This window comes from Nocardia sp. NPDC049935 (assembly GCF_055586645.1).
Map to the genome: position 1 here is coordinate 560,618 of NZ_JBVJHV010000004.1, position 56,263 is coordinate 616,880.

General features: G+C 69.3%; 53 protein-coding genes (2 of these 53 cut by a window edge). 35 read left to right on the forward strand and 18 right to left on the reverse strand.

The features are described 5' to 3' along the window. From ACZ6SF_RS19425 to polA, 5 genes are all read left to right on the forward strand, one after another. On the forward strand, window positions 1–671 hold the 3' portion of the coding sequence (locus tag ACZ6SF_RS19425) for a branched-chain amino acid ABC transporter permease (RefSeq protein WP_466063528.1). The gene continues 367 nt to the left of window position 1, outside the view; 671 of the gene's 1,038 nt are visible here — the last part of the coding sequence; its start codon lies beyond the left edge, outside the window; the stop codon is at window positions 669–671. Beyond that, the gene (locus ACZ6SF_RS19430; protein WP_466063529.1) at window positions 668–2,068 is read left to right on the forward strand and encodes a branched-chain amino acid ABC transporter permease; all 1,401 of its coding nucleotides are present in this window, start codon (window positions 668–670) and stop codon (window positions 2,066–2,068) included. The genes ACZ6SF_RS19425 and ACZ6SF_RS19430 overlap by 4 nt, the downstream gene beginning before the upstream one ends. A 41-nt stretch (window positions 2,069–2,109) precedes the next feature. Beyond that, the gene (locus ACZ6SF_RS19435) at window positions 2,110–3,105 is read left to right on the forward strand and encodes an ABC transporter ATP-binding protein (protein ID WP_466063634.1); all 996 of its coding nucleotides are present in this window, start codon (window positions 2,110–2,112) and stop codon (window positions 3,103–3,105) included. Continuing rightward, a complete protein-coding gene (locus tag ACZ6SF_RS19440) occupies window positions 3,102–3,860 on the forward strand; it encodes an ABC transporter ATP-binding protein (RefSeq protein WP_466063530.1) in 759 nt (252 codons plus the stop codon). The genes ACZ6SF_RS19435 and ACZ6SF_RS19440 overlap by 4 nt, the downstream gene beginning before the upstream one ends. 99 nt (window positions 3,861–3,959) lie before the next feature. After that, the gene (gene polA / locus ACZ6SF_RS19445; RefSeq protein ID WP_466063531.1) at window positions 3,960–6,704 is read left to right on the forward strand and encodes a DNA polymerase I; all 2,745 of its coding nucleotides are present in this window, start codon (window positions 3,960–3,962) and stop codon (window positions 6,702–6,704) included. Window positions 6,705–6,908: 204 nt separating this feature from the next. Here polA and ACZ6SF_RS19450 read toward each other — a convergent pair whose 3' ends face one another. Beyond that, entirely contained in the window at window positions 6,909–7,697 is a 789-nt protein-coding gene (locus ACZ6SF_RS19450; RefSeq protein WP_466063532.1) for a glycerophosphodiester phosphodiesterase, read from the reverse strand. A gap of 603 nt (window positions 7,698–8,300) precedes the next feature. Here ACZ6SF_RS19450 and ACZ6SF_RS19455 point away from each other — a divergent pair. Further along, window positions 8,301–8,732 (forward strand): alpha-isopropylmalate synthase regulatory domain-containing protein, encoded by a 432-nt coding sequence (locus ACZ6SF_RS19455; RefSeq protein WP_466063533.1) that lies wholly within the window; start codon window positions 8,301–8,303, stop codon window positions 8,730–8,732. 67 nt (window positions 8,733–8,799) lie between these two features. Here ACZ6SF_RS19455 and trxA read toward each other — a convergent pair whose 3' ends face one another. Together trxA and ACZ6SF_RS19465 are read right to left on the reverse strand one after the other, a co-directional pair. Continuing rightward, on the reverse strand, window positions 8,800–9,183 hold the full coding sequence (trxA, locus tag ACZ6SF_RS19460; protein ID WP_466063534.1) for a thioredoxin: 384 nt from the start codon (window positions 9,181–9,183) through the stop codon (window positions 8,800–8,802). Window positions 9,184–9,309: 126 nt separating this feature from the next. Then, a complete protein-coding gene (locus ACZ6SF_RS19465) occupies window positions 9,310–9,846 on the reverse strand; it encodes a 2'-5' RNA ligase family protein (protein WP_466063535.1) in 537 nt (178 codons plus the stop codon). Window positions 9,847–10,018: 172 nt separating this feature from the next. On the opposite strand from ACZ6SF_RS19465, the gene ACZ6SF_RS19470 reads away from it, so the two are divergent. Genes ACZ6SF_RS19470 through ACZ6SF_RS19480 form a run of 3 tightly spaced genes read left to right on the forward strand, consistent with a single transcriptional unit; the run spans window position 10,019 to window position 12,625 of the window. Next, window positions 10,019–10,921: an ABC transporter substrate-binding protein gene (locus tag ACZ6SF_RS19470; protein WP_466063635.1), complete on the forward strand. Its 903-nt coding sequence runs from the start codon at window positions 10,019–10,021 to the stop codon at window positions 10,919–10,921. A 4-nt stretch (window positions 10,922–10,925) separates the two neighbouring features. Further along, window positions 10,926–11,855: an amino acid ABC transporter permease gene (locus ACZ6SF_RS19475; protein WP_466063536.1), complete on the forward strand. Its 930-nt coding sequence runs from the start codon at window positions 10,926–10,928 to the stop codon at window positions 11,853–11,855. Window positions 11,856–11,872: 17 nt separating this feature from the next. Further along, window positions 11,873–12,625, forward strand: coding sequence for an amino acid ABC transporter ATP-binding protein (locus ACZ6SF_RS19480; protein WP_466063636.1), 753 nt, complete (start codon window positions 11,873–11,875; stop codon window positions 12,623–12,625). Window positions 12,626–12,634: 9 nt separating this feature from the next. On the opposite strand, the gene ACZ6SF_RS19485 is transcribed toward ACZ6SF_RS19480, so the two are convergent. After that, window positions 12,635–13,720, reverse strand: coding sequence for an isocitrate/isopropylmalate dehydrogenase family protein (locus ACZ6SF_RS19485; protein ID WP_466063537.1), 1,086 nt, complete (start codon window positions 13,718–13,720; stop codon window positions 12,635–12,637). Window positions 13,721–13,864: 144 nt separating this feature from the next. Here ACZ6SF_RS19485 and ACZ6SF_RS19490 point away from each other — a divergent pair, with 144 nt between their 5' ends. Together ACZ6SF_RS19490 and ACZ6SF_RS19495 are read left to right on the forward strand one after the other, a co-directional pair. Beyond that, the gene (locus tag ACZ6SF_RS19490) at window positions 13,865–14,749 is read left to right on the forward strand and encodes an SPFH domain-containing protein (protein WP_466063538.1); all 885 of its coding nucleotides are present in this window, start codon (window positions 13,865–13,867) and stop codon (window positions 14,747–14,749) included. Next, window positions 14,749–14,922: a type II toxin-antitoxin system antitoxin gene (locus tag ACZ6SF_RS19495; protein WP_466063539.1), complete on the forward strand. Its 174-nt coding sequence runs from the start codon at window positions 14,749–14,751 to the stop codon at window positions 14,920–14,922. Before ACZ6SF_RS19490 ends, ACZ6SF_RS19495 begins: the two co-directional genes overlap by 1 nt. A gap of 77 nt (window positions 14,923–14,999) precedes the next feature. Here ACZ6SF_RS19495 and ACZ6SF_RS19500 read toward each other — a convergent pair whose 3' ends face one another. Next, window positions 15,000–15,872: a class I SAM-dependent methyltransferase gene (locus tag ACZ6SF_RS19500; RefSeq protein ID WP_466063540.1), complete on the reverse strand. Its 873-nt coding sequence runs from the start codon at window positions 15,870–15,872 to the stop codon at window positions 15,000–15,002. A gap of 167 nt (window positions 15,873–16,039) precedes the next feature. Between ACZ6SF_RS19500 and rpsA the strand changes: the two genes are divergently transcribed. After that, window positions 16,040–17,509, forward strand: a complete 1,470-nt coding sequence (gene rpsA / locus ACZ6SF_RS19505) for a 30S ribosomal protein S1 (RefSeq protein ID WP_449998069.1) — start codon at window positions 16,040–16,042, stop codon at window positions 17,507–17,509. A gap of 131 nt (window positions 17,510–17,640) precedes the next feature. Here the strand turns inward: rpsA and ACZ6SF_RS19510 are convergent, their stop codons facing one another. Further along, window positions 17,641–17,859, reverse strand: a complete 219-nt coding sequence (locus ACZ6SF_RS19510; protein ID WP_466063541.1) for a hypothetical protein — start codon at window positions 17,857–17,859, stop codon at window positions 17,641–17,643. Between the two features lie 198 nt (window positions 17,860–18,057). Between ACZ6SF_RS19510 and coaE the strand changes: the two genes are divergently transcribed. Further along, entirely contained in the window at window positions 18,058–19,254 is a 1,197-nt protein-coding gene (coaE, locus tag ACZ6SF_RS19515) for a dephospho-CoA kinase (RefSeq protein ID WP_466063542.1), read from the forward strand. A gap of 61 nt (window positions 19,255–19,315) precedes the next feature. On the opposite strand, the gene ACZ6SF_RS19520 is transcribed toward coaE, so the two are convergent. After that, window positions 19,316–19,840: a ribonuclease FAU-1 family protein gene (locus tag ACZ6SF_RS19520; RefSeq protein WP_466063543.1), complete on the reverse strand. Its 525-nt coding sequence runs from the start codon at window positions 19,838–19,840 to the stop codon at window positions 19,316–19,318. Between the two features lie 136 nt (window positions 19,841–19,976). Here ACZ6SF_RS19520 and uvrB point away from each other — a divergent pair, with 136 nt between their 5' ends. Next, a complete protein-coding gene (gene uvrB, locus ACZ6SF_RS19525) occupies window positions 19,977–22,169 on the forward strand; it encodes an excinuclease ABC subunit UvrB (protein ID WP_466063544.1) in 2,193 nt (730 codons plus the stop codon). Between the two features lie 29 nt (window positions 22,170–22,198). Here the strand turns inward: uvrB and ACZ6SF_RS19530 are convergent, their stop codons facing one another. Beyond that, a complete protein-coding gene (locus tag ACZ6SF_RS19530; RefSeq protein WP_466063545.1) occupies window positions 22,199–22,669 on the reverse strand; it encodes a VOC family protein in 471 nt (156 codons plus the stop codon). Between the two features lie 83 nt (window positions 22,670–22,752). Between ACZ6SF_RS19530 and ACZ6SF_RS19535 the strand changes: the two genes are divergently transcribed. The 3 genes from ACZ6SF_RS19535 to ACZ6SF_RS19545 all read left to right on the forward strand — a co-directional run bounded on the left by ACZ6SF_RS19535 (window position 22,753) and on the right by ACZ6SF_RS19545 (window position 24,878). After that, on the forward strand, window positions 22,753–23,622 hold the full coding sequence (locus ACZ6SF_RS19535) for a DUF6597 domain-containing transcriptional factor (protein WP_466063546.1): 870 nt from the start codon (window positions 22,753–22,755) through the stop codon (window positions 23,620–23,622). Window positions 23,623–23,678: 56 nt separating this feature from the next. After that, the gene (locus ACZ6SF_RS19540; protein ID WP_466063547.1) at window positions 23,679–24,092 is read left to right on the forward strand and encodes a DoxX family protein; all 414 of its coding nucleotides are present in this window, start codon (window positions 23,679–23,681) and stop codon (window positions 24,090–24,092) included. A gap of 333 nt (window positions 24,093–24,425) precedes the next feature. Further along, complete coding sequence (locus ACZ6SF_RS19545; protein ID WP_449998080.1) at window positions 24,426–24,878, forward strand: universal stress protein; 453 nt, start codon at window positions 24,426–24,428, stop codon at window positions 24,876–24,878. A 76-nt stretch (window positions 24,879–24,954) separates the two neighbouring features. Here ACZ6SF_RS19545 and ACZ6SF_RS19550 read toward each other — a convergent pair whose 3' ends face one another. Then, window positions 24,955–27,222, reverse strand: a complete 2,268-nt coding sequence (locus ACZ6SF_RS19550) for a HelD family protein (protein ID WP_466063637.1) — start codon at window positions 27,220–27,222, stop codon at window positions 24,955–24,957. A gap of 192 nt (window positions 27,223–27,414) precedes the next feature. Next, a complete protein-coding gene (locus tag ACZ6SF_RS19555) occupies window positions 27,415–28,749 on the reverse strand; it encodes a diguanylate cyclase domain-containing protein (protein WP_466063548.1) in 1,335 nt (444 codons plus the stop codon). Between the two features lie 197 nt (window positions 28,750–28,946). On the opposite strand from ACZ6SF_RS19555, the gene ACZ6SF_RS19560 reads away from it, so the two are divergent. Both ACZ6SF_RS19560 and uvrA read left to right on the forward strand, forming a co-directional pair. Beyond that, entirely contained in the window at window positions 28,947–30,140 is a 1,194-nt protein-coding gene (locus ACZ6SF_RS19560; RefSeq protein ID WP_466063549.1) for a beta-ketoacyl synthase N-terminal-like domain-containing protein, read from the forward strand. A gap of 325 nt (window positions 30,141–30,465) precedes the next feature. Beyond that, window positions 30,466–33,516, forward strand: coding sequence for an excinuclease ABC subunit UvrA (uvrA, locus tag ACZ6SF_RS19565; protein ID WP_466063550.1), 3,051 nt, complete (start codon window positions 30,466–30,468; stop codon window positions 33,514–33,516). A 12-nt stretch (window positions 33,517–33,528) separates the two neighbouring features. Here the strand turns inward: uvrA and ACZ6SF_RS19570 are convergent, their stop codons facing one another. Genes ACZ6SF_RS19570 through ACZ6SF_RS19580 form a run of 3 tightly spaced genes read right to left on the reverse strand, consistent with a single transcriptional unit; the run spans window position 33,529 to window position 38,681 of the window. Continuing rightward, window positions 33,529–35,133: an FAD-dependent monooxygenase gene (locus ACZ6SF_RS19570; RefSeq protein ID WP_466063551.1), complete on the reverse strand. Its 1,605-nt coding sequence runs from the start codon at window positions 35,131–35,133 to the stop codon at window positions 33,529–33,531. Between the two features lie 42 nt (window positions 35,134–35,175). Next, window positions 35,176–35,793, reverse strand: a complete 618-nt coding sequence (locus ACZ6SF_RS19575; protein ID WP_466063552.1) for a TetR/AcrR family transcriptional regulator — start codon at window positions 35,791–35,793, stop codon at window positions 35,176–35,178. Window positions 35,794–35,834: 41 nt separating this feature from the next. Beyond that, entirely contained in the window at window positions 35,835–38,681 is a 2,847-nt protein-coding gene (locus ACZ6SF_RS19580; RefSeq protein ID WP_466063553.1) for an ATP-binding protein, read from the reverse strand. A gap of 120 nt (window positions 38,682–38,801) precedes the next feature. Here ACZ6SF_RS19580 and ACZ6SF_RS19585 point away from each other — a divergent pair, with 120 nt between their 5' ends. After that, window positions 38,802–39,158, forward strand: coding sequence for a VOC family protein (locus ACZ6SF_RS19585; RefSeq protein ID WP_466063554.1), 357 nt, complete (start codon window positions 38,802–38,804; stop codon window positions 39,156–39,158). A 68-nt stretch (window positions 39,159–39,226) separates the two neighbouring features. Further along, complete coding sequence (locus ACZ6SF_RS19590) at window positions 39,227–39,700, forward strand: iron chaperone (RefSeq protein WP_466063555.1); 474 nt, start codon at window positions 39,227–39,229, stop codon at window positions 39,698–39,700. Between the two features lie 37 nt (window positions 39,701–39,737). Here ACZ6SF_RS19590 and ACZ6SF_RS19595 read toward each other — a convergent pair whose 3' ends face one another. Continuing rightward, window positions 39,738–40,079 carry a DUF1844 domain-containing protein gene (locus tag ACZ6SF_RS19595; RefSeq protein ID WP_357425536.1) on the reverse strand — a complete coding sequence of 114 codons (342 nt, stop codon included), beginning with the start codon at window positions 40,077–40,079 and terminating at the stop codon, window positions 39,738–39,740. 69 nt (window positions 40,080–40,148) lie between these two features. Next, window positions 40,149–40,676 (reverse strand): DinB family protein, encoded by a 528-nt coding sequence (locus tag ACZ6SF_RS19600; protein WP_466063556.1) that lies wholly within the window; start codon window positions 40,674–40,676, stop codon window positions 40,149–40,151. Between the two features lie 352 nt (window positions 40,677–41,028). Here ACZ6SF_RS19600 and infC point away from each other — a divergent pair, with 352 nt between their 5' ends. The 6 genes from infC to ACZ6SF_RS19630 all read left to right on the forward strand — a co-directional run bounded on the left by infC (window position 41,029) and on the right by ACZ6SF_RS19630 (window position 44,271). Then, complete coding sequence (infC, locus tag ACZ6SF_RS19605) at window positions 41,029–41,655, forward strand: translation initiation factor IF-3 (protein WP_466063638.1); 627 nt, start codon at window positions 41,029–41,031, stop codon at window positions 41,653–41,655. A 143-nt stretch (window positions 41,656–41,798) separates the two neighbouring features. Next, on the forward strand, window positions 41,799–41,993 hold the full coding sequence (rpmI, locus tag ACZ6SF_RS19610; protein WP_466063557.1) for a 50S ribosomal protein L35: 195 nt from the start codon (window positions 41,799–41,801) through the stop codon (window positions 41,991–41,993). Between the two features lie 113 nt (window positions 41,994–42,106). Then, the gene (gene rplT, locus ACZ6SF_RS19615) at window positions 42,107–42,487 is read left to right on the forward strand and encodes a 50S ribosomal protein L20 (RefSeq protein ID WP_033245214.1); all 381 of its coding nucleotides are present in this window, start codon (window positions 42,107–42,109) and stop codon (window positions 42,485–42,487) included. 127 nt (window positions 42,488–42,614) lie between these two features. Beyond that, on the forward strand, window positions 42,615–42,959 hold the full coding sequence (locus ACZ6SF_RS19620; protein WP_466063558.1) for an ArsR/SmtB family transcription factor: 345 nt from the start codon (window positions 42,615–42,617) through the stop codon (window positions 42,957–42,959). Beyond that, window positions 42,949–43,425, forward strand: coding sequence for an SRPBCC domain-containing protein (locus ACZ6SF_RS19625; RefSeq protein WP_466063559.1), 477 nt, complete (start codon window positions 42,949–42,951; stop codon window positions 43,423–43,425). The genes ACZ6SF_RS19620 and ACZ6SF_RS19625 overlap by 11 nt, the downstream gene beginning before the upstream one ends. A 21-nt stretch (window positions 43,426–43,446) precedes the next feature. After that, window positions 43,447–44,271, forward strand: coding sequence for a TrmH family RNA methyltransferase (locus ACZ6SF_RS19630; RefSeq protein WP_466063560.1), 825 nt, complete (start codon window positions 43,447–43,449; stop codon window positions 44,269–44,271). A gap of 21 nt (window positions 44,272–44,292) precedes the next feature. Here ACZ6SF_RS19630 and ACZ6SF_RS19635 read toward each other — a convergent pair whose 3' ends face one another. Further along, complete coding sequence (locus ACZ6SF_RS19635; RefSeq protein ID WP_466063561.1) at window positions 44,293–44,835, reverse strand: TetR/AcrR family transcriptional regulator; 543 nt, start codon at window positions 44,833–44,835, stop codon at window positions 44,293–44,295. A gap of 124 nt (window positions 44,836–44,959) precedes the next feature. On the opposite strand from ACZ6SF_RS19635, the gene ACZ6SF_RS19640 reads away from it, so the two are divergent. Next, window positions 44,960–46,414: an MFS transporter gene (locus tag ACZ6SF_RS19640; protein WP_466063562.1), complete on the forward strand. Its 1,455-nt coding sequence runs from the start codon at window positions 44,960–44,962 to the stop codon at window positions 46,412–46,414. 35 nt (window positions 46,415–46,449) lie between these two features. Here ACZ6SF_RS19640 and ACZ6SF_RS19645 read toward each other — a convergent pair whose 3' ends face one another. Further along, window positions 46,450–47,736 carry a glycosyltransferase 87 family protein gene (locus ACZ6SF_RS19645; protein WP_466063563.1) on the reverse strand — a complete coding sequence of 429 codons (1,287 nt, stop codon included), beginning with the start codon at window positions 47,734–47,736 and terminating at the stop codon, window positions 46,450–46,452. Between the two features lie 169 nt (window positions 47,737–47,905). Between ACZ6SF_RS19645 and pheS the strand changes: the two genes are divergently transcribed. The 4 genes from pheS (at window position 47,906) to ACZ6SF_RS19665 (ending at window position 53,166) form a co-directional block, all read left to right on the forward strand. Next, complete coding sequence (pheS, locus tag ACZ6SF_RS19650) at window positions 47,906–48,979, forward strand: phenylalanine--tRNA ligase subunit alpha (protein WP_466063564.1); 1,074 nt, start codon at window positions 47,906–47,908, stop codon at window positions 48,977–48,979. A 28-nt stretch (window positions 48,980–49,007) separates the two neighbouring features. Then, complete coding sequence (pheT, locus tag ACZ6SF_RS19655) at window positions 49,008–51,509, forward strand: phenylalanine--tRNA ligase subunit beta (RefSeq protein WP_466063565.1); 2,502 nt, start codon at window positions 49,008–49,010, stop codon at window positions 51,507–51,509. A 66-nt stretch (window positions 51,510–51,575) separates the two neighbouring features. Further along, on the forward strand, window positions 51,576–52,088 hold the full coding sequence (locus tag ACZ6SF_RS19660; protein WP_466063566.1) for a hypothetical protein: 513 nt from the start codon (window positions 51,576–51,578) through the stop codon (window positions 52,086–52,088). Window positions 52,089–52,128: 40 nt separating this feature from the next. Further along, entirely contained in the window at window positions 52,129–53,166 is a 1,038-nt protein-coding gene (locus ACZ6SF_RS19665) for a hypothetical protein (RefSeq protein WP_466063567.1), read from the forward strand. A gap of 36 nt (window positions 53,167–53,202) precedes the next feature. Here the strand turns inward: ACZ6SF_RS19665 and mscL are convergent, their stop codons facing one another. After that, window positions 53,203–53,649 (reverse strand): large conductance mechanosensitive channel protein MscL, encoded by a 447-nt coding sequence (mscL, locus tag ACZ6SF_RS19670; protein ID WP_466063639.1) that lies wholly within the window; start codon window positions 53,647–53,649, stop codon window positions 53,203–53,205. Window positions 53,650–53,897: 248 nt separating this feature from the next. Here mscL and ACZ6SF_RS19675 point away from each other — a divergent pair, with 248 nt between their 5' ends. The 3 genes from ACZ6SF_RS19675 to ACZ6SF_RS19685 all read left to right on the forward strand — a co-directional run. Beyond that, window positions 53,898–54,254 carry a PNPOx family protein gene (locus ACZ6SF_RS19675; protein ID WP_466063568.1) on the forward strand — a complete coding sequence of 119 codons (357 nt, stop codon included), beginning with the start codon at window positions 53,898–53,900 and terminating at the stop codon, window positions 54,252–54,254. A gap of 288 nt (window positions 54,255–54,542) precedes the next feature. Beyond that, window positions 54,543–55,733, forward strand: coding sequence for a Cmx/CmrA family chloramphenicol efflux MFS transporter (locus tag ACZ6SF_RS19680; RefSeq protein ID WP_466063569.1), 1,191 nt, complete (start codon window positions 54,543–54,545; stop codon window positions 55,731–55,733). A 227-nt stretch (window positions 55,734–55,960) separates the two neighbouring features. Beyond that, window positions 55,961–56,263: the 5' portion of a GNAT family N-acetyltransferase gene (locus tag ACZ6SF_RS19685; protein ID WP_466063570.1), read on the forward strand. The gene runs 270 nt beyond the window's last position; 303 of the gene's 573 nt are visible here — the first part of the coding sequence; the start codon lies at window positions 55,961–55,963; its stop codon lies beyond the right edge, outside the window.

A 56,263-nucleotide genomic window follows, 5' to 3' on the forward strand; every position in this document is an offset into this window, starting at 1 on the left:
CCTACCGGCCCCTGCGCCGCCGCGGCGCCAGACCGCTGACCTTCCTGATCACCGCGATCGGTATGTCGTTCGTGCTGCAGGAGTTCGTGCATTTCATCCTGCCGAAACTGTGGCCGGATCTCGGCGGCACCAACGCGCAGCAGCCGATCATGCTGGTGGAGCCCACGGTGCAGTTCACCATCGGCGGCGCCGAGGTCACCAATGTGACCCTGGTGATCGTGGTGTCGGCGGTGGCGCTGGCGGTGCTGGCCGATGTGCTGGTCAACCGCACCCGCTTCGGGCTCGGAATCCGGGCGGTGGCACAGGATCCCGATACCGCGACCCTGATGGGTGTCTCGCGGGAGCGGATCATCATGCTGACCTTCCTCATCGGCGGTCTGCTGGCCGGTGCCGCCGCGATGCTGTTCGTGCTGAAGATTCCCAACGGCATCATCTATTCCGGCGGTTTCATCCTCGGTATCAAAGCCTTCTGCGCCGCCGTCCTCGGCGGTATCGGGAATCTGCGGGGCGCGCTGCTCGGCGGGCTGGTGCTCGGAGTGGTGGAGAGCTACGGGCAGATGTTCTTCGGCACCGAATGGCGCGATGTGGTGGCGTTCGTGGTGCTGGTGCTCGTGCTGTTCTTCCGGCCGACCGGCATTCTCGGTGAAAGTCTCGGGAGGGCGCGCACATGAGTACAGCGAAAACCGAGACCCGGCGCGGCCTGGGTGACGAGATCCGCGCCTGGTGGGCCGGGTTGAGCCGGCCCGCGCAATGGGCGGTGGGGGTGCCGGCGCTGCTGCTGCTGGCCCTGCTGCCGCTGTTCCCGCCCCCGCTGCTGGACACCCCGGGCACCAGTTTCGGCGGGGTGATGGCCCAGTTCGCCATGTACGCGCTGATCGCCATCGGTCTCAACGTCGTGGTGGGGCAGGCCGGGCTGCTGGACCTCGGGTACGTCGGCTTCTACGCGGTCGGCGCGTATACCGTCGGCCTGCTGACCAGCCCGAACAGCCCGTGGAACCAGACCGACGGCGGCTGGCTGAATTCCGATTGGGCCTGGCTGGCCTGCGTTCCGCTGGCGATTCTGGTGACCGCGGTCGCCGGATTGATCCTGGGTTCGCCGACCCTGCGGCTACGCGGCGACTATCTGGCCATCGTCACCCTCGGTTTCGGTGAGATCGTGCGGCTGCTGGCCGACAATCTCGGCGAGCTGACCAACGGGAGCCTGGGTCTGTCGGGAATCGCCTATCCGCGAGTCGGCGAATCCGAGAGCCATCCCAACGGGGTGTTCTCCGCCGGCAATGTCGGCAACCCGGAGAGCTCCGATCTGCTGGAACGCGCCAATTCCGGTACCTGGTGGTACTGGGTCGGCATGATCGCGGTGGTCGCGGTCCTGCTCCTGGTCGGCAATCTGGAACGCAGCCGGGTCGGCCGGGCGTGGGTGGCCATCCGCGAGGACGAGGACGCCGCCGAGATCATGGGTGTGCCCACGTTCAAATTCAAATTGTGGGCGTTCATGATCGGCGCGGGAATCGGTGGCCTGTCGGGCGCCCTGTTCGCCGGGCAGGTGCAGTTCATCAACCCCACCGGTTTCAACATCATCAACTCGATGCTGTTCGTCTGCGCGGTGGTGATCGGCGGGTCGGGTAACAAACTCGGGGTGATCGTCGGCGCCTTCCTGGTGGTGTATCTGCCGAACCGGCTGATGTCGGTGGAGATCGCCGACGACGGGACCACCGGATATGTACAGCTGGCGATCGTGGCGGTGCTGTTCGTGGCGCTGCTGGCCGGCTGGCGGCTGTGGGCCCGCAACCTCACCGGCCTGCCGCGCTGGGCCTATCTCGCGGTGTCGGTGCTCGCGGCGGTGTACGCGGTGCTGCTGCTGAGCAGTGTGCTCATGACCTTCGCCGGCGGCGCGAAGAGTCTCGGTGACCTGAAGTATCTGTATTTCGGTATCGCACTGGTGGTGATGATGATCCTGCGACCCCAGGGCCTGTTCCCGGTCCGGCAGAAACTACTCGCCTACGGCAGGCAGATCGTGCGGGCCGTGCGCCGTCCGGTGGGCGGCGCGAGTGCGGAGGCGGCGTCGTGACCGGACCGCATGCGGGCGACGCCCTGTTCGACAACGAGGATATGGCCGCGGGATACACCGCGGCCGAGGCCACACCGAGATCGGCGGGGGTCGTGGATGTCACCGCCGTCGATCCGGCGCTGGCCGATGCCGATGCCGTCGCCGAAGTGGTGGCCGCGCACCGGGAGATCCGCACCGAGGTGGGTGCGCCGCTGCTGAGCACGGAGGATCTCACGGTGCGCTTCGGTGGGCTCACCGCGCTGGATTCGGTGAGTTTCGAGATCCGCCGCGGCGAGATCCTGGGTCTCATCGGCCCCAACGGCGCGGGCAAGACCACCTGCTTCAACGCGATCACCGGGGTGTACCGGCCGGCCGCGGGGACCGTGTATTTCGACGGCAAACCGCTGACCAAGACCAAACGCAACGCCATCACCCGGCTCGGTATCGCCCGGACCTTCCAGAACGTCCGGTTGTTCGGGGAGATGACCGCCCTGGAGAACGTGGTCGTGGGCACCGACGCCCGCCATCGCACCTCGGTGGCGGGGGCCATCCTGCGGACAGCGCGGCATCGGCGCGAGGAACGCGACGCCGTCGAACGCGGTATGGCGCTGCTGGAATTCGTGGGTATCGCGCCGCGCGCGGTCGAGAAGGCGCGCAATCTCTCCTACGGCGATCAGCGCCGGCTCGAGATCGCGCGGGCCCTGGCGACCGAGCCGAAACTGCTGTGCCTGGACGAACCGGCCGCCGGATTCAATCCGAGTGAGAAGTCCGCGCTCATGGATCTGATCCGCAAGATCCGCGACGACGGGTTCACCGTATTGCTGATCGAGCACGATATGCGGCTGGTGATGGGTGTCACCGACCGCATCGTGGTCCTGGAGTTCGGCCGCAAGATCGCCGACGGCCTGCCCGCCGAGATCCGCACCGATCCGGCGGTGATCGCGGCGTACCTGGGGGTGCCCGACGACGAACTGACCGACGCGGACGTCTCGGCGTCCACCGTCGCGGCGCGCGCGGAACAGGACGATCGATCCGGCGGAGCGGAGGAGCGGCGATGAGCGCGACGGGCGCCCGGGACGAGAAATTCGGCGGCGAACCGCTGCTCGAGGTCGACGATATCGTCGTGCGATACGGCAGAATCCAGGCCCTGCACGGGATCTCGCTGCAGGTCGGCGAGGGCGAACTGGTGACCCTGCTCGGCGCCAACGGCGCCGGGAAGACCACCACGATGCGCGCGCTGTCGGGTCTGCTGCCGCTCAGCGGTGGGCGGATCCTGTTCGAGGGTCGCGATATCAGCCGGTTGAAAGCGCACGAACGGGTACTGGCCGGGCTGGTCCAGGCGCCCGAGGGCCGGGGCGTGTTCCCCGGGATGACCGTGCGCGAGAACCTCGATATGGGCTGTTACGCAAGGCCGTTCAAGAAGAAGGCCGATCACGACGCGGCCCTGGAACGGGCGTTCGAGCTGTTCCCGCGCCTGCGGGAACGGCAGAAACAGGTCGGCGGCACCCTGTCCGGCGGCGAACAGCAGATGCTGGCCATCGGCCGCGCCCTGATGGCGCGGCCCCGGCTGCTGCTGCTCGACGAGCCGTCCATGGGTCTGGCGCCGATGGTCATCCAGCAGATCTTCCGGATCATCGCCGAGATCAACGCCACGGGTACGACCGTGCTGCTGGTGGAACAGAACGCCCGGCAGGCCCTGGCGCGCAGCGATCGGGGCTACATCATGGAGACGGGCGAGGTCACCAAGACCGGGCCCGGCCGGGAACTGCTCGACGATCCGGCCGTCCAGGCCGCCTACCTCGGCGTCGGCTGACGAGCGGCGGCGGGCCCGCCCGGACGAAAAGGCGTCGGCGCGGCCCGTCGCCCCGACGGCCTGCCCGGTTGTCGGGGGGAGTCCCTAGACTCTCGGAGTGTGACCCCACCGACCACCGCGCAGCCGACCGCCCCCGCCTCCGCCGATGCCTCCGGATCCTCGGGGGAGCGGCCCACGCTGCTGCTACTGGACGGGCACTCCCTGGCGTACCGGGCGTTCTACGCACTGCCGGCGGAGAACTTCCAGACGGTCACCGGCCAGACCACCAACGCGGTATACGGGTTCACCGCCATGCTCATCAACCTGCTGCGCGACGAGAAGCCCACGCATATCGCGGCGGCCTTCGACGTTTCCCGCCAGACCTTCCGCGTGGACGCCTATCCCGAATACAAGGCGAACCGCGCCAAAACGCCCGACGAGTTCCGCGGCCAGGTCGAACTCACCAAAGAGGTGCTGGGCGCGCTCGGCGTACCGGTGATGGCGATCGAGGGCTACGAGGCCGACGACATCATCGCCACCCTCACCACCCAGGCCGTACCCCAGGGCTTCCGGGTCTTCATCGTCACCGGCGACCGCGACGCGATCCAGCTGGTCAACGACGACGTCACCGTTCTGTACCCGAAGAAGGGCGTCTCCGACCTCACCCGCTTCACACCCGAGGAGGTCGAGGTCAAATACGGGCTCGGTCCCACCCAGTACCCGGACTACGCGGCGCTGCGCGGCGATCCCAGCGACAACCTGCCCGGTATCCCGGGTGTGGGGGAGAAGACCGCCGCGAAATGGATCCGCGAATACGGCGATCTGAACACCCTCGTCGACAAGGTCGACGAGGTGCGCGGCAAGGTCGGCGACGCGCTGCGCGCGAACCTCAGCAGCGTGGTCCTCAACCGTCAGCTCACCGAAATGGTCCGCGACGTACCCCTGCCGTACACACCGGATCAGCTGGCCCAGGGCGCGTGGAACCGCGAGCGGATCCACCAGCTGTTCGACGACCTGGAATTCCGGGTGCTGCGCGACCGGCTCTTCGAGACGCTGGCGCCCCCGACCACCGAGGCCGAGGCCGGATTCGAGATCAGCGGCAGCACACTGGAACCCGGAAGCGTCGCCGATTGGCTCGCCGAACACGCGAAAGCGGAGTCCCGGCACGGGCTCTCCCTCTCCGGAAACGGCGCACCCGCCGCCGGTGACGTCCGGGCCCTCGCCATCGCCGGCGCCGACGGGGAATCCGGCTATATCGACGTCACCGCACTCACCGCCGAGGACGAGGCCGCGCTCGGCGCCTGGCTGGCCGACCCCACCCGGTACAAGGCGCTGCACGAGGCCAAGAGCGCGATCCACGCCCTGCGCGGTCGCGGCTGGACCCTCGCCGGACTCACCAGCGATACCGCGCTCGCGGCGTATCTGGTGCGGCCGGGGCAGCGCAGTTTCAACCTCGACGACCTCTCCCTGCGCTACCTGCACCGTGAACTGCGCAGCGAAACCGACGCCACCCCGCAGCTGTCGCTGCTGGACGCCGAGGATTCCGTCGACGCCGAACTCGCCCAGAACGAGATGCTGCGAGCCCGTGCCGTCGCCGATCTGGCCGACGCCCTCGACACCGAACTCGCGAAGATCGAATCCACGCCGCTGCTCGACGAGATGGAACTGCCGCTGCTGGGCGTGCTCGCCGAACTCGAGGACGCCGGTATCGGCGTCGACACCGACCGCCTCGGCGAACTGCAGCGGCAATTCGCCGACAAGGTCGCCGAAGCCGCCGAAGCCGCGTACGGGGTCATCGGCAAACAGATCAACCTGGGCTCACCCAAACAGCTACAGGTGGTGCTGTTCGACGAACTCGATATGCCCAAGACCAAACGCACCAAGACCGGCTACACCACCGACGCCGACGCGCTCGAATCGCTCTACGAGAAGACCGAGCATCCATTCCTGCAGCATCTGCTCGCCCACCGGGACGCCACCCGGCTCAAGGTCACCGTCGACGGCCTGCTCAAAGCCGTCGCCGACGACGGCCGCATCCACACCACCTTCAACCAGACCATCGCCGCCACCGGCCGGCTCTCCTCCACCGAACCGAATCTGCAGAACATCCCGATCCGCACCGATACCGGCCGGATGATCCGCGATACCTTCGTCGTCGGCGCCGGCTACGAATCGCTGATGACCGCCGACTACAGCCAGATCGAAATGCGCATCATGGCCCACCTCTCCGGCGACGAAGGCCTGATCGAGGCCTTCAACTCCGGCGAAGACCTGCACAGCTTCGTCGCCTCCAAAGCCTTCGACATCCCGATCGGCGAGGTGTCCCCGGAACTGCGCCGCCGCATCAAGGCCATGTCCTACGGCCTGGCCTACGGGCTCAGCTCCTACGGCCTGTCCGCCCAGCTGAAGATCAGCACCCAGGAGGCGAAGGAGCAGATGGACATCTACTTCGCCCGCTTCGGCGGTATCCGCGACTACCTGCAGGCAGTCGTCGAACAGGCCCGCAAGGTCGGCTACACGCAAACCCTCTTCGGCCGCCGCCGCTACCTGCCCGACCTCGACCACAGCAACCGCCAGCGCCGCGAAGCCGCCGAACGCATGGCCCTCAACGCCCCCATCCAGGGCACCGCGGCCGACATCATCAAGGTCGCCATGATCAACGTGCACCGGGCCCTCTCCGACTCCGGCCTGCGCTCCCGCATGCTGCTGCAGATCCACGACGAACTCGTCTTCGATGTCGCCCCCGGCGAAGAGGCCCAGCTGCGCGAACTGGTCCTGGACAAGATGTCCTCCGCCATCGAACTCTCGGTCCCGCTGAGCGTCTCGGTCGGCGTGGGCCGCAGCTGGGACGCGGCCGCGCACTGAAATATTGGAGCAGCTCCGCTGCTCGAGGTTCGGCCCTCCTGAGCGTCTGTCGTCAGCCCTCGAGACTCGTGGCTTCGCCACATGCGCTTCGAGGGCTGACGACAGACGCGGGCCGAACCATTTCGGGGTATTCGGCGCGGGGGTGGGGTGGTCGTCCGTGCCGGCGGTTACCGCGCGTGGTCGCTGGAAGGCACGGGGGATTCGTTATCGGCGCAGGATTTCCAGCAGCAGTTCCGGCCGGTCGGTGAGGATGCCGGTCACGCCGATGTCGACGAGTTGCCGGAGGTCGTGTTCGGGGGTGTCGGCGCTGATATCACCGTAGAGAGTGTCCGCGCAGGTCCATACCGGCACTCCGCGCGCGATGACGCTTTCGACGAGCCGGGCGCCGATGCCGGGGTCGGGTAGCAGCCAGGACGGCCAGAGGCGCACGAGGTGTGCACCGGCGTCGACGAAGGCCGCGATATCGGAGGGGTCCGGCGGGAGGTCGGTTCGTCCGGGTACGAGCGCCAACGTGCGCAGGCGTGGATCGAGCCGGGTGAATTCGTGCAGATCGGCGACCGTGCGCGGACCGAGGATCACCGTGTGCGAGGCATCGAAGTGCTCTGTCAGCTCGACGATTTCCGCCTTGGCTTCGGGTGGGCAGTCCTTGATGTCGAGGAGCAGGTGTACCCGATGTCCCTGAAGCACCTCGAGTACTTCGCGGTAGGTCGGTATCCGCTCCCCGGTGAATGCCGAACCGGCGAGCCGGCCCGCGTCGAGAGCCTTGATCTCGGCCAGGGTCAGGTCGGCGACTCGGCCGTGGCCGTCGGTGGTCCGATCCACCGTATCGTCGTGCATGACGACGAGGTGCCCGTCGGCGGTGACCCGGAGGTCGATCTCGATCGCGTCGACGTCGAGTGTGATCGCGCCGCGGAAGGCGGCCAAGGTGTTCTCCGGGAGACCGGGCGCGAGTCCCCGGTGCGCGACAACGGTTACTCCGGTCGATACAGGCACTCGCCGAGTCTGACACCTGCCGCCCCGTCCCGCCGAACACCACCACCGACTCCAGCCAGACCTCCAGCAGGGTTCGGCGTCCGACCGAGGCCTCCGACCGGGTTCGGGCGTCCAAGCGAGTCCCCGGACCGGGTTCGGCCCGCGTCTGTCGTCAGCCCTCGAAGCGCATGTGGCGAAGCCACGAGTCTCGAGGGCTGACGACAGACGCTCAGGAGGGCCGAACCTCGAGCAGCGGAGCTGCTCCAAATCACATAACGGGGTGGGGATTGTCGGTGGCGGGGCGGTGACCTGGGGAAACAGTACTCGTCGGTAGGAGAAACGGCGGGCGAATATGGTTGCCAACCGCGCAGGGAGTCTTTATTGTCGAGCACGTGCATTTCCCTGCCGACGGCCTCTGTGCCGCGCCGATGGTCGCTGATCGCGACGGCGCGGCGCTTCTCGCGCGCACTGCGGAGCGGGCACGTCGGCTACTTGCCGTAGTAGTAACCCGCCGTAGCGGGGTCTGATTCGGACCGGCCCCCTCGCTGCGGGCCCCCTTTTTTTCCTGGCTTTTGCTGGTCCCCCTGAAACCTGCCGACCTTCTCTGGGAAGACCTACGTGCTCATGACCACTGTGATTCTGGAAAACGACCCTCTGACCACGGCCGCGCCACGCAGCCTGCGCACCGAATGCGCCGAGCTGACCGCGGCCCAATTCAACGACCGCTACGGCGAGTGCGCCGGGCCGATACGGCTGGCGGGCTGGTCGTCGACGGGGGCGCGCGGCGGCGCCTTCACCGCGACGCTCGAGTTCCCGGGCTGGTCCCGGTCGGTTGTGGCCGCCGGTAATCCGATCGCCGCGATGACCTCCGCGCTGTACGAGGCGGGATATCCGGTGGAGATTCTCCGATTCCACCAGCGGCGCACTCCGGCGGGTACCGCCACGTTCGTGCAGTGTGAATCCGACGGCCGCCGGGGCTGGGGCGCCGCGCTCGCCACCGACGGTGCGGAATCCTCGGTGCGGGCGATGATCGCCGGCGTCAACCGGCTGGGTTAGCGAATACACCGACGGCGGGCTCCGCACCATCCCCGGAAAGTGCGGAGCCCGCCGTCGTCGTTCGATTCTATTCGGCCGCTTGGCCGTTGGCCGCCTGCTGTTCGGCGAGTTGTTTGCGGACCTCGTCCATATCGAGGGCTTTCACCTGGGAGACCAGGTCTTCGAGCGCGGCGGGCGGCAGCGCGCCGGGCTGCGCGAAGACCAGGACGCCTTCGCGGAAGGCCATGATGGTCGGAATGGACTGGATATTGGCGGCCGCGGCGAGGCCCTGTTCGGCCTCGGTGTCGACCTTGCCGTGCACGACGTCGGGATGCTGATCCGACGACGCCTCGTAGGTCGGGGCGAAGCTGCGGCACGGTCCGCACCAGGAAGCCCAGAAATCGACCAGCACCACGTCATTGCTGGTGACTACCTCGTCGAAGTTCTGCTGCGTCAGTGTCTGGGTGGCCATGACGTCCTCTCGTGGTCGGTATACAGGCTGCAACGCCGGCCCCGGCCGCGGTTGTTCCGCGACGGTGTCGTACGCCACCGGACCCCACCCTACGTGCCGTCACCGGGCGTCGCGGGGCGCGCGTCCTCAGCCGTGTTCGGCGATTGTCCAGGCCCGTCGCGCGTCGCCGTCCCAGCGGCGGATTCCGACCACCGTCGCGGTGATGTCCTTATCGGTGGCGACGGCCGTGACCGCGTCACCGATCCGCTGGGGCAGCACCCGGCGGGCCAGCGTGACGTGTGGTGTCCAGTGACCGGGCCGCAGATTCGCCGGGATATCGGGGCACGGTGAGACCACCTGATGCACCCGGCGGTGCCAGGCGAGCAGTTGTTCCGACGGAGTCACGGCGCGTACCAGGATCGGGCGCCGGGCGCCGAAGACCAGCACACCGCCGAGACGTATCGGGAAGGGGCGGAACGGCAATCGGTCGAGTTCCTGTTCGATCCGCGGCCAGATCTGCCGGGCGACCGCGACGGTGATGTGCGGCCGGTGGGTGTCGATATCGCCGCCGGTCCGCCGGCCATGTCCGAGCCCGGGCAGGCCCGCTTCGGCGAGCAGTTCCCACTGTCGCCGGATCCGCTGCTCCGCTGCCTCGTCGAGCAGCAATTCCACCGACTGCACCATGATCCTCAGACGGTAACTCCTCGGCGGGCCGGGCCACCGGACTATGGCCGGGGCCGCCGCGCCCGAGATCAATTCTCGGTTACACCGGCTGTGTCGGGTGCCGCGGTGGCCTACTGTCCCTGGCAACGTCGACGTGTGGCGGAGTCCCACGGTTCCTCGCGAGCGGCAGGTGGTGGAGGTGGCTGATCGATCCGGGATCCGGCGGCGCCGGGTGTTGTGCGGGCTGGCGGGGGTTCTGCTGACGGCCGGTTGCGTGACCAATATCGAGGACACCGGTCCGGTCCCGCCGAAGGTCGCCGTACAGCCCGTGCCCGCTCTCGCCGAACGGGTACCGCCCGGGATCAGAGCGGCGGGCGAGGTGGTCGTGGGGGTGAATGTGCCGTATCAGCCCAACGAGTACCGCGACCGGCACGGTGCGATCGTCGGGTTCGATATCGATCTCATGGACGCGGTGACCGCGGTGCTGGGTATCCGGGCCCGCTACACCGAATCGGCGTTCGAGAAGATCATTCCGGCGGTTCAGGCCGGTACCTATGACATCGGCATGTCGTCGATCACCGATTCGGCGGAGCGCGAGGAGCAGGTGGATTTCGTCACCTATTTCACCGCGGGGGTGCAGTGGGCGCAGCGCACCGGTGACGAGGTGGATCCGGAGAACGCCTGCGGGAAGCGGGTGGCGGTGCAGGCGACGACGGTCGAGCATATCGAGGAGGTCCCGGCCAAGAGCGAGGCGTGTGTCGCCGCGGGCCGCGATCCCATCATCATCCAGGCCTTCGACGAGCAGAGCGCGGTGACGAACGCGCTGGTATTGGGCCAGGTCGACGCGATGTCGGCGGATTCCCCGGTCACCGCCTACGCCGTCAGGCAAACCGACGGCAAGATCGAACCCGCGGGCCCGGTGTTCGACGCCGCGCCGTACGGATGGGCCCTGGCCAAGGGATCGCCGCTGGCCCCCGTGCTCCGGGACGCGGTGCAGTATCTGATGGACGACGGCCGGTACCGGCAGATCACCGAGAACTGGGGTGTCCAGGAGGGTGCGCTGGGCACCTCCGTGATCAACGGCGCGAGGAGTTGACGCCATGACCGCCGATCCGCGCGTGTCCACCGAGAAGGATCCACCCGAAGCCATCCGGGCGGTCCCGCTGCGCCGGCCCGGGCGCTGGATCTCCGCGGTCGTCATCCTGCTGCTGGCCGGGTTGTTCGTCTACGGCGCGGCCACCAACCCCGCCTATCGGTGGGATGTGTACTGGGACTATCTGCGGGATACGCGGATCGCCGCGGGCGCCGTGGTCACCCTGGAGCTCACGGTGCTCGCGATGGCGATCGCCGTCGTGCTCGGCGCCGTGCTCGCGGTGATGCGGTTGTCCCCGAATCCGGTGCTGCGCGCCGCCTCCTGGGTGTACCTGTGGATTTTCCGCGGGACGCCGGTCTATGTGCAATTGGTGTTCTGGGGGCTGGTGCCCTCGCTCTACCAGCAGGTGGCGTTCGGGGTGCCGTTCGGTCCGCGGTTGTTCGAGATCGATGTGCAGGGCCTGCGGGCGGCCTTCTTCTTCGCGATGATCGGGCTGGCGCTCAACGAGGCCGCGTATATGGCCGAGATCGTGCGGGCCGGGATCAACTCGGTCGGGGAGGGCCAGCGGGAGGCCTCCGTCGCACTCGGGATGTCCTGGTCGCAGACGATGCGCCGGACGGTGCTGCCGCAGGCGATGCGGGTGATCATTCCGCCGACCGGCAACCAGCTCATCAGCATGCTGAAAACGACCTCGCTGGTGGCCGCCATTCCGCTGAGTACCGATCTGTTCGGCCGCGCCCGCGATATCTACGGGGTGAATTTCCTGCCGATACCGCTGCTGCTGGTCACCGCGACCTGGTATCTCGCGATCACCAGCGTGCTGATGATCGGGCAGTACTACCTGGAGAAATACTATTCGCGGGGCATATCCCGGCAACTGACGGCGAAGCAGTTGCGGGAATTGGCCGACGCGCGGGGTGAGGTGCGGGCGAAATGAGCGAGACGGCGGTACCCATGATCCGGGCGGACCGGGTCTGTAAGAGTTTCGGCGCGCTGAAGGTGCTGGAGGGCATCTCGCTGGAGGTCACCCGGGGACAGGTGCTGTGCCTGATCGGCCCTTCCGGATCGGGGAAGTCGACATTTCTGCGGTGTATCAATCACCTGGAACAGGTGGACGCCGGGCGGCTCTATGTCGACGGCGAACTGGTCGGCTACCGCGAACGCAACGGCCGTCTCTACGAATTGCATCCGCGGGAAGCGGCCCGCCAGCGCCGCGATATCGGCATGGTGTTCCAGCATTTCAATCTGTTTCCGCACCGCACCGTCCTGGGCAATATCGTGGAGGCGCCGACGCAGGTCAAGAAACAGTCCCGGGCCGAGGCCCGCGAACGCGCCGGGGAGCTGCTCGAACGAGTGGGATTGGCGGAGAAGGCGAACGCGTACCCCGCGCAACTGTCCGGAGGTCAGCAGCAGCGGGTCGCCATCGCCCGGGCCCTGGCCATGGACCCGAAACTGATGCTGTTCGACGAGCCGACCTCCGCGCTGGACCCCGAACTCGTGGGCGAGGTGCTCGCGGTGATGCGGGAACTGGCGGAATCGGGGATGACCATGGTCGTGGTGACCCATGAGATGGGATTCGCCCGTGAGGTGGCCGACGAACTGGTGTTCATGGATCAGGGTGTCGTGGTGGAGTCGGGGCCGCCCACGGAACTGCTGACCGCTCCCCGCCACGATCGCACCAAGGCGTTCCTGTCGCGGTTGCTGTGAACCGGCCGGTCAGCGGAAGTGGATCCGGGCGGCCACCTGCTCGGTGAATTCGCCGGTGGAGGCCAGTCCGCCGAGATCGGCCGTGGCTATACCGGCGGCGAAGGTGGCTGCGACGGCCCGGTCGATGCGGTCGGCGGCGCGGGCGAGCGCGGGCCGGTCGTGCCGGGTCGCCAGCCAGCGCAGCAGCATGGCGGACGACAGTTGCAATGCCACCGGATCGGCCCGGTTGCGCCCGGCCAGATCGGGCGCGGCGCCGTGCACGGCCTGGGCCATGGCCCGGGTGCCGGAGCAGTTCAGCGAGGCCGCGATACCCAGTGACCCGCCGAGTTGGGCGGCGAGGTCGGAGAGGATATCGCCGAACAGGTTCTCGGTGACCAGCACGTCGTAATCGGCCGGGGCCCGGACCAGATGGGCGGCGGCCGCGTCGACATGCTCGTCGTCGACGCGGACCCCGGGATACTCCGGCGCCACGGCGTAGCAGGTATCGCGGAACAGGCCCATGGTCAGCGGCAGCACATTCGCCTTGTGCACGATGGTCACCCGGCCGCGCCGGGCGGCGGCCAGCCGGAACGCCTCGTGCGCTATCCGCTCGGTGGCCGCCCGGGTCACCATTCCGACGGAGAGTGCGATATCGGGGGTGGGGCAGAATTCGCCGGATCCGACGGCCATGTTCCGGTCGGCGTAGAAGCCCTCGCTGTTCTCCCGGACCACGACCAGATCGATATCGGGCGCCGCCGCGCCGACGCCCGGAAAGGCTTTGACGGGCCGGATATTGGCATGCAGCCCGAAATGCCGGCGGATGGCGCCGCCGGGGGCGATGCGGTGCTCCGGGGGATAGGAGGCGTTGTCGTGGGGGCCGAGGATCCAGCCGTCGGTCCCGCCCAGGCCCGCGAGCGTGGATTCCGGTAGGGCCGTGCCGTATTCGGCGATGGCGTCGCGGCCCATGGGAAGTGCCACCCACGCGACCGGTGTGAGCCCCTCCACCGCGACGGCCTCGTCCACCACCCGCCGGGCCGAGGCCACCACTTCGGGGCCGATTCCGTCGCCGTCGACGATTCCGAGCCGCAGCGGCTCGCCGGGTTCCGTCCGATCCATCCGGTCATGGTCGCAGGACCGGAGGGTTCACCGCGGAGGCGGGCCGGGCGGGCCGGGATTCCGGTACCGCCGGTTCGGGTGGGTTGTCCGGATCTGAGGCAAGATGCTATCTTGGTGATATCACTTTGATAGAGGGAGGATGTCATGACATTCCGGAACGCCGTTCGGGTCAACGGGTTCGTCGTCTTGCTGATCTGGCTGATCCTGACCGTCGCGCTGGCGGCCGTCGCCGTCGCGGGATTCGTCGCGGCCGCGCAGGACCAGAACACCGTCGGCCTGATCGGGGCGATCGTCGCCTGTGTGCTCGCCGGACTGCTGCTGCTCGGCATCACCGGTTTGACGGTGGTGAACCCGAACGAGGCCAAGGTCGTCCAGTTCTTCGGCCGCTACATCGGATCGGTGAGCGATCCGGGTTTCTTCTCGGTCCTGCCGCTGACCGACCGGCGCAGTATCTCGCTGCGGGTACGCAACTTCGAAACCCAGAAACTCAAGGTCAACGACGCCGACGGTAATCCGGTGGAGATCGCGGCCGTGGTGGTCTACAAGGTCGTGGACAGTTTCAAGGCCGCCTTCGCCGTCGACGACTACGAGGAATACGTCGAGACCCAGTCCGAGGCCGCCGTGCGGCACCTGGCCACCACCCACCCCTACGACGCCCACGACGCCGACCGCATCAGCCTGCGCGACGGCGCCGAGGTCGCCGAGGAACTCACCGTCGAGTTGCGGGAACGGACCGCCACCGCCGGTATCGACGTCATCGAGGCCCGGATCACCCATCTCGCCTACGCCCCGGAGATCGCCCAGGCGATGCTGGTCCGGCAGCAGGCCAACCAGGTCGTCGCCGCGCGGACCCGGATCGTGGAGGGCGCGGTCGGGATGGTCGGGCTGGCGCTGGAACGGCTCACCGCCGAGGGGATGGTCGAACTGGACGAGGAACGCAAGGCGGCCATGGTGTCGAACCTGCTGGTGGTGCTGTGCGGAGACCGGCCGACGCAGCCGGTGGTCAATACGGGATCGCTGTACAACTGATGGTCGAACGCAAGAAGGTCCTGCTCCGGCTCGACCCGGCGGTGTACGACGCGGTCGCGAAATGGGCGGCCGACGATCTGCGCAGTGTCAACGCGCAGATCGAGTTCGCCCTCCGGCGGGCACTGGAGCAGGCCGGGCGCCCGGCGCGCCGTACCCACGGCGACGACTCCTGAACAGTTCCGGAACGGGCCCCGCCGAGGAATCCTCCGCGGGGCCCGGCTGTGGCCGCGGCAGCGGGCCGAGGAGGGAACTATTCGCGGCGGCCGGGTTTGCGGCAGACGAAGATGGCCGTGCCGGGGAATATCCGGCCGCGTAGCGGGCTCCACTGCCCCCATTCGCGGTCGAGCCATTCCGGCCAATCGGGTTCGACGAGATCATCGAGGATCAACCCGGCCGCCCCTATTTCCCGGACGCGGTCGCCCAGGGTCCGGTGGTGTTCGACGTAGGTGCACCGGCCCTCGTCGTCGTATTCGGTATAGGGAGTGCGGTCGAAATACGGAATGACGGCCTCCATACCGGCCGGGCCCGGATCGTCGCGGAAGATCCAGCGCATCGGGTGGTTGACCGCGAACACCCACAACCCGCCCGGACGCAGCACCCGGGCCACCTCCCGCATCACCCGCGCCGAATCGGCGACGAAGGGCACCGCGCCGAAGGCCGAGCACGCCAGGTCGAAGGATTCGCCGGCGAACGGCAATGCCTCGGCGCCCGCCTGGACCAGCGGAACCCGGGGCCCGCCGGCGGCCATCGCGGCAAGGCCCCGTGACAGCATCCCGCGCGAGATATCGAGCCCCACGGGGTGTGCCCCCTGCCCGGCCAGCCACCGCGCGCAGGGCGCCGACCCGCAGCCGACCTCCAGGATCCGCTTTCCGGCGAGGTCGTCGCCGAGCAGGTGCATATCGCCTTCGTGCAGGCCCTCCGGGCACCAGACGAATTCCCCGGCGGGGCTGTCGGTGCCCAGGAATTCCCCGTGGGTATCGTGGTACTGGCCGGCGTCGGCATCCCACCAGCGCCGGCTCGCGCGTTCGCTCTCGGTCGAACCGATCCGGGAGCGTGCGGCGCCCGTGGTTCCCAGTACGGCGGTGGCCTGAGCGTGGCGATCTTGAACGAGGTCGTCGGACACGACGCGAAGCCTATAGATTCGCCCCGGGGGGTCGTTTGCCCGGCTGGACGGGGGTCGCGTACGCTGAACGCGCAAGTGATCACACCCGGAGCCGCTGGGTGTATCGCAGCGTACCGAAAGTCTCAATGTCCGCAACCGATCACAATCCGTCCGGAGCAAACCGCCACATGCCCACCACCGTCACCTCGCCGCAGGTAGCCGTCAACGATATCGGCTCCGCCGAGGACTTCCTCGCCGCCATCGACGCCACGATCAAGTACTTCAACGACGGCGATATCGTCGAAGGAACCATCGTCAAAGTCGACCGCGACGAGGTCCTGCTCGACATCGGTTACAAGACCGAAGGCGTCATCCCGTCTCGCGAGCTCTCCATCAAACACGATGTCGACCCGAACGAGGTCGTTTCCGTGGGCGATGAGGTGGAGGCTCTTGTCCTCACGAAAGAGGACAAAGAGGGTCGCCTGATCCTGTCCAAGAAGCGGGCTCAGTACGAGCGCGCCTGGGGCACGATCGAGGAGCTCAAGGAGAAGGACGAGGCCGTTCGCGGCACCGTGATCGAGGTCGTCAAGGGCGGTCTGATCCTCGATATCGGGCTGCGCGGCTTCCTGCCGGCGTCGCTGGTCGAGATGCGCCGCGTCCGCGATCTGCAGCCGTACGTCGGCAAGGAGATCGAGGCCAAGATCATCGAGCTCGACAAGAACCGCAACAACGTGGTTCTGTCGCGCCGGGCGTGGCTGGAGCAGACCCAGTCCGAGGTGCGCAGCGAGTTCCTGCACCAGCTGCAGAAGGGCCAGGTCCGCAAGGGTGTGGTCTCCTCCATCGTCAACTTCGGCGCCTTCGTCGACCTCGGCGGTGTCGACGGTCTGGTGCACGTCTCCGAACTGTCCTGGAAGCACATCGATCACCCGTCCGAGGTGGTCGAGGTGGGCAACGAGGTCACCGTCGAGGTCCTCGACGTCGATCTGGACCGCGAGCGGGTCTCGCTGTCGCTGAAGGCCACCCAGGAAGATCCCTGGCGGCAGTTCGCCCGCACCCACGCCATCGGCCAGATCGTGCCGGGCAAGGTCACCAAGCTGGTTCCGTTCGGTGCGTTCGTCCGCGTCGAAGAGGGCATCGAGGGCCTGGTACACATCTCCGAGCTGGCCGAGCGCCACGTCGAGGTCCCGGACCAGGTCGTGGTCGTGGGCGACGACGCGATGGTCAAGGTCATCGACATCGACCTGGAGCGTCGCCGGATCTCGCTGAGCCTCAAGCAGGCCAACGAGGACTACAGCGCCGAGTTCGATCCGTCGAAGTACGGTATGGCCGACAGCTACGACGAGCAGGGCAACTACATCTTCCCCGAGGGCTTCGATCCCGAGACCAACGAATGGCTCGAGGGCTTCGACAAGCAGCGGGAAGAGTGGGAAGGCCGCTACGCCGAGGCGGAGCGCCGGCACAAGATGCACACCGCCCAGATGGAGAAGATGGCGGCCGACGCCGCGGCCGAGGCCGTCAACGGTGGCGGGTCGTCGAACTACTCCTCCGAGAGCGGCGCGCAGACCAGCGGTGGCGGCCAGACCGAGTCCGCCGGTGGCTCGCTGGCCAGCGACGCGCAGCTCGCGGCCCTGCGGGAGAAGCTCTCCGGCAACGCCTGAGAGATACCCGCGGCGCTGAAGTAGCCGATCGAACGAAGACCCCGGTCCTGATTCAGGACCGGGGTCTTCGTCTGTTCACCCGCTTCCCGTCCGGCCGGACCGTCGCGTGTCCGTGGCGGCGGTACCGCGCGTCAGCCGGCGGGCGCGGGAATCCAGCGCATCCGGACCCGCGGCACCACCGTCCGGCGGCGTGCGGCCGAGAGACTGTGCTGCGCGGGAAGTGTCAGCGCGGTGAACCAGGAACGCCGGTGTTTCTCCAGATAATTCGCGACGGCCGGAATAAGCAGGCAATGCACGCGTCCGGCCGAACCCAGCCGGTGGCGGCCCGAACTGTTTTCCCTGATGCGCATACTCTTTCCTCCGCTTGTTCGTAACAAGTGCTATCGGAAAAAGGGCAATTCCGGTCGGTGTTGCACGCACGCGCAGATTATCGGAGGAATGCGGATTACCAGGATATTTCTGCGGTCCGGGCGGCGGCGGGCGTGTCGGAGATGCCGGGGCCGCGCCCTGATCCGGCCTCGAATTCCCGCGGATGCGAGACTGAGCGAATGTTACGAATCGGCCTCACCGGAGGTATGGGTGCGGGTAAATCGACGGTGGCGCGGGCGCTCGCGGAACTCGGGGCGGTGATCATCGACTCGGACCTGATCGCACGGGAAGTGGTGGCCGTGGGTACGCCCGGACTGGCCCGGCTGGTCGAGGCGTTCGGCGAGGACATCCTGGCCGCGGACGGCAGTCTCGACCGCCCGGCCCTGGCGGCCAAGGCCTTTCGCGACGACGAATCCCGCACCACGCTGAACTCGATCACGCATCCGCTGGTCGGACAGCGTACGGCCGAACTGCTGGCGGCGGCCGCGCCGGACGCCGTCGTGGTGCAGGATGTGCCGCTGCTGGTGGAGAACGGAATGGGCCCGCTGGTCAACCTGGTGGTGATCGTCGACGTCGCCGCCGAGACGAGGCTGCGGCGGCTGGTGGAGTTCCGCGGGGTGCCGGAGGCCGACGCGCGCGCCCGGATCGCGGCGCAGGCCACCGATGAGCAGCGCTACGCCGCGGCCGACGTTCTCCTGGACAACAACGGCGCCGCCGGCGAGGTGGAGAAGCAGGTGCGCCGGCTCTGGGACGAGCGGCTGGTGCCGTTCGAGGCGAATATCCGGTCCGGGACGGCCGCGGCGCCGCGCCCGGGGATCCACGACCCCGATCCCCGGTGGGACGCGCAGGCTCAGCGTCTCATCGCCCGGTTGCGGGTCGCGGCGGGCGCCGCCGCGGTCCGGATCGACCATATCGGGCCTACCGCCGTCGCCGGTCTCACCGCCCGCGATGTGCTCGACCTGCAGATCACCGTGGCCGATCGGGCGGCCGCCGACGGGCTGGGCGAGGCGCTGGCCGGTGCGGGTTTCCCGGCTGTCGGCGAGCCTGTTCGGACCGACCCCGAACCGTCCGCGGTGACCGCCGTGGACGGCGGCGGGGCGCCGACCCACGGGAACGCCGATCCCGGGCGCCCCGCCTACGTGCACGTCCGGGTGGCGGGCAGCCCGGCCCAGGAGTTCGCCCTGTCCTTACGCGATTGGTTACGTGCCGACGCGGGCGGCCGCCGCGAATACGCGGCGCTCGCCGAGAAGGCGGAGGCGGCGTCGGCGGGGCTCGAGGGTGCCGCGGCCGCGGATGCCTACCGGGCGGTGGCGCAACCCTGGTTCGACGAGGTGTTTCCCGGGGTGACCGCCCGGCAGGCCGGGCACCGCGACTAGGAGACGGAACCCGGCAGCCACCCGCGCCGGGAATTCCCTGGTAGGGATCGCCGGTCGCGATTCACATCCAGGTCAGGGGCATACCCAGCGACGCGGTCCAGGCTTCGAAGTCGTGGCCGTGCGCGGCGATACCGTCGATCGCGCGGGCCGCGGTCGCCATGGCCTGCTCGGCGGCTTTCGCGTCGAGCAGGCCGGTGTGGTGGGCGGCGAGCAATTCGTCGACGTCCAGCAGCAGGGTTTCCCGGCCCGTGCGGCAGACCAGATCCAGATAGTGATCCACCGAACGCCATTTCTTCGGCTCGACCTCGCCGAATTCCCCGATATCGAGGTAATGGTCCTGGTCGCGCATATGGGCGGGATGGAAATGGAATACCGTGGCCCGCAGTTTCAGATCCGGGAGCAACCAGGATTCCATGTAGTGGAACTGCGGGTGATCGGCGGTTCTGGCCATGTACAGCCCCCAGGGCTCGAGGTGGTAGCGCTGCACCTCGCGTACGAAGCCTTTCGGATCCGTATTGGTCAGTTCCGCGATATCGAAGTACTCCACCTTGGGCCGGTGGACGTGGACGCCGGGTGCTTCGGTCACGGCTGCCGAATCTACCCACTGCGACGGTCCGGCGCCGCCGGTGGCATCCGGCGCGGCCCGGTCACCACGGGTGACGGCGTTCACCGTGGACCTCCGGGGCGGGATTCTGTCGGTGGGCGCGCTTAGTCTGGGGGTTATGGCATTCGCAACCGAACTCCGTGCGGCCGGTGTCACCGGAACCGAGGCCGACGGAGAGACGCCGCTGGCGAAATCGGAGTTCCGCCCGGTGGGCGAGATCGAACGCACCGGCGGCCGGTTCGAGGTCGTCAGTCCGTATCAACCGGCCGGTGACCAACCGGCCGCCATCGAGGAACTGGAACGCCGGGTCCGGGCGGGGGAGCCGGATGTGGTTCTGCTCGGCGCGACCGGCACCGGTAAATCGGCGACCACGGCCTGGCTCGTGGAGCGGCTCCAGCGGCCCACGCTGGTGATGGCGCCGAACAAGACGCTGGCGGCCCAGCTGGCCAACGAATTGCGTGAGATGCTGCCGCACAACGCGGTGGAGTACTTCGTCTCGTACTACGACTACTACCAGCCCGAGGCGTATATCGCGCAGACCGATACCTATATCGAGAAGGACAGCTCGATCAACGACGATGTCGAGCGGTTGCGCCATTCGGCCACCTCGGCGCTGTTGTCCCGGCGCGATGTCGTGGTGGTGGCCTCGGTGTCGTGTATCTACGGTCTGGGCACCCCGCAGTCGTATCTGGACCGGTCGGTGATGCTGGAGGTGGGCGCCGAGGTCGATCGGGACGCCTTCCTGCGCATGCTGGTCGACGTCCAGTACACGCGCAACGATATGTCCTTCACCCGGGGCTCGTTCCGGGTACGCGGCGATACGGTCGAGATCATCCCGTCCTACGAGGAACTGGCCGTGCGGATCGAGTTCTTCGGCGACGAGATCGAAGAGCTGTACTACCTGCACCCGCTCACCGGCGATGTGGTGCGCAAGGTCGATATGGTGCGGATCTTCCCCGCGACCCACTATGTCGCCGGGCCGGAGCGGATGGCGCGCGCGGTCGTCGATATCGAGGCCGAACTCGAACAACGGCTGGCCGAGCTGGAGGGCAAGGGCAAACTGCTCGAGGCGCAGCGGCTGCGTATGCGCACCCAGTACGACCTGGAGATGATCCGGCAGGTCGGATTCTGCTCGGGAATCGAGAACTATTCGCGCCATATCGACGGCCGGCCCGCCGGCTCGGCACCGGCCACCCTCCTGGACTATTTCCCGGACGATTTCCTGCTCGTCATCGACGAATCCCATGTGACGGTGCCGCAGATCGGCGGGATGTACGAGGGGGATATGTCGCGTAAGCGCAACCTCGTCGAATACGGCTTCCGGCTGCCGTCGGCGGTGGACAACCGCCCGCTCACCTGGGAGGAGTTCGCCGAGCGGATCGGGCAGGCGGTGTACCTGTCGGCCACCCCGGGCGATTACGAACTGGGCCGCACCGGTGGTGAGGTCGTGGAGCAGGTCATCCGCCCGACTGGTCTGGTGGACCCGCGGGTCGTGGTCAAACCCACCAGGGGGCAGATCGACGATCTCGTGCACGAGGTCCGGTTGCGGGTGGAACGCGACGAACGCGTCCTGGTCACCACCCTCACCAAGAAGATGGCCGAGGACCTGACCGACTATCTGCTCGGGCTGGGCCTGCGGGTGCGGTACCTGCATTCGGAGATCGATACGCTGCGCCGCGTCGAACTGCTCCGGCAGTTGCGTCTCGGTGAATACGATGTGCTGGTCGGGATCAACCTGCTGCGTGAGGGGCTCGACCTGCCCGAGGTCTCGCTGGTCGCCATCCTGGACGCCGACAAGGAAGGCTTCCTGCGCAGTGCGAAGAGCCTGATCCAGACCATCGGCCGCGCCGCCCGCAATGTCTCGGGCGAGGTCCACATGTACGCGGACAAGATCACCGATTCCATGCGCCAGGCGATCGACGAAACCGAGCGGCGGCGGGCCAAGCAGATCGCCTACAACGAGGAGAAGGGGATCGATCCGCAGCCGTTGCGCAAGAAGATCGCCGATATCCTCGATCAGGTCTACTCCGAGGCCGACGACGAGGTCGAGGTCGGCGGGTCCGGCCGCAATGCCAGCCGCGGCCGCCGTGCCCAGGGCGAGCCCGGCCGGGCGGTGAGCGCGGGCATCGTCGAGGGTCGCGATATCAAGTCGATGCCGCGCGCCGAACTGGCCGATCTGGTCTCCGAACTCACCGCTCAGATGATGAACGCGGCCCGCGAGCTGCAGTTCGAGCTCGCGGGCCGGCTCCGCGACGAGATCGCCGATCTCAAGAAGGAACTGCGCGGTATGGACGCGGCCGGTCTGCAATGAGCCGGTCCGCCCCGCGCGGGTTCCGGGGATCAGCCCTGGGTGGCCATCCACTCGTTCACCCGGCGTTCGGCCTCCTCCCGGGATACGTCCTCGACGCGGGTCATCACCACCCAGCGATGCCCGGACGGGTCGAGCAGGGCGCCGTAGCGGTCACCGGTGACGAAGGTGGCGGCATCCTCGGCGACCTTCGCGCCGTGGGCGCGGGCGCGGGTGAGCACTCCGTCCACATCCGGGCAGTAGTGGACCAGCGAGGTGTGCACCCAGTCGCCGCCGGGTGCGAGCACGTTCTGCTCCGGGACCGGCAATCCCAGCTGGATCGTGGAATCGCCGATCTTCAGTTCGGCATGGGCGGGCTGACCGTCGGGCATATCGTTGCGGGAGAGCACCTCGGCGCCGAACACCGCGCTGTAGAAGTCGATGGCGGCGTTGCCGTCGGCGACCGCGATGAAGACGGTGATGGAGTGGTAGCCCTCGGGGATCGGATTCACTGTTTCGCTCATGGGTTCGACTCTGCTCCTTCCGGTCGCGCGGATCTTGTAAGAAAGCGACACCTCCCGCCGGGCCGGGCGCGATCGAGGCGGCCGTGACCGGCGCCGGCGGCGTTCCACCGGAGAACGACCGCAAGGCGATTCTGTACCCCTACGAACAGGAACGGTTCCGCACGCTGAACCGGCTTCCGCCGGGGGCCGGTGCCGAGGGGTACGTGGAGTGGTACTGGTCGGTGCGCTGGGATATGCGGGGGCGGGCGCCCTATCTCGCCCAGGTATTGCCGTTCCCGTGCGTCCACCTCACCTTCGAGCGCGAAACCGGCCGGTACGGCGGATTCGTCAACGGCGTGTGCACCAGGAAATTCACCCGGGAACTCACCGGGCAGGGGGAAACCTTCGGCGTGCGATTCCGGCCGGGCGGATTCGGGGCCTTCACCGGCCGGGACGTGGGCGCCCTGCGGGATCGCGCGGTCCCGATGGACACGGTGCTGCCCGATACGGGCGATCTGGTCGACCGGGTGCTCGCCGAACCCACCGATCCCGGCCGCCGGCGGGTGGTCGAGGACTACCTCGCCGCCCGCGCCCGGCCGCCGGCCGACCCGCACTACCGTCTGGTCCGCGAGATCGTCGCGGCCATGGCCGATGATCCGGAACTCACCCGGGTGGACCAGGTGACCGGCCGATTCGGTATACCGGTGCGCACCCTGCAGCGGTTGTTCCGGCGTTATATCGGCGCCGGTCCGAAATGGGTGTTACGCCGGTATCGGCTGCAGGACGGGGCCGATCTGCTGGCCCGGGGGCGGATCGACGATCTGGCCGCACTGGCCGCCGAACTCGGTTATTTCGATCAGGCGCATTTCACCCGGGAGTTCACCGCGGAAGTCGGAATGGCACCGCTGGAATATGCCAAGAATTCGTTACGCTCGCGCGACGAGGTGACCTCGAAGGTGCTGCCGGCGTCATAATCGACAGCGACCTCGCAGGTAGGCGGTACCCGTCGGCGACAGATGAGGAGCTCGGTATGGATGTCGTGGTGTTGATCGGCCGCGTGATGTTCGTCATTTTGTTCCTGAGTTCGGCGCTGGGGCATTTCACCCAGACCAAGGCCATGGCCGGCTACGCGCAGAGCAAGGGGGTGCCGATGCCGGAGTTGGCCGTCCAGGCCTCCGGCGCGCTCATGCTGCTGGGCAGCCTCAGCATCCTGCTGGGTATCTGGGCCGACCTGGGCTGTCTGCTGCTGCTCGTCATGATCGTGCCCACCATGATCATGATGCACAGTTTCTGGAAGGAAACCGACGCCGAGGCCACCCAGTCGGAAATGATTCAGTTCAACAAGGACCTGGCGCTCGCGGGTGCGCTCGTCATGCTGTTCGCTTTTTTCGCGCATACCGAGGAATTGGGCCTGACGATTACCGGGCCACTGTTCTCGCTGTAGGGCACAGCGGAATAATCCGCGCCCCGGAACCGCCGGAGTGCGGCACCGTGTGAGGAAAATCCCAGGGCGCCAATACTGTTCGTATTTCCTGTGACGGATCACAGGTTTGTTCGTGCGGGCCGGGGAATCAGCAGGTAGGCGGGGCGTGAGTGGCCCGGTGGAACGGAATGTGAAACGTGCCCGGTCATCGTCGGTACGTGTGATGTGCAACGAATCCCGTCGATCGGGCCGTGGTTGCGGATAAGGTCTACGCAGTCGCTGCGCCGTTGCCCGATTTCGCGAGCATCGAGCACAGCCGCAGTTGCGTTTATACCCCGCACAGTTGGAGGAGAGATGACCGCCTACCGGACCATTGTCGTCGGTACCGACGGCTCGGACTCGTCGTATGTCGCCGTGGAGAAGGCCGCCGCCCTGGCCGGAGCCGCGGGCTCGACGTTGATCGTGGCCTGCGCCTACTACCCGACCGACGACCGTGATGTCGCCGCCGCGAGCGATATGCTCAAGGACGAGGCGTACCAGGTCCGCGGCTCGGCGCCCACCAACGAGATCCTGCGCGTCGCGCGGGACCGGGCGACGGCGGCGGGCGCGAAGGAGATCGTCGAGAAGCCGATCGTCGGCGAACCCGTCGAATCCCTGCTGGATCTGGTGCGCGAGACCCAGGCGGATCTGCTCGTGGTCGGTAACCGGGGCCTCAATACGCTGGCCGGCCGCCTGCTGGGTTCGGTGCCGTCGGATGTGGCGCGTAAGTCGAAATCCGATGTGCTGATCGTGCACACCGTGCGCTGACACGCGGCCGGTCGACGACCGCCCCTGCCCGGACAGATGATTCCGGCAGGGGCGGTCGTCGTCGTAACGCCCCGCGTCAGGGCGTCGTGAGGCGACGCAGTTCGGGTGGCAGATCCGTACTGTGCACCACGGTGAGGCGCTGGGTGGCCCGGGTGAGAGCGACGTAGAGGTCGTTGCGGCCGCGGGGTGATTCCGCGATCACCGCGGCGGGCTCCACCAGGTACACCGCGTCGAATTCCAGGCCCTTGGCCTCGGTCACCGTGAGGACGCGGACGGATTCGCCGGCCAGGCCCGACAACTCGGCCACCCGGTCGGCCGGTCCGAGCACCGCCGCCGTTCCCGGGCCGTGCTCCGCGGCGAGCAGCTCCGCCAGCACCGTCCCGATCTCCGCCGCCGCGACCCGATGCGCCCGCGGCGGCCGCCCGGTTTCCCGGACCGACCGCGGCGTCCGGGCGGCCGGATCGATCACGGCCAGCACATCGGCGGCGACGGCCATGATCTCCGCCGGGGTGCGGTAGTTCACGCTCAGTTCGGTGCGCTTCCAGCGTTTGGCGACATACGGTTCCAGCATCTGCGACCACGAGCGCGCCCCGGCCGGATCACCGGTCTGCGCGATATCGCCCACCACGGTGATCCACCGGTTGGGAATCCGGCGCATCACCATGCGCCAGGCCATTTCGGAGAGTTCCTGCGCCTCGTCCACGATCACATGCCCGTAGGTCCAGGTGCGGTCGCCCGCGGCGCGTTCCGCGGTGGTCTGCCGGTTACGCACCTGCTGACGTTCGGCGAGCTGGCCGGCGTCGATGAGGTCGTAGGCCATGAGGATCTCGGGATCGAGATCGTCCTCCAGATCCTGCGGGGCCGAACCGGTGAGGATATCCAGGGCGTCCTGCGCTTCGGCCAGTTGCGCGCGCCAGCGCCGCCGGGCGCGTTCGCGTTCCTCCGCGTCGTCGGTGCCCAGCAGTTCGGCCAGTTCGTCGAGCAGCGGGGCGTCGGCGGCGCTGAACTCCCCGGTGCCCGGACGCAGCAGTTCGGCCCGGTCCTGCGGGTCGAGAACCTTGCCGGCGGCGCTGTCGAGGCGTTCCGGTTCGGCGAACAACTCCCCGAGCACCTGCTGCGGTGTCAGCAGCGGCCACAGCTCGCCGAGGACGCGCTGGATCTTGGGGTCGGCGCGCAGTTCGTCACTGATCTCGCTGAGATCCGCCGCGCTGAGCAGGCTGCGGCCGCCACCCGCGGGGTCGGCGCCCATCGTGTGCGCCAGCTGATCGGTCAGCGCTTCGATCACCATCGACGCGAAGATCGGGCGGGCCAGATTATGCGGTCGCCGGGAACTGCGGGCCCGGCCGCGGGCCCGGGTGACGATCTTGCGGTCCAGTGTCAGCGGATAGCCGTCGAAGGTCAGCTCGATCGGTTCACGCGGGACCTGCTGCCGGTCGCGGACCGCGTTCTTCAGGACGTCGAGCACGGTCGGCGAGCCCTTGATCTCGCCCGCGCGCAGGGAATCGGCGAGGGTGGCCTTCACACCCGGGTACAGGTCGCCGATGGTGGACAGCAGCACGCCGGTCTCACCGAGAGAGGGCAGCACCTGGCCGATGTAGTCGAGGAAGGTGGCATTGGGGCCGATGATCAGCACACCGCTCTTGGCCAGCTGCTGACGATAGGTGTAGAGCAGGTAGGCGGCGCGATGCAGCGCGACCGCGGTCTTCCCGGTACCCGGCCCGCCCTGCACCACCAGCACGCTCTTGTGCTCGGCGCGGATGATCGCGTCCTGCTCGCTCTGGATGGTTTCCACGATGTCGGACATCTGCCCGGTGCGGGCCGCGTTCAGCGCGGACAGCAGCGCGCTCTCGCTGCCGACCCCGCCGTCGGAGGCGGTGACGCCGGCGGCCCGGGCCGCCTCCAGATCCAGGTACTCGTCGTTGACGGCGGTGACCCGGCGATTGCGGGACCGGATGTGGCGCCGCCGCACGACGCCGTCCGGGGTGGCGGTGGTGGCCAGATAGAACGGGCGGGCCAGGGGTGCGCGCCAGTCCAGTAAGAGGGGTTCGTAGTCGTTGTCCTCGTCGAGAATGCCGAGGCGGCCGATATAGCGGGGTTCCGGTTCCTCGTGGTCCTCGGCGAGATCGATACGGCCGAAGCAGAGGCCGTGTTCGGCGGCATCGTATTTGGCGAGGTCCTCGGTATAGAGCTGGGTGAAGGATTCGCGTTCGGTCCGTGCCTGCGGTGTGCCCCCGGTCTCCAGCAGCACGGTGCGCAGGCGGTTGTCGGCGTAGGCCCGCATCTCGTCCAGCCGGTCGTAGAGCACCGACAGGTGCGCCTGTTCCTGATCGATGGTTCGTGTCACCGCGGCCGCGTCCCCCTCCACGGGTTCTTGGACGGTGAGGCGTTCCTCGGTGCGATTGTCGGGCAAGTTCTGGCTCCTTCTCACCCACGTCGGGACAGGGCACGGCAAGACACGGCACGGTGACGTGCACAGAGTTGTCGATTCTACTGCCGCGAATCCGGGGCCGTTGTTTCCGCAGGCAGGCGGGCGGCGTCAGGAGACGTGGGAGTTGTCACCACGCAGTCCCGGGCCGAGGGGCCCGCCACGTTTACCCGGCCCCTTGGCCTCGTACATGGCCAGATCGGCATCGTGCAGCACCGCCTCCGGAGTGCGGGGATCGCCGGGCTCGAGAGTGGTGACCCCGATGGAGGCGTGCACCGCGATCCGGTGGCCGCGGGCCACGATCGGTTCGGCCATCGCCGACCGCAGCCGCCGCACCAGCGGTTCGAGTTCGTCGTCGCCGGGCCGTCCGGCCAGCAGGACCAGGAACTCGTCGCCGCCGAGGCGGCCCACCATATCCTCGGCGCGCAACGCGCGCTGCAGTCGTTGCGCCACGATCCGCAACACGGTGTCACCGATGGCGTGGCCCATGGTGTCGTTGATCGATTTGAAACCGTCCAGATCGATGAACATGACCGTGGAGATACTGCGGTACGCGCCGCTCGCGGCCAGTGCCCCCGACAGCTGGGACAGGATCAGCGACCGGTTGGCCAGCCCGGTGAGCGGATCGTGGGTGGCCTGGTACTCGAGCTGGCGCCGGCCGGCCAGATACTCGGTGATATCGGTGAACGAGCACACCGCGGCCGCGCCCCGATCGTCCGGGTTGAGCAGGCGGCTGGACAGGGCCAGCCAGCGGCGCTGGCCGTCCGGGCGGACCACCGCGAAGACGAACGAGCTGATGGTCTCACCGGTGGCGAGGGTGCGGGCGACCGGATGACGCGCCCGCGGTAGCGGCCGGCCGTTGGCGTCCAGCAGTTCCAGGGGCAGTTCGGTGATATTGGAGCCGACGAGCTGGACCTGGTCGTCGATCCCGAAGATCCGGCGCGCGGCCGGGTTGGCGGAGGCGACGGTGCCGTCCTGGTAGATCACCGCGACGCCCTCCTCGAGCTGGGAGACCACGGTGGTGAAATGCTGTTCGGCGCGGCGCTGGGCGCGTTCGGCGGAACGCTGTGCGGACAGATCGTGGATGACGACCTGATAGGCGAGGCGATCGTGCCAGGCGGTGAGGACCGAGACGGTTTCCACCGGGATCTCGCGGCCGTCCAGCGTGAGCAGGGTCATCTCGGTGGGTTCGGTGGCGACGCCGGTCGCGGTGAGACCCGCGATCCGCTCGAACATGGCCTCGCGCGAATCGGGATGGACGAACCGCGCGATGTTCTGGCCGAGGACGGTGGCCAGATTCTGTGCGCCCATGATCCGGAGCGCCGCGGGGTTGGCGTACACCACGATGCCGCGTTCGTGGACACAGATTCCATCCGGGGAATGTTCGACCAGGGACCGGTACCGATGCGCTAGCTGCTCGGCGGCGGAGGCCCTGTGATCTCCCATACCAACCCCCATAATCGGCTGACCCGGACATTCAAACACGGCGGTACCCCGGTATCCACACGCTTAGAATCGATTTCGTGGACGTGATTGATCGGTGACCACGTTCACGGCGCGTTCTCGGTGGTTTCCGGTGCGGGAATCGACCGGGGGCCGGGGAGGGAGCCGTCATGGCGGGTACCGGGATCAGTGGCCATTTTATGTCGATTGCCGGGATCGGTGCGGTCACCGGGTACGGCTGGGGCCGGGAATCTCTCTGGGAGGGTCTGCGCAGCGGCGCGTCGGCGGCGCGGTTCGAACCCGGTTACGGGATGGATCCCGCGACCGGCGGCTGGGCGGCGCTGGTTCCCGAGGGCGCGCCGGGGCCCGGTGGCACCCGATACGGGAGGGCGATGTTCGCCGCCGCGGCCGAAGCGGTCGCGGACGCCCGGGAACGAGGCTGGCGGCCGGGGTCGCGGGTGGGGCTGGTTCACGCGGCCGTGCTGGGTGATGTCCGGCACCGGCGGGCGTTCTCCGAGTCCGCGGGCGACGGGTTCGGCGGCCGGGACTTCCTGCGGCTGCTGCCGTCGACGCCGGTATCGGTGATCGGCCAGGAGTTCGGTTTCACCGGGCCGGTCGCCGGGATCTCGGCGGCCTGCAGTTCCGGCAACGTCGCCCTGCTCCAGGCGAAACTCTGGTTCGCCGCCGGGCTGGTGGACGATGTGCTGTGCGTGGCCTCCGATCTGTCGGCCACTCCCGAACTCGTCCGGCAGTTCGCCGCGCTGGGGGCGGCGGTCGTCGAGGTGGAATCGCTGCGGGGGTGCCGGCCCTTCCAGGAGGGCAGTCGCGGGTTCGGTGTGGGGGAGGCGGCGGTCGGGCTGGTGCTCACCCGCGGCCCGGCCCGGGCGTACGCCTCGGTGCTCGGCGGCGCGATGAACAGCGAGGCCCATCATGTGGTGTCGGTGGAACCGAGCCACGACCGGATCGTGGACTGCGCGCGGCAGGCCCTCGCCGATGCCGGGGTCACGGCCGCGGATATCGGCTATCTCAACGCGCACGGGACCGGCACCGCCCAGTGCGACCGTGCCGAACGTGATCTGCTGCGCCGCGTCTTCGCCGACCGTCCGGCGGTGTACTCGCTGAAACCGCTGGTGGGTCACTGCCAGGCCGCGTCGGGCGCGGTGGAACTCGCGGCGGCCGCCCTCGGCTACGAGCGGGGCGTCATCCCGGCGCCGCCGATCGTGGCCCCGGCCCATCCGCGCCTGCTCGACGGTGCGACGCCGGCCGGTCCGGGGCTCACGGCCAAGTTGTCGCTGGGGATGGGCGGGAACAATTCGATGGTCGTGCTCGGTCCGGCCGTGCGGTCAAGGCGGGTGACCGGTGACACGCCCCGGCGACCGGGCCGGGTGACCTAGGCTGGAGGGGTGAGCCCGCGCCACCGGCCGGGCGTCGGCCGTGCGGTCGCGGGGTGTCCCGCCGACCCGCGGCGAGCGCACCACTGTGAGACCGGGTGCGCACGTCTTCCGCCGGTGACCGGCCGTTCGGTGAAACTTGTCGGTGGTCCGTCCTAGCATCGGCGCGGGCCCATCCGTGGCCCGAGCCGCGACATGACCGATGAGCCCGATCGGGCCGTCTTCCGCGTTGCCACCCACACCCGTGGGCCGGCCGCGGCGGCTCCACTGCAACTGCATGCACGGCGCGCCTCCGGCGCGGCGAACGAAACGAGAAGGGACCGACCTGGTGGCGGAACGCCTGACTGTGCGCGGCGCGCGGGAGCACAACCTGAAGGGGGTCGACCTCGATCTGCCCCGCGACAGTCTGATCGTCTTCACCGGTCTGTCGGGGTCGGGAAAATCCAGCCTCGCGTTCGACACGATCTTCGCGGAGGGTCAGCGCCGGTACGTGGAATCGCTGTCGGCCTACGCGCGGCAGTTCCTCGGGCAGATGGACAAACCCGATGTGGATTTCATCGAGGGACTCTCGCCGGCCGTCTCGATCGACCAGAAGTCCACCAACCGCAACCCCCGCTCCACCGTCGGCACCATCACCGAGGTGCACGACTACCTGCGGCTGCTCTACGCGCGCGCGGGCGTTCCGCACTGCCCGGTGTGCTCGGAGCTCATCGCCAAGCAGACACCCCAGCAGATCGTCGATCAGGTACTGGCGATGGAGACGGGAATCCGGTTCCAGGTGCTGGCCCCGGTGGTGCGCACCCGCAAGGGTGAATTCGTCGACCTCTTCGACCAGCTGCACGCGCAGGGTTATGCCCGCGTCCGGGTCGACGGCGTGGTGTATCCGCTCACCGATCCGCCGAAACTGAAGAAGCAGGAGAAGCACGATGTCGAGGTGGTGGTGGACCGGCTCGCCGTCAAACCCACCGCCAAGCAGCGGCTCACCGATTCCATCGAAACCGCGTTGCGTCTCGCCGACGGGATCGTGGTGCTCGATTTCGTGGACCGCGACGAACACGCCCACGACCGCGAGCGGCGCTTCTCCGAGAAGCTCGCCTGCCCCAACGGCCACCCGCTCGATATCGAGGATCTGGAACCCCGGTCCTTCTCCTTCAACTCGCCCTACGGTGCCTGCCCCGACTGCACCGGCCTCGGTATCCGGAAAGAGGTCGATCCGGAACTCGTCGTCCCCGATGCCGAGCTGAGCCTCGCCGACGGCGCCATCGCGCCCTGGTCGCGCGGGCAGAGCGCCGAGTACTTCCTGCGGCTGCTCGCCGGGCTGGCGGCGGCGCAGGGCTTCGATCTGGACACCCCGTGGCAGGATCTGCCGCCTCGCGCCCGCAAAGCGGTGCTGGAGGGCAGTTCGGATCAGGTGCATATCGTCTACACCAACCGCTACGGCCGGAAGCGCTCGTACTACGCCGATTTCGAGGGGGTCATGCCGTTCCTGCAGCGGCGGCTGGACTCCACCGAATCCGAGCAGATGAAGGAGCACTACGAGGGCTATATGCGGGATGTCCCGTGCCCGGTCTGCCACGGTGCCCGGCTGCGGCCGGAGATCCTGGCGGTCACCCTGACCGCGGATTCGGCGCGGAAATCCATCGCCGAGGTCAGCGAGCTGTCCATCCGGGAATGCTCACGGTTCCTGAACGCGCTCACCCTCGGGGAGCGGCAGGCGGCGATCGCCGGGCAGGTCCTCAAGGAGGTACAGGCCCGGCTCGGCTTCCTGCTCGATGTGGGCCTGGACTATCTGACGCTGTCCCGGGCGGCGGCCACCCTGTCCGGCGGTGAGGCGCAGCGGATCCGGCTGGCCACCCAGATCGGATCGGGCCTGGTGGGCGTGCTCTACGTCCTGGACGAGCCCTCCATCGGCCTGCACCAGCGTGATAACCGCCGTCTCATCGAAACGCTGACCAGGCTGAAGAACCTGGGCAACACCCTGATCGTCGTGGAACACGACGAGGACACCATCCGTGCCTCGGACTGGGTGGTCGATATCGGCCCGCTCGCCGGTGAGCACGGCGGCCAGGTGGTGCACAGCGGGACCTACTCAGACCTGCTCGCCGATCCGAATTCGCTGACCGGTGCGTATCTCTCCGGCCGGGAGCGGATCGAGGTCCCGCTGATGCGGCGCCCGGTGAGCAAGAAGCGGCGCGTCACCGTGGTGGGCGCCACCGAGAACAACCTCCGGGGTATCGATGTGGCGTTCCCGCTGGGCGTGCTCACCGCTGTCACCGGAGTATCCGGATCCGGGAAGTCCACGCTGGTCAACGACATCCTGGCGACCGTGATGGCCAATAAGCTCAACGGCGCGCGCAAGGTCCCGGGGCGGCACACCCGGGTCAACGGTCTCGACCAGCTGGACAAACTGGTGCGGGTGGACCAGTCACCGATCGGCCGTACCCCGCGATCCAATCCCGCCACCTACACCGGTGTCTTCGACAAGATCCGCAGCCTGTTCGCCGCCACCACCGAGGCCAAGGTCCGCGGCTACCAGCCCGGACGGTTCTCGTTCAATGTGAAGGGCGGCCGCTGCGAGGCCTGCTCCGGCGACGGCACGCTCAAGATCGAAATGAACTTCCTGCCGGATGTCTACGTACCGTGCGAGGTATGCCACGGGGCCCGCTACAACCGGGAGACCCTGGAGGTCCACTACAAGGGCAAGACCATCGCCGAGGTGCTCGATATGCCGATCGAGGAGGCCGCGGAGTTCTTCGAACCGGTCACCTCGATCCACCGGTATCTCTCGACTCTGGTCGACGTCGGGCTCGGCTATGTGCGGCTCGGGCAGGCCGCCACCACACTGTCCGGCGGTGAGGCGCAGCGTGTGAAACTGGCCGCCGAACTGCAGAAGCGGTCCAACGGCCGGACCGTCTACATTCTCGACGAGCCCACCACCGGCCTGCATTTCGAGGACATCCGCAAACTCCTCGCGGTGATCAACGGCCTGGTGGACAAGGGCAATTCGGTGATCGTCATCGAGCACAACCTGGACGTGATCAAAACCGCGGACTGGATCGTGGATATGGGCCCCGAGGGCGGCTCCGGCGGCGGCACGGTCGTGGGCGAGGGGACGCCGGAGGATATCGCCGACAACCCGGACAGCTACACCGGGCAGTTCCTGAAGGAGGTGCTGGACCGGCCCGCGGTCACCGCCGCGGGTTCCGGCGCGAAATCCGCCCGGACCACCGGCGCCGCACCCGCGAAGAAGGCGCCGGCCCGCAAGAGCCCCGCGAAGAAGGCCGCCGCGGCGCCGGCGGAGTCCGCGGGCGCGGCCGCGAAGGCTCCGGATCCGCAGAAGGCGAAACGGCTGGCGCGCAAGGCCGCCTCCCTCCGCTGACCGGACGCGGCGCTACCGCCCGGACCGGGCCATCGGGGCCGGCGTCACGTCCGCCCCGGTGGACGCCGGGCCGAACCAGCGGGTCAGCGCGGCCGTCAGGCCCGCGACGCCGGGCTCCGGGTCATCGGTCGCCCACGCCACATAGCCGTCCGGGCGGATCAGCAGGGCGCGTGCCGGTGGCGTGTCCGCGGTGGCGTGGACCAGGTCGACGCGGTCGCGCCACCCTGTCGCCGCCGCGGCGGTGCCGCCGTCACCGAAGTCGAGCAGGACCGGCCGGGCGGCGTGCATCAGGTCGGCGACCCGGCCCGGGCCCGCGGCCGTGACGAGCGCGGCATCCGGTACCAGATGGCCTGCCAGCGGATGGTCGTCGCCGACGTCGTAGCGGGTATCGGCGCCGGCCAGCAGACCGGCGATCCGGGCGGTGGTGCCGGGCTGGGCGAGGAGTTCGGTCAGCAGGCTCCGCAGAGCCGTGACCTCGGGACCGGGGCGCTGTAATGCCGTCTGTGCCAGCGAACTCATCATGACCCGCGCACCGACGGGGTGGCGTTCCGCGTGATAGGTGTCCAGGAGATCGGCCGGTGCCCGGCCGTCGAGTTCGGCGGCGAGTTTCCAGCCGAGGTTCATCGCGTCCTGGAGCCCGAGGTTGAGCCCGGGCCCACCCATGGCCGAATGCACGTGCGCGGCGTCACCCACCAGGAAGACGCGGTCCGTGCGGTAGCGCTCGGCCTGCCGGGTGTTCTGGCCGACCGTGCGGCGCAGGGCGTGTGGCCCCGGCCCGGCGGGCGCGCCGAAGGGGAGATCGGCGCCCAGCACGCGACGTACGCTGGCCCGAATCTCCGGCAGTGTCATGGGCTCTGCCGCCGATTCGTCCGGCTCGCGGTACTCGGTGGTCACGATGAGTGGACGCCCGGGCTCGAGTTCGGCGAACGCGAAGGTGCCGCCCTCGTGACGGCTGTGCCCGAACGGCACCGGGCCCAGACCGGGGACCCGGAGCCCGGCGTCGGGGCCGCGGAGGTCATCGGCCAGGGAGATATGGGCGATCCGGGTGACCTTGTCCGTCATGGTGATACCGGGAAATCCGATCCCGGCCAGTTTGCGGACGGTGCTGTGGCCGCCGTCCGCGCCGACGAGGAACCGGGTCGTGAGGCTGTGGACACCGTCCGGGCCCTCGACGGTGAGCGCCACCCCGTCCGGGCCCGGAACCAGGTCGGCGAGGCGGTGCCGCCAGCGGACCTCGACGCCGAGCCCCTCCGCCCACCGGTGCAGCAGACGCACCAGCCGGGGTTGCGGGATTCCCCATCCGTGCAGCGGATTATCGGGAACGCCGGTGAGGGACAGCGGCAGGCCGCTGAACATATACGCGGGCAGTGGGCGCGGCGGTTCCGCGGAGCCGGTGAAATCGCGGTACAGGCCGCGCATATCGAGTAGCCGGACCACTTGGCCGATGAGCCCGTTGGCCTTCGGTTCGGTGCCGGGTTCGGCGAGGGATTCCAGCACCACCGGGTGGTGGCCGGCGAGCGCGAGTTCACCGGCGAGCATCAAACCGTTGGGGCCGGCACCCGCGATCACCACGTCGTGGTGCTCGGTGCTGCGGGTCGCGGTGGAGTTTTCGGGCATGACGAACAGCCCCCTTCTCGGAGGATCGCTGGAGTGGGTCGGTCAGTGGGTGGAGGGCCGGGGGAGTCCGGCGGCGATATCGGTGAAGCCGCGCCGGAGCAACGGGAGGAAAGCGATCGGCGGGTCGGCTTCGGCGTAGCAGTGGGCCACGGCCTCGAGGACCGCGCCGACAACTCCCGCCGCGAGCCGCGGGTACAGGTCCCGGTGCGGGTCGGTGCCGGTGCGTTCGGCTATCGCCGACGACCAGGCGTCGAAGAGGTCGGGTGGTAGTGCGGTACGGGTCTGCCGCGCCCCCAGCAGACCGCGGATCTCGGTCTGCTGGGCGGCGGTGGGGAGCCCTTCCCTGTCCATATCCTCGGCGAACACGGTGTGCAGGGTTTCGGCCACCGCGGTCCACAGGGGTTCGGTGGCCGGGCGTTGCCGCAATAGCGCGGCCCCGCGCAGCATTCGTTCGGTCTGCCGGTAGACGAGAGCTTCGTACTTACCGGCGAAATAGTTGGTGAAGGTCCGCGGCGAGACCCCGGCGCGGGTGGCGATGTCCTCTCGGGTGACGTTGTCCAGGCCCCGTTCGAACACCAGCGCCAGCGCCGCGTCGCTGAGAGCACGCCGGGTGTCCAGTTTCTTGCGCTCACGCAGGCCGAGCCGGGGTTCGTTGGGCATATCCGAGACTAACAACAAACTTGCCCATTGGGCAAGTTTGCCTATCGGGCAAATATATTCGGCGGTGGTGCCGTGAAACCGAGTTCGACGAGAGCCCGGTGCCCCTCGGCGGTCGCGTCGCCGCCGGCCAGCACCAGGGTCCGGGCGCGCTGATACGGGCAACCGGCCGCGGCGAACGCCGCCGCGACGGCGGTGAGCCGTGAGTGCTCGCCGGTGTGCAGCGCCGCCGCCCTGTCGACGATCGCCTCCGCGAACGGGTCACCGGACACCTCCGTCCGAGCCGAGGCGAGCCGGTCCGCGGCATCGGGGGCGGCGGCGAGCACCGCGGCCTCGGCCCGGAGCGCGTGGTAGCAGTGGCGATAGACCCAGACGTCGCGGACATCCATCTGTTCCGGGTCGGTGGCCAGCTCGGCGGCGGCGAGGGCGGCCTGTCCGCGGTGCAGCAGAACGAGGGCGTCGAATACCGCGCCGTAGGCCGTTCGATGCCCGGGCGTGCCGTCCAGCGCGCCGGCGATCTCCCGCCACCGCGCCCGCGCCTCGTCGTCACCGCGCAGACCGTGGACCAGCGCGACCGCGGCCGCCGCCGGCGCGAGATGTGGCGCCTGCGGACGCCCGGACAATTCCCACGCGTCGGCGAACCGCCCGCTGCCGGCCGACACCTCGGCGGTATTGCCCGCCAGCGCATCCGCCACCAGCAGGCGGGACGTGGCGAAATCACCGCGTTCGGCCAGCAGCGGCAGTTCGCGTAACCGCGCACCCCAGTGCCGGGCTCCGGCGAGATCACCTACCCCGAGGCAGGTCTCGGCGGCTTCGGCCAGCGCGTTGACCTGCTCGAGGGCGGCCGCCGGGGTATGCGGCGCGGCGGTCAGCAGATCGACCCGCCGCCGGGTGGTCCGGGCGGCGGCGAAGGTATCGCCGATCCAGCATTGCGCGGCGGCCAGCGCGTCCAGTGCCGCGCTGCGGGCCAGCGGATCGCCCGTCGCGTCCGCCAGCGCCACCGCGTGCTCGGCCAGGGCGACCGCGGCGGCCTCCCCGGCCTGCGGTTCGTATCCGTCTTCGCCGGTGTGGGCGCGTACTCCGCATTCGGCCAGCGCGATCGCCGCGGCCGCGGCCGGGTCGGAGCCGGCGAGCGCGCGCGCCTCGGCCAGCAGGGCGGCGGCCGCTCCCGGTTCGGGTGGTTGCGAGAACGTATCGGAGAGGCGGAACACGGTGATCGCGGCGGTCGCGAGATCCCGGGCGGCGGCCGCCGGCTGTGTGGGCCCGGCGGTTTCGGCGGCGCGGCGGTACAGGCGGTACATATCCTCTCCGCGCATCCGGCAGCCGGCCACCGCGGCCGCGTGGCGCAGCGCGGCGGCGGCGCGGACCGGGTCGTCGGTGAGTCCGGCCGCCTGTTCGTACCGGTGCTGGGCCTCGCCGGTCAGGTTCCGGGCGAATGTCGTCCGGGCCAGTGCCGCGGCCAGGTCGTGCGCCGCCGCGCGGTGGTCCGGATTCTCGGCGGCCCAGGCCAGCGCGGCACGCAGATCGTCGATCGTCGCCGCGAAACGGTCGCGCCACCGGTCGCCGGTGACCGGCAGTTCCGTGGCGAGTTCGGCCGCGGTCGCCGTGCACCACCGCAGATGGTGGATACGTGCCTCGGCGAGTTCGCCGGTCTCGGCCAATTGCTCGGTCTCGTACTGCCGGATGGTCTCGAGTGCCCGGTAACGGGTGCCGGTCGCGGTCGGGACGGCGGTGAGCAGGCTGTGCTCGGCGAGCCGGGCCAGGCCGTCCGGTACCGCTCCGGGATCCAGCGGGGGATACCCGGTCACCGCGGCGGCGTCGGCGGCGCCGAACGGCGCGACGAACACCGCGATCCGGCGCAGCAGCCGCCGGTCGGCATCGTCGAGCAGCGTCTGGCTCCAGTCGAGCATCGCGCGTACGGACCGGTGCCGGTCGTCGGCGCGCCGGCCGCCGACCAGCAGCCGCAGCGGATCGGCCAGGCTCGCGGTGAGCCCGTCCAGGCCCAGCGTCGGCAGCCGGGCCACCGCGAGTTCGATGGCCAGCGCGAGCCCGTCCAGGCGCCGGCAGATCTCGTCGACCCGGCCGGTCTGGCCGGGTTCGATCGGCCAGCCGAGCGCGGCGGCCCGGTCCAGGAACAGCGCCACGGCATCGGAGGCGCCGCCGGTGCCGGCAGCGCCTTCCTCGGGGTCGAGGATCATCGGAGGGACCGGGTAGACGTGCTCGAACGGCACCATGAGGCGGGCGCGGCTGGTCACCAGGACGGTCACCCGCGGGCAGCGCGCCAGGAGACGTTCGATGAACGGCGCGGCTCCCTCGCGCACTTGTTCGCAGTTGTCCAGGACCAGCAGGGTGTGCCGGTCGGCGAGTGCGGTCAGGACGGAATCGTCGAGCGTGCGACCCTGCTGTTCGCCGAGGCCGAGTGCCCGGGCGACGGCCGAGCCGATGAGCGCTTCGTCGGTTACCGGCACGAGATCGACGAACCAGGCGCCGTCGGCGAAATCGGCGGTGAGATCGGTGGCCACGGCCAGGGCCAGCCGGGTCTTACCGACACCACCGGGCCCCGACGCGGTCACCAGCCGCCGGGTCGTGACGGCCTCCCGCAGCGCGGTCCGCTCCCGGGCGCGCCCGACGAACGAGGTGAGCGGCATCGGCAGGACGGCCGCGGGCCGGTCCGTGGGTTCGGGTCCGGTGAGCGCGGCCGCGCGATCGGCGAGGGCGCGCCGGTCCGGGACGCCGACCTTACGCAGCAGCGAGGACACATGGGTTTCCACCGTGCGCACCGAGATGAACAGTTCGGCGCCGATCTCGGCGTTGCTGCGATGGCGGCCCACCAGCGCCAGGACCTCGGCCTCCCGGCCGGAGATGGCACCGGCGACCTTCTGTTTCGACACGCCCTCATCTTCGCGCACCTGCCGGTCCCGGTGCGGGCCCGGCGTTAGGTGTTTTCTCCGTGGTGGGTTCCGTGGTCGGCACGGATGGCATACCGCCCGGCCGGGAATACCGTTCTTCCCATGACCACCGACTCGATCCCCGCCATCAAGACCGTGCTGCACCCGGTCACCGACCTCGAGAAGGCGAAGGGCGTCTACGCCGCCCTGCTGGGGACCCCGCCGCAGACCGAGGGCACCTACTACGTCGGCTTCGACGTCGCGGGCCAGCACATCGGGCTCGTGCCCGGTGGCGGCCCGCAGCAGATGACCGGTCCGGTCGCGTACTGGCACGTGCCCGATATCGAGGCCACCCTCGCCGAGGTCGTCGCCGCCGGTGCGACGGTGCGCGAACCCGTACGCGAGGTCGGCGAGGGGCGGCGTGTCGCCACCGTCACCGATCTCGACGGCAACGTCCTGGGCCTGCTCCAGGACCGCTGACGCCACGCACTCCCCGGCGCAGCGCCTCGCGAGCGCCGGCTCCCGACCGAGACGAAGGAACCAGCATCATGACCACCACCCGCAGAACCGCTACCCGCGCCGCCACGAAGACCTCCTCGGCGGTGGCTTTCAGCGCCGAGGAACGCGCCGCGATGAAAGAGCACGCCCGGGAACTGAAGACGGCCGCCCGGCGTGGCGCCCGCGCCGCGGCCGACGGCGCGGCCGATGTGCTGGCCAAGATCGCCGAGATGCCGGACGCCGACCGCGCCCTGGCCGAACGTATTCATGCCCTGGTCACGCGCAACGCGCCGAATCTGTCTCCGAAGCTCTGGTACGGCATGCCCGCGTATGCCCGCGACGGCAAGGTCGTCTGCTTCTTCCAGTCCGCGGCGAAATTCAAGGCCCGGTACGCGACCCTCGGTTTCAACGATTCCGCCCGGCTCGACGACGGTGCCGTATGGCCGACGGCATTCGCCCTGACCACGCTGTCGGCAGCCGATGAGAAGTTCCTCGGCGATCTCGTCGCACGCGCCCAGGGCTGAGACCGCGCCCGGCCGGCGCCCGCCGGCCGGGGGCCGGTCAGTGCACCGGGCCGGTGTATTTCTCGCCGGGTCCGGCGCCGGGCGCATCGGGCACCGACGAACTCTCCCGGAAGGCCTTCTGCAGCGATTGCAGGCCCTCGCGCAGGGGGCCCGCGTGCGGACCGAGGTATTCGACCGAGGCGGTGATGAGCCCGGCCAGCGCGGTGATGACCCGGCGGGCCTCGTCCATATCCCGCCGCGGGCTGTTCTCGGGGTCGTCGTCGGCGAGCCCGAGTTTCTCCGCGGCGGAACTCATCAGCATCACGGCGGCGCGGCTGATCACCTCCACCGCGGGGATCTCGGCCAGTTCGCGCACCTCGGCGTCGGGCTGTTCGGTCATTGCCTCACCCTAAGGTCGGCGCGGATCGGGGTGCGATCGGGCTGCCGGGCCGAGGTGCGCCCGCCGGTCTCAGCGCACCGGACCGGCCGCGCGCAGAATCCGCAGCTGACCGATCTCGGCGGCGTTCTTCATCAGTTCCGCGTTGACCCAGGCCGCCAGATGGGCGACCGTGAGCCCTGCTTCGGCCGGCCACGGATACGAGGTGGCGCGCTCCAGTTCCGCGTCGCCCAGCCGGTCGAGAACGTCGAGCCAGCGATCCCGCAGCTCACCGAGCCAGGCCAGGGCGGCGGCGGTATCGCCGGGCCAGTACACCTCGGTACGCTCGGGGATCGGGTGGCCCTGTGCGTGGGCGATCGCCGAACTCCACCACCAGCCGATATGCCAGGTGAGCCAGCCGACGGTGGTCGCGGGCACGGGGTCGGGCTCGGTCTCCGCGAAATCGGGCCGCCAGCGGCCGTCGGCGCCGCGATGGACCGTCCAGATCACCTCGGCGGGCGCCCAGTGGCTGTCGTCGTCGGTCAGGGCGTCGAAATGCAGCTGCGACAGCGACCAGACGAGGTCGAACTGCCAGCGCAGGAGGCCACGGCGGGTGCTCACGGGCGTCGAGCCTGGCACAGCCGTTCCGGCGCCGGCAAACGCATTTTGCCGCCGTCGTTCCCCCGCCGATTCGGTGATCGGGCGGTAGGCTGTTAAACTTTTCGGCGACGACCGCCCCGGTCCTGTCCGGGGCAGACAAGTGGAGCCCGACTCCCACCGTTGCCGGTGAGCGATCACCTGGTCAAACGGTCCGGTCATCCGCCTCGAACGGCGGGTTCACGATCACGGTGACTCGTGATCGTGCGGCAGGTGGTCTACCTGCGCGGACCGGTCGACATCGGGCCTCGTGGCGGCGAAATACCGCGACGGGGCCTTCGTGTTGAACCAGGGGTTCATTTCGAGCGGTCGTCGGATGACACCGCTAGACCTAGGAGGCCCCATCAGCACTGAGACCCGCATCAACGATCGCATCCGTGTTCCCGAGGTCCGGCTCATCGGACCCGGCGGTGAACAGGTTGGGATCGTGCGTGTTGAAGATGCATTACGCGTCGCCCTGGAAGCAGATCTGGACCTCGTAGAGGTCGCACCGGACGCTCGTCCGCCGGTCTGCAAGATCATGGACTACGGCAAGTTCAAGTACGAGACCGCGCAGAAGGCGCGCGAGTCCCGGAAGAACCAGGTCCAGACCGTGATCAAGGAACAGAAGCTGCGGCCCAAGATCGACGATCACGACTACGAGACCAAGAAGCGCAATGTGGTGCGCTTCCTGGAGGCGGGGTCGAAGGTCAAGGTCACCATCATGTTCCGGGGGCGCGAGCAGTCCCGGCCCGAACTCGGTTTCCGGCTGCTGCAGCGGCTGGCCTCCGATGTGGCGGATTTGGGTTTCGTCGAGACCTCGGCCAAGCAGGACGGCCGCAACATGACGATGGTCCTCGCCCCGCACAAGGGTGCGAAGACGCGGGCCAAGGCCGCGGAGGATTCGGTCCGGTCGCAGCCCGGCGGCGCGGCACCGAACTCCAGTCGGCCGGTCGCGCAATGACAACGGCGTAGCCGCCGCATACCGCGGCGCCGATCCGCACACACCGCGGCGTACGCCGCAGCGCTATTGCGTCGAGCCTGCAATAACGCTGATCAGTACACCTGGTCCGCCCCTGCGCGGGCACGACACAGATTGAGGTTTCCATGCCGAAGATGAAGAGCCACAGCGGCGCTTCGAAGCGTTTCAAGGTGACCGGTAAGGGCAAGCTGCGCCGTCAGCAGGCCAACCGCCGCCACCTGCTCGAGCACAAGTCCTCCCGCCGGACTCGTCGTCTGGACGGCACGGAGTCGGTCGCCGCGCCCGACGTCCGCCGTGTGAAGAAGCTGCTGGGTATCTGATCCCCTTTCCGGGGCAGATACCGTCCGGTACCGCAACCGCGACCGGACGCCGAAGAACCGACCCACTCGGGTGCGCTCGACCGGGCACCCCCAAGATCGATTAGGACTGACCAGTGGCACGCGTCAAGAGGGCCGTCAACGCTCAGAAGAAGCGCCGTTCCATCCTCGAGGCCTCCAAGGGCTACCGCGGGCAGCGCTCGCGCCTGTACCGCAAGGCCAAGGAACAGCAGCTGCACTCGCTCACCTACGCCTACCGGGACCGCCGTGCCCGCAAGGGTGATTTCCGCAAGCTGTGGATCGCCCGTATCAACGCCGCGGCCCGCGCCAACGACATCACCTACAACCGCTTCGTGCAGGGTCTGAAGGCCGCCGGGGTCGAGGTCGACCGTAAGAACCTCGCCGAGCTGGCCGTCTCCGATGCCGAGGCGTTCGCCGGCCTGGTCGCCGTCGCCAAGGCCGCGCTGCCGGCCGATGTGAACGCGCCCGCCGCCTGAGTCGTTTCCGGTTCGGACGCCCGAACCGTCACGAAGGCCCCCTCCTCCGGGAGGGGGCCTTCGTGCTTTTCGGAAGAACGGCGCGGAGCGCTTGCGTCCGCCGCCGGCCGGGTTAATACTTAGCCATATGGCAAAGTATTCGCAGACGCTGGACCGAGTGTTCGCCGCCCTCGCGGACCCCTCACGCCGGGCGGTCGTCCAACGGCTCGGTGCCGGGCCCGCCAGCGTCGGTGAACTGGCCCGGGACGTACCGGTCACTCTGCCGTCGTTCATGAAGCACATCCGGGTGCTGGAGGACAGCGGTCTGATCCGTACCGCCAAAACCGGACGCGTCCGGTATTGCGAGCTCGATCGCGAACGATTCGACCAGCTCGACGACTGGCTTTCCGCGCAGCGGCGCGTCTGGGAATCCCGCACCGACCGTCTCGAACAATTCCTCGCCGACACACAGGAGACCTCCGATGAACCCTGATCTCGATCTCACCCTGCATCGCGTCATCCGGGCGCCCCGGGCGCGGGTATGGCAGGCCTGGACCGACCCCGGCAGCCTGGCCCGGTGGTGGCTGCCGGCCCCGGCCCGGTGCCGGGTGCGGCGACTGGAGGTCCGCCCCGGCGGCGCGTTCGTGACCAGCATGAGCGAGGACGGCGTCACCTTCGTTCCGCACCTCGACGCCTGCTTCCTCGTCGCCGAGGAGAACGAGCGCCTGATCTTCACCACCGCCCTCGACAGCGACCTGCGCCCGGCCTCCGGTGCGGAGATCCCGATGACCGCCGAGATCACCCTGAGCGAGCACCCGGACGGTACCGGCTACGACGTCCTCGTCCGGCACGGTGACCCGGCCGTCCGGGCCCGTCACGAAGACCTCGGATTCGCGGACGGGTGGGGAACGGTGACCGACCAGCTCGCCGAATTCGTCGCCGGCGAGGTGCGGGTATGAGGCCCGCACTAGGATCTCCTGGTGCCCGACCCACGAGAAGCGACCGACTGGCGGAATCCGCGAGTGGTCGCCGCGGTGAAACTGCATCGCGGCGCCGCGCGGAAGAAAGCGGGCAGGTTCCTGGCCGAGGGCGCCAACTCCGTGGCCGCCGCGCTGGCGACCGGCCGGGTGCGCGAGCTGTTCTACTCGCCGGAGGGTGCCGCTCGCGAACACGCGCTGATCGCCGGGGCCGAGGCGGACGGGGTGCGCACCACCCTGGTCACCGATCGGGCCGCCGCGGCGCTGGGGGATACCGTCACGCCGCCGGGCCTGGTGGCGGTCTGCGATCCGGTCGATGTGGGACTGGACCGGGTGGTGCCGCGGCAGGGCTCGCGGCTGCCGCGGATCACGGCCGTGCCGGTCGGGATCGCCGACCCCGGTAACGCGGGCACCCTCATCCGGGTCGCCGATGCCGTGGGCGCCGACGGTGTGGTCCTCGCCGGTGACAGCGTGGACCCGCACAACGGCAAATGTGTGCGCTCGGCCGCGGGCAGTCTCTTCCACGTGCCGATCGCCCGGGAACGTGATACCCGGGCGGTTCTGGCCAGATTCGAGACCGCCGGGATCCTCACCCTCGCCACCGCGGCCGACGGGGAGATCGATCTCGACGACGCCGACGAGTTGTTCACCCGGCCGGTGGCGTGGTTGTTCGGCAACGAGGCCCACGGACTGGACCCGGCGGTGGCGCGGCGGGCTGCCTATCGGGTCCGGATCCCGATCCGGGGCCGGGCGGAAAGCCTCAACCTGGCCGGTGCGGCCGCCATCTGCCTGTACGCGAATTCCCGGATCCGGTTCGGCCGCGGGTGATCCCCGCCGTCGGTGTCGCGGCTAGACGCCCTGCTCGATCAGGTCGTCGAGGATTTCGCCGGCCCAGTCGGCGGGGATGGCCTCGGGCCCGGCCACCTGCAGCGACGCCATCACGGTGAGCAGCATCCCGGTCGACAGGAAACGGCGGGTCTCGGTGATCGGCGCGCCGCCGAGATCGCGGATCACCCGGTAGATGCGGCCGTAGCGGTCGCGGACCATCGGCCCGATTTCGGGGTCGCCGGCCGCGGCGAAGGCGTGCAGCAGCAACTGCAGCGGTGTCCGTTCGGACAGGAACTGGTCGTAGGCGCGCGACATGGCGTCCAGCGGTTCCTCGTCACCGGCCGCGGTGGCGGCCGCGGTGAAGATGGCCTCGATCCGATCGCATACCTGCCCGACCGCGGCCAGGAAGAGTCGCTGTTTGGATCCGAAGAGCCGGATGACGTAGGGCTGGGAGACGCCCGCCCGCCGGGCGATCTCGTCGGTGCGGGTGGCGGTGTAACCGGATTCGGCGAAGGCCGACACCGCCGCGTCCAGTACCTGGGCGCCGCGTTCCTCGGCGGTCATCCTGATCCTGCTCGACTCCGGCATGGTCCTCCTCGGGGTGGTGACGGGCTCTTGACAAGGTTATCAGTCGATGCATACCGTGAAATCCACACTAGTTATCAGTCGATTACAACAAGGACCGGATATGACCGAGACACTGCCTCCGCCGATATCTCTCACCCGTCCCCGCCCACCCGCGGCGACACCGGCCGGTCACGTGCCGGTGGACCGGACACCGCGCCGGCCCCTGGCGGCCGTGCTCGCCGCGGTCGGGATCCCGATGTTCATGGTCACGCTGGACAACCTCGTCGTCACCAACGCGCTCCCGGTGATCCGCACCGAACTCGGCGCCTCGCTCAGTGAGCTGCAGTGGTTCGTCAACGCCTACACCCTCGCGTTCGCGGGGCTGCTGCTCACCGCCTCCGCGCTCGGCGACAGAATCGGCCGGCGGCGGGTCTTCGTCACCGGAATCACGGTATTCACCCTGGCCTCCGCGGCGTGTGCGCTCGCCACCGATCCGGCGATGCTGGTCGCCGCCCGGATCGTGCAGGGTTTCGGGGGCGCGGCGGTGATGCCGCTGTCGCTGACCCTGCTCTCCGACGCCGTACCGGAACGGCTCCGCAGTGCCGCCATCGGGATCTGGGGCGGTATCGCCGGACTCGGGGTCGCCCTCGGGCCGCTGCTCGGCGGCGCGGTGGTGGACGGCCTGAGCTGGCAGTGGATCTTCTGGGTGAATGTGCCCATCGGGGTGCTGGTGGTGCCGCTGGTGCTGTGGGCGCTGCGTGACTCCCGCGGCGGCGACGGCCGGCTCGACCCGCTCGGCCTCGTCCTGGCCTCCGGTGGCGTGCTCGCCCTGGTCTGGGGGATCGTGCACGGCGCGGAGGATGGCTGGACCTCCCGCGGGGTGCTGGCCGCACTGGCCGCGTCGGCGGTGCTCCTGGTCGCGCTGATCGGCTGGGAACGCCGCGCGGCCGCGCCGATGCTGGCGCCGCGGCTGTTCCGCGTCCGGGCCTTCGGGGTGGCGAACCTGGTCGCCTTCGCGTTCTCTGTCGGGGTGTTCGGGTCGATTTTCCTACTCGCCCAGTTCTTCCAGGTGGCGCAGGGGTACAGCCCGCTGGAATCCGGTATCCGGACCATGCCGTGGACCATGGCGCCCATGGTGGTGGCGCCGCTGGCGGGGCTGGTGATCGACCGGGTCGGCGCCCGGGTGCTGCTGGTGACCGGGCAGACGTTCTTGGCCACCGCATTGGCCTGGATCGCCGCGGTCACCGCGGTGGACCTGGACTACGGCTCCTTCGTGGCCCCGCTGTTGCTGGCCGGGATCGGGATGGGCCTGACCTTCGCGCCGCTGGCCACCGTGGTGATGGACGCGGTTCCCGAGGCCGACCGGGCCGTTGCCTCCGGCACCAACAACACCGTCCGGGAGGTCGGTGTGGCCATGGGTATCGCGGTCCTGGCCTCGGTGTTCGCCTCGTACGGGGCCTACACCGACCCGGCGGGTTATGTCGCCGGACTGGTGCCCGCGGTCCGGGTGGGCGCGGCGATCGTGGCGGCCGGTGCGCTCATCGCCGCGCTGCTGCCCGGCCGGACCCGGGCCTGACGCGTGGACCGGCGGGGCGGCGTCCGCGCCGCCGGTCAGTTCTCGCGTACCGAGACCAGTTCGCCGCCGGACCGCGTGGCCGAGGCCCAGGGCAGGCCGCGCTGGCGCCGTGCGGCGCAGGCATAGAGCACCACCAGCAGCATGCTGAACCAGACGTAGCCGTTGCCGATGACCTTCTCCCAGGCCGACCACTCCAGTTCGCGGCCGTCGTTACCGGGCAGGTCGTTGTGCTCGCCGAGGACGTAGACGATCGCGGTGGCCACCGCGGCCGCGTACCAGCTGCGCGCCCGCGACCACGGCAGCGTCGTGGCGTAACCGGCCATCGCCAGCAGCGCCGGAGCCACCCAGACCCAGTGATGCGACCAGGAGATCGGCGAGACCAGTAGCGCGACCACCGCGTTGACCGCCAGCGCGATCATCGGGGGTGGCCCCGGCCGGCGCATCGCCGCCACCGCCACGGCCACCAGCGCCACCGCGGCCAGCAGCCACAGTGCCGTGGACAGCGCCCCGGTGATCTCGAACCGGGCCAGGACGGCCTGGATCGACTGGTTGGTCTGGAACTCCGACCCGCTCAGCCCGCCGACATTGCCGAAACCGCCGAACCAGTACCGCACGGATTCATCGGGCATCACCGCGAAACCGATGATCGTGGCGACCGCGCCGCTGATCGCGGCCGTCACCGCGGCCTTGTAGTCCTTGCGGATGATGAAATACAGCACGAACGCGGCGGGAGTCAGTTTGATCGCGGCCGCGATACCCAGCAGCATGCCGCGCGGCCAGCGCGGATTACGGGTGAGGCAGTCGGCGGCCACCAGCCCCATCAGGATCAGGTTGACCTGGCCGAAGTCCAGCGTTCCCCAGACCGGCTCCAGCAGCAGTGCCAGCGGGGTGACGGTGGCGCAGATCACCAGGGCCGTCCGGCGCTGGTCGGGGCGCGGCCAGATCTGGCGCGCCACCAGGAACAGCGTCAGCGCCAGCGCGCCGACCGAGACCACCAGATAGGCGGTGACCGCCGCGGTCCACGGCAGCAGCGCGTAGACACCCAGCGCCAGCGCCGCGAACGGCGGATAGATGAACGGCAGGCTGATATCGGCGGCCGTCTCCGGGAGATGCCCGTAGAGATCGCCGCCGGATCGCCATTCCTCCACTCCCAGCCGGTACACCTCGAGATCGATGTACCGGCCGCTGATCACATGGAACGGATCGATGGGTCTCGACATACAGACCCACGTCACGATCACCGCCAATAGCGGTAGCAGCCAGATAGCCTGCTGGCGGGCACGTCCGGCGAGCGTCTCGGTGCGGGTCGGGGCGTTCGTCATCGGAGGGCACTTTACCGGTTCGAGGTGTACACGTACCGGGCAGTGATCGCCGGGGGATATCGGCGTGAACCGGGCAACGGTCATCGAATACGATTCCACCAGCAGCAATACGGGCGCCGGGGCCGACCGGGGCCCGCTCACCGATGCCTAGGGGAGAGACGAGTAGACCGTGGCCGACGACACCGACGCAGGCGCAGCGACCGGCGGGCAGGAATCCGCGCTCACCGAAGAGGCTCTGGCCGCCGCGGCGGCGGACGCCGAGAAGGCCTTCGCGGCCGCGGCGGATCTCGACGCGCTCGCCGCCGCGAAAACCGAGCATATGGGTGGGAAATCTCCTATCGCACTCGCGCAGCGCGCGCTGGGGTCGCTGCCGAAGTCCGAGAAGGCCGATGCCGGCAAACGGGTGAACGTGGCCCGCAAGCGGGTGTCGGAGGTCTTCGAGGAACGCCAGCGGGCACTGCTCGCCGAACGCGACGCCGCCGTACTGGTCGCCGAGGCCATCGATGTCACGCTGCCCGCGAATCGCGGCCCGGTGGGCGCGCGCCACCCCATCACGGTGATCTCCGAGCAGATCGCCGATGTTTTCGTCGGGATGGGCTGGGAGGTCGCCGAAGGACCGGAGGTGGAGACCGAGCATTTCAACTTCGACGCGCTCAACTTCCTGCCCGACCACCCCGCCCGCACCATGCAGGACACCTTCCACATCGCCCCGGCCGGGTCGCGTCAGGTGCTGCGCACCCACACCTCCCCGGTGCAGGTGCGCTCCATGCTGGAACGGGATCTGCCGATCTATGTCGTCTGCCCGGGACGCACCTTCCGCACCGACGAACTGGACGCCACCCATACGCCGGTGTTCTCCCAGGTCGAGGGCCTGGCCATCGACAAGGGGCTGACCATGGCCCATCTGCGCGGCACCCTCGACGCGTTCGCGCGCGCCCTGTTCGGGCCCGAGACCACCACCCGGATCCGGCCCAACTACTTCCCGTTCACCGAACCCTCGGCCGAGGTCGACGTGTGGTTCCCGGACAAGAAGGGCGGCGCGGGCTGGGTTGAATGGGGCGGCTGCGGCATGGTCAATCCGAAAGTGCTGATCGCCAGCGGTATCGATCCCGACGAGTACAGCGGTTTCGCTTTCGGGATGGGCCTCGAGCGCACCCTGCAGTTCCGCAACGGCATCCCCGATATGCGCGACATCGTGGAGGGTGACGTGCGCTTCACCCTGCCCTTCGGTATCCGGTCCTGACCCCCCGATCGAGAGAGCGAACCTCACAGTGCGAGTAGCGCAGTCCTGGCTGACCGAAACGATCCGCCGCACCGTCCCCGACTGGGAGGTGACGGCCGAGGAACTCGACGCCGGATTCGTCCGGGTCGGGCTCGAGGTCGAGGAGGTCGACAGCCTCGAACGGGTCGGCGGGGAGATCGAACACCCGCTCGTGGTCGGGCGGGTCGCCGAGATCACCGAACTCACCGAGTTCAAGAAACCCATCCGGTTCTGCAAGGTCGATATCGGCGCCGCCGAACCCCAGGAGATCGTCTGCGGCGCGAGCAATTTCGCCGTCGGCGATCTGGTGGTCGTGGTGCTGCCCGGCGGTGTGCTGCCGGGCGGATTCGCGATCTCCTCGCGCAAGACCTACGGGCACACCTCCAACGGGATGATCTGCTCGGTCGCCGAACTCGGTATCGGCAAGGACCATTCGGGCATCCTGGTGCTGGAACCCGGCACCGCCGAACCCGGTACCGACGCGAATGCGCTGCTGGGTCTCGACGATACGGTCATCGAACTGAACATCACCCCGGACCGGGGCTACTGCTTCTCGGTACGCGGTCTCGCGCGGGAACTGGCCTGCGGCTTCGATCTCGAATACGCCGATCCCGCCGTGCGCACCCTGCCCGGCGGGCCCGACGCGTGGCAGGTGCGGGTGGAACCGGAATCACAGTGCACCCGTTTCGGGGTGCGCCGGGTCACCGGGATCGATCCGCACGCGGTGAGCCCGTGGTGGCTGCAGCGGCGACTGCTGCTGGCCGGGGTGCGCCCGATCTCGCCCGCCGTCGATGTCACCAACTACGTGATGCTCGAACTGGGTCAGCCGCTGCACGCCTTCGACGCGGCGAAGGTCGCCGGCGGGCTGGTGGTGCGGCGGGCGCGGGCCGGTGAAACGCTGCGCACCCTCGACGAGGCCGAACGCGAACTCGACGAAGAGGATGTGGTGATCGCCGACGACACCGGGGTGATCTCGCTGGCGGGGGTGATGGGCGGCGCGTCCACCGAAGTCGGCGCGGAGACCACCGATGTGGTGCTGGAGGCGGCGACCTGGGATCCGCTGCTCATCTACCGCACCGCCCGCCGGCACAAACTGGTGTCGGAGGCGAGTAAACGCTACGAGCGCGTCGTCGACCCGGAACTGAATCTGGCCGCCCTCGACCGGGCCGCCTCGCTGCTCGCCGAGATCGCCGGGGGCACGGTCGAAACCGCCCTCACCGATATCCGCGTCGCGCTGGACCCCACCGAACCGATTCGCCTGGATATCGACCTGCCCGACCGGGTGGCCGGAGTGCACTACGCGCCCGGGACCTCGGCGCGCCGGCTCACCCAGATCGGCTGCCAAGTCGAGGTGGACGTCGACGAGACCACGGGCCACGGACAGCTGGTGGTCACACCGCCCAGCTGGCGGCCGGATCTGGCCCAGCCCGCCGACCTGGTGGAGGAGGTGCTCCGGCTCGAGGGCCTGGAACAGATTCCGCTGGTGCTGCCGCAGGCGCCGGCCGGGCGCGGGCTGACCGCCGTGCAGCGGCGCCGCCGTGCCGTGAGCCGGGCGCTGGCCTTCGCGGGTTGCGTCGAGGTACCGCCGCCGGTGTTCCTGCCGGCGGAGGTGTTCGACACCTGGGGTCTCGACGACGACGATCCGCGCCGGACCACCACCCGGGTGCTGAACCCGCTCGATGTCGAGCGGGCCGAACTCGCCACCACCCTGCTGCCGGGCCTGCTCGAGATCGCCGCCCGCAATATCTCGCGCGGTTCCCGGGATCTCGCGCTGTACGGCATCGCCCAGGTGGTGCTGCCCGGTCCGGACACCCGCGCGGTCGATCCGCTGCCCGTGGATCGGCGGCCCACCGAGGGCGAGATCAGCGAACTGCTGGCCTCGCTGCCCGAACAGCCGCAGCATGTGGCGGTGGTGCTCACCGGCCGGCGCGAACCGCGCGGGCCGTGGGGCGCGGGCCGCGCGGCGGAGGCGGCGGACGCGTTCGCCTTGGCCGATGTGATCGCCGAAACCGCCGGGGTCCGCGTCGAACGCCGGCCCGGCGCGTACCTGCCGTGGCATCCGGGCCGCTGCGCCGAACTGGTGGTGGACGGTGTGGTCGTGGGCCATGCGGGCGAGCTGCATCCCGGGGTCCTGGAACGGTCCGGATTGCCGCCGCGCACCTGTGCGCTCGAATTGGACCTGGACGCGCTGCCGCTGGTCGAGTCCCGTCCCGCGCCGTCGATCTCCCCGTTCCCCGCGGTCCTGCAGGACGTCTCGGTGAGTGTCGCGAAGGACGTTCCGGCGGCGGCGGTGGAGGAGGCGCTGCGCTCCGGCGGCGGTGACCTGCTCGAGGACATCGCCCTGTTCGACGTCTACGAAGGCGCCCAGGCCGGGGAGGGACGCACCTCGTTCACCTACGCGCTGCGGTTCCGCGCGCCCGACCGCACGCTCACCGAGGACGAGGCGAGCGCCGCGCGGGATGCCGCGGTGGCCGCGGCGGCGGCCGCGGTGGGCGCCGTGATCCGTTCCTAGACAGGAGAGTCGCCGGGGTCGTCCGGTCCGCCCGACGCGTCGGGCCGGACGTCGTAGGCTGGTCGTATGAGTGATCCGAGCGCCGGAGATCCGGGCGCGCTCGCCGCGCGGCTGGCGGCCCTGCCCGACGAGCAGTTGCTGGCCGTCCTGATCGTCGCCACCGCGGGCCGGGAGAACTTGGCCCCGCTGTACGAAACCGCGACCCGGTTGCTGTCCGAAACCGGGCAGAGCGGTCCGGGGCAGTCTGTGATTCCGGGCACCGGTATGCCCTCCGGCTATGGGGTGTCCCCGGGTGCGGGCGCATCCACGCAGGTCGGTGGCGGTACCGGCGGGCTGTCCGGGCTGGTGTCCGGTACCGGCGCCGGGGTGGGCGGGTACACCGGAAACGGTGTGCCGACGTTCGATGCGGTTCGCGATAAGGTCGAGCGACGAATCGGCACCGCCCACGGCGGCCGGGAACTCGACCGGACGAGCCCGGCCGGACGCGGTGCCGACGAACAGTGGGAAGCGCGTGAACAGGCCGCGCGGGAACGTCTGGAACAGATCCGCACCTCCCTGCACGAGGGCGAAGGGTCGTGATCCCGCCCGGCCCGCGCCGGAGCGACAAGGGATGGACCCGATGACCGATAAGACCGCGGCGCGTGCCGTCGCCGATCGACTCCTCGACGCCCAGGTGCGGTGGCTGCTCGACGAGGTCAGCGGGGACCGGTTCGCCGAGGTCGTGGCCCGTGACGTGGCGGCCGTACTGGAGATCGCCGCGACCGTGCCCGCCGGTGACGTGGTGCAGGCCGAGCAGGCCGAACGCACCGTGGCCATCGTGATCGACAAGGTCGGCGGCAGTGCCGCGCTCGCCGATACCGTCGGCCTGTTCGCCGACGCGATCTACGACAGCATCGCCGCCAACGAGGACCACACGCTCGGCGAGTTGGTCGAACGTGTTCCGGTCGAGGCGCTGCTGCAGAAGATCGTCGATATGCACCAGACCCAGGAGCGGGTCCTGGAACGGCTCACCGACAGCCCGCTGGTGGCGACCGTCGCCTCCAAATTCGTGGACAAACTGGTCGGCGATTTCGTCGAGGCCAACCGGCAGCGCGCGGAGAAGATCCCCGGGATGGGCACGCTCATGTCCATCGGGCAGTCCGCCGCCGACCGCGCCCGCAAGGTCGCCGAGAGCAACACCATCCTGGGCGATATCGCCGGCAAGGGCGCGCTCTACGCGTTGAAGCGCACCAACAACGCCATCCGCGAGATGCTGCGTGACGCCCCGGTCCACGACGCCACCATGGAGTTCTGGGATCTGCACGCCGACGAGCCGATCAGCGGTCTGCGTGAATACCTCACCAAACAGGATCTCGGCGAACTGGTCCGGCTGTGCTATCACATCGCGGTGACCACGCGGGAGAAGGAGTACTTCGGCCTGCTGGTGGACGAATGCGTCCAGGTGTTCCACGAGAAGTACCGGGACCACACCCTGGCGGAGGTCCTGGCCGAACTGGGCCTGACCGGCGAGGACATCGTCACCGAGATCCTGCGCTACGGTCCGGCGGTGGTGGAGGCCGCGAAACGGGACGGGGTGCTGGACAAGCTCATCCGCGAACGCCTGCAGCCGTTCTACTACTCCGACGAGGTCCTGGAAATCCTCGCGCCCGCGGGCTGATTCCCGGATTTCGCGCCGTCGGCAGCGGCCCGCGAATCAGGTGACCGGAGTACGCACCCGGTCGGTTCCGGCGTCCTTGCCTTCGGCCGCCGCCCGTTCGGCCAGCAGATCGCGGATCTCGGTGAGCAGCGCGATATCGGCCGGCGTGGACGGTTCGGCCTCGACGTTGTTGCGCGCGTAGAAGCGTTTCTGCATGGTCTTCATCGGCAGGATCAGCACGAAGTACAGCACGGCGGCGACCATGACGAAATTGATGGCGGCACTGATGATCGGGCCCAGCGCGATGAAGGTCGCGGGTTTGCCCGAGACCAGGGTGATCCCGAAGCCGAGCTGGCCGTTGCTGCCGAGTACGGCCAGCAGTGGTTCCAGCACGCCCTTGGTGACCGACGTCACGATGGCGGTGAACGCGGTGCCCATCACCACCGCGACGGCCAGATCGATGACGTTCCCCCGCATGAGGAAGTCCTTGAAACCCTTGAGCATCAGCGTCACTCCGTATCGAACGATATTTCCGACGGTCGGCCCCGGCGGCGGGAAGGTGAGCGGTGCCCGCCGACCTGCTCCCGGCCACGCCGCAGGTGATGGTCGCAGCCGGGAGACCGGTTCGCAAACCCGGGGTGGTGCAGGTCGGCGCCCTCCGGTGCCCCGGCCCGGGGTGACAGGCGAACCCGCCGCCGACCCGCTAGGGTCGGATCCGTCCCGGCCGACCGGCTACCGACCAGGAGGAATCCATGCAATCGACGACGCTGGTGGGCCGGGCCGTGCGGGGTTTCAACGCGGCGGTGGTGGCCCTGATGGGCGCCCCCGTCCTGGGGCCGCTGCTGGGCAAGGGGTTCGTGGAGGTCGAGTACGTGGGCCGGCGGTCGGGCCGGGTGTTCCGGACTCCCGTGAACTACGTGAAGAAGGGCGACGAGTTCGTGATCGGCGTCGCCATGCCCGACAAGAAGACCTGGTGGCGTAATTTCGGCGGCGACGGCGCGCCGATCCTGCTGCATTTCCGCGACGGTGCGCGCCGCGGTCACGCCGTGTCGGGGCGGGACGAGAAGGGCCGGGTCACGGTGCGGGTCCGGCTCGACGATCCGGCCTGACGGCCGCCGGCGGCGGTCCGCCGGAAAAACCCGGTGCGGTCGCGGTGCCGAGCCGGTACGTTGACCGTCGTGTCGAGCCCGGAAGCATCCAGAGTGGGACCGCCGGTCACCCCCGTCGGTCCCTGAAACCGATCCCCGCGTTCTCCGCGGTGTCGCCGTGCGCGCCGTGGTGCGCGTGATCTCGCGCCGCGCTACCGCGTGACAGTGCGCTGTCGTGCCGTACGGCGCGCCGGCCGACCGGGGTGACGAGACGAATTCTCCTGTCTCTCCTCACCTCGGAGCCGTTCGATGCCTCTGTCTCTGTATCTACTCGCCGTGGCGGTGTTCGCCATGGGAACCTCGGAATTCATGCTGGCCGGCCTGCTGCCGGATATCGCCGCCGATCTCGGCGTGAGTGTCCCCACCGCCGGGTGGCTGACCTCGGCGTACGCCCTCGGAATGGTCGTCGGCGCACCGCTGGCCGCGGCCCTGGCCCGCCGCTGGCCGCAGCGGTCGGGGCTGGTGGGATTCGTGGGCCTGTTCCTGGCGGCCCATATCGCCGGCGCGGTCACCACCGGTTTCCCGGTGCTGGTCGCCACCCGCGTGGTGGCCGCCGTCGCGAACGCCGGTTTCCTGGCACTCGCGCTCACCGCCGCGGTCGCACTGGTCCCGCCGGGTAAACAGGGCCGGGCCCTGGCCGTGCTGCTGTCCGGGACGACGGTGGCGACCGTCGCGGGCGTACCCGGCGGTGCGCTGGTGGGTGCGCTGCTCGGCTGGCGGGCCGCCTTCTGGGCGGTCGCGCTGATCTGTGTCCCCGCGGCGGCCGGTGTGCTGCGCGGTCTGCCCGCCCGGCCCCGGATCGCCGGCGCGGCGCCGGCCCTGAGGTCGGAACTGGCCGTGCTGATCCGGCCACGGCTGCTCGTGGTGGCGGTGTCGGCGGCGACGGTCAACGCGGCCACCTTCGGCGCCTTCACCTTCCTGGCTCCGGTGCTCACCGAGGCCGCCGGGCTGGGGGAGTTGTGGGTGCCGGTAGCGCTGATGCTGTTCGGCGCCGGCTCCTTCGTGGGAGTCACGGCCGCCGGGCGTTTCTCCGATCGCCGGCCGGGGCTCGTGGTCGCGGTCACCGGACCGGTGCTCTGCGCGGGATGGGCCGGCGCCGCGCTCACCACCGGATCGCCCGCGCCGCTGCTGGCGCTTGTCTGCGCGGCGGGCGCGCTGTCCTTCGCGCTGGGTAGCACGCTCATCGCGCGGGTCCTCCACGAGGCCGCGGACGCGCCGACGATGAGCGGCTCCTACGCGACCGCGGCGCTGAACATCGGCGCGGCCGTGGGACCGGTGACGGCCGCGGCGGCGTACGGTTCCTGGCTCGGCGTCACCGGCCCGCTGTGGGTCGCCGGTGTGCTGGTGGCCGGGGCGCTGATGGTCGTGGTCGCCTCCCGCGGCGTGTTCTCCGCCGCCGCGCTGCCGACGCCGGACACGTCGCTGCCGGCGCGACGGTAGGAGACCGGTCCGCGGCCGGCGCCGACCGTCGCCGGCCGCGGACCGATGGCCGTAGGTGACCGTCCGGTAAACGGACGATGGTGTGAACGGTACGTAACGGTGTCCAGTCTTGAACGAAACGTGACTCGAATCGGTGCCCCGGCGGTCGGCTTTCGATAATCTCGATCTCACCATCCGGTACGGCCGAGTGGTGTGGCACTGCGGCCAGGGGTGATGGAGGTACGAGTGTGAGCACACCGGTGGCGATCGATGAACGGGCGCGCGGCCCACGGGTCTACCACGTGGGAGCGGACCATCCGCTGGCCGCGGCGGTACTGGCCGAACTGGCGATCGAATACAGCGCGCGATACGGCGGTACCGCCGGTGCGATCCACCGGCGGATGCGGGAACGCCCGCCCGCCGAATTCATCGCGCCGCACGGTGATCTGCTCGTCCTCGTCGAGCACGGGGAGCCGGTGGCCGGCGGCGGCTTCCGGCGCGTGGACGGGATCACAGCCGAAGTGAAGCGGGTCTGGACCGAGCGCGCACAG

Excerpts from the sequence above, each read along its gene's own strand:
- ACZ6SF_RS19430 (WP_466063529.1), top strand. The coding sequence starts at position 668 with ATGAGTACAGCGAAAACCGAGACCCGGCGCGGCCTGGGTGACGAGATC.
- ACZ6SF_RS19435 (WP_466063634.1), top strand. The coding sequence starts at position 2,110 with ATGGCCGCGGGATACACCGCGGCCGAGGCCACACCGAGATCGGCGGGG.
- ACZ6SF_RS19440 (WP_466063530.1), top strand. The coding sequence starts at position 3,102 with ATGAGCGCGACGGGCGCCCGGGACGAGAAATTCGGCGGCGAACCGCTG.
- ACZ6SF_RS19455 (WP_466063533.1), top strand. The coding sequence starts at position 8,301 with ATGACCACTGTGATTCTGGAAAACGACCCTCTGACCACGGCCGCGCCA.
- trxA (WP_466063534.1), bottom strand. The coding sequence starts at position 9,183 with ATGGCCACCCAGACACTGACGCAGCAGAACTTCGACGAGGTAGTCACC.
- ACZ6SF_RS19465 (WP_466063535.1), bottom strand. The coding sequence starts at position 9,846 with ATGGTGCAGTCGGTGGAATTGCTGCTCGACGAGGCAGCGGAGCAGCGG.
- ACZ6SF_RS19475 (WP_466063536.1), top strand. The coding sequence starts at position 10,926 with ATGACCGCCGATCCGCGCGTGTCCACCGAGAAGGATCCACCCGAAGCC.
- ACZ6SF_RS19480 (WP_466063636.1), top strand. The coding sequence starts at position 11,873 with ATGATCCGGGCGGACCGGGTCTGTAAGAGTTTCGGCGCGCTGAAGGTG.
- ACZ6SF_RS19485 (WP_466063537.1), bottom strand. The coding sequence starts at position 13,720 with ATGGATCGGACGGAACCCGGCGAGCCGCTGCGGCTCGGAATCGTCGAC.
- ACZ6SF_RS19490 (WP_466063538.1), top strand. The coding sequence starts at position 13,865 with ATGACATTCCGGAACGCCGTTCGGGTCAACGGGTTCGTCGTCTTGCTG.
- ACZ6SF_RS19495 (WP_466063539.1), top strand. The coding sequence starts at position 14,749 with ATGGTCGAACGCAAGAAGGTCCTGCTCCGGCTCGACCCGGCGGTGTAC.
- rpsA (WP_449998069.1), top strand. The coding sequence starts at position 16,040 with ATGCCCACCACCGTCACCTCGCCGCAGGTAGCCGTCAACGATATCGGC.
- ACZ6SF_RS19510 (WP_466063541.1), bottom strand. The coding sequence starts at position 17,859 with ATGCGCATCAGGGAAAACAGTTCGGGCCGCCACCGGCTGGGTTCGGCC.
- coaE (WP_466063542.1), top strand. The coding sequence starts at position 18,058 with ATGTTACGAATCGGCCTCACCGGAGGTATGGGTGCGGGTAAATCGACG.
- uvrB (WP_466063544.1), top strand. The coding sequence starts at position 19,977 with ATGGCATTCGCAACCGAACTCCGTGCGGCCGGTGTCACCGGAACCGAG.
- ACZ6SF_RS19530 (WP_466063545.1), bottom strand. The coding sequence starts at position 22,669 with ATGAGCGAAACAGTGAATCCGATCCCCGAGGGCTACCACTCCATCACC.
- ACZ6SF_RS19540 (WP_466063547.1), top strand. The coding sequence starts at position 23,679 with ATGGATGTCGTGGTGTTGATCGGCCGCGTGATGTTCGTCATTTTGTTC.
- ACZ6SF_RS19545 (WP_449998080.1), top strand. The coding sequence starts at position 24,426 with ATGACCGCCTACCGGACCATTGTCGTCGGTACCGACGGCTCGGACTCG.
- ACZ6SF_RS19555 (WP_466063548.1), bottom strand. The coding sequence starts at position 28,749 with ATGGGAGATCACAGGGCCTCCGCCGCCGAGCAGCTAGCGCATCGGTAC.
- ACZ6SF_RS19560 (WP_466063549.1), top strand. The coding sequence starts at position 28,947 with ATGTCGATTGCCGGGATCGGTGCGGTCACCGGGTACGGCTGGGGCCGG.
- ACZ6SF_RS19570 (WP_466063551.1), bottom strand. The coding sequence starts at position 35,133 with ATGCCCGAAAACTCCACCGCGACCCGCAGCACCGAGCACCACGACGTG.
- ACZ6SF_RS19575 (WP_466063552.1), bottom strand. The coding sequence starts at position 35,793 with ATGCCCAACGAACCCCGGCTCGGCCTGCGTGAGCGCAAGAAACTGGAC.
- ACZ6SF_RS19585 (WP_466063554.1), top strand. The coding sequence starts at position 38,802 with ATGACCACCGACTCGATCCCCGCCATCAAGACCGTGCTGCACCCGGTC.
- ACZ6SF_RS19590 (WP_466063555.1), top strand. The coding sequence starts at position 39,227 with ATGACCACCACCCGCAGAACCGCTACCCGCGCCGCCACGAAGACCTCC.
- ACZ6SF_RS19595 (WP_357425536.1), bottom strand. The coding sequence starts at position 40,079 with ATGACCGAACAGCCCGACGCCGAGGTGCGCGAACTGGCCGAGATCCCC.
- infC (WP_466063638.1), top strand. The coding sequence starts at position 41,029 with ATGACACCGCTAGACCTAGGAGGCCCCATCAGCACTGAGACCCGCATC.
- rpmI (WP_466063557.1), top strand. The coding sequence starts at position 41,799 with ATGCCGAAGATGAAGAGCCACAGCGGCGCTTCGAAGCGTTTCAAGGTG.
- ACZ6SF_RS19620 (WP_466063558.1), top strand. The coding sequence starts at position 42,615 with ATGGCAAAGTATTCGCAGACGCTGGACCGAGTGTTCGCCGCCCTCGCG.
- ACZ6SF_RS19625 (WP_466063559.1), top strand. The coding sequence starts at position 42,949 with ATGAACCCTGATCTCGATCTCACCCTGCATCGCGTCATCCGGGCGCCC.
- ACZ6SF_RS19635 (WP_466063561.1), bottom strand. The coding sequence starts at position 44,835 with ATGACCGCCGAGGAACGCGGCGCCCAGGTACTGGACGCGGCGGTGTCG.
- ACZ6SF_RS19640 (WP_466063562.1), top strand. The coding sequence starts at position 44,960 with ATGACCGAGACACTGCCTCCGCCGATATCTCTCACCCGTCCCCGCCCA.
- ACZ6SF_RS19645 (WP_466063563.1), bottom strand. The coding sequence starts at position 47,736 with ATGACGAACGCCCCGACCCGCACCGAGACGCTCGCCGGACGTGCCCGC.
- ACZ6SF_RS19660 (WP_466063566.1), top strand. The coding sequence starts at position 51,576 with ATGAGTGATCCGAGCGCCGGAGATCCGGGCGCGCTCGCCGCGCGGCTG.
- ACZ6SF_RS19665 (WP_466063567.1), top strand. The coding sequence starts at position 52,129 with ATGACCGATAAGACCGCGGCGCGTGCCGTCGCCGATCGACTCCTCGAC.
- mscL (WP_466063639.1), bottom strand. The coding sequence starts at position 53,649 with ATGCTCAAGGGTTTCAAGGACTTCCTCATGCGGGGGAACGTCATCGAT.
- ACZ6SF_RS19675 (WP_466063568.1), top strand. The coding sequence starts at position 53,898 with ATGCAATCGACGACGCTGGTGGGCCGGGCCGTGCGGGGTTTCAACGCG.
- ACZ6SF_RS19680 (WP_466063569.1), top strand. The coding sequence starts at position 54,543 with ATGCCTCTGTCTCTGTATCTACTCGCCGTGGCGGTGTTCGCCATGGGA.